Here is a 53,414-nt window from a genome sequence, read left to right on the forward strand (position 1 = left end):
TGCACGCGACGTATGCGCTTGCTCGCGCCGCCGAAGCCCACAAAGCCCTCGACTCCGGCGAGGTCACGGGCAAGCTCGTCCTCGAGGTCTAAGCCAGCGACGCCACGACGCGGGTGAGGTGCTCTACGTCGTGGTACGTGCTGAACGGGCTCAGCGAGACCGTGACGGCACCGCCGACCTCCTCCACGCCCATCTCCGTGAGCAGTGGGGTGTGCGGGGCGATCGTAATGACCAAGCCATTGTCGAAGAGCCGGCGGTGAATCACATCCGCCGGAACATCGCGCACGGCGAAGGTGAGACGCGGGAGGCGGTCATCGGAGGCGTCGGCAGCTGCCTCACCGGTCACACCCAGGATGTGAACGGCCGGCAGCGTGCCCAACAAGCTGTAAAGATCCCCGGTGAGATCCTCCATATAGCCGGAGAGAGCTTGCATCGAACGCGTCAGGCGCACGCGGCGCGAACCCCGCTCCCCGCCGGCGAGTTCCGCCAAATGGTCCACCAGGGGGCCAACGCCACCCGCCAAGCCCGCGGAAACCGGGCCAACGACAAGCTCATCGAGGCGGCGGAACATCGCGGTATCGCGGAAGACCAGCGCTGCCATCTGCGGGCCACCGAGAGCACCCACATCCACGCCGAGGATATCCGCCCCAATCGCATCAAAGTCGAGGAGACGGTAGGGGGCGATCGAGGAGACGTCGACAAGCACCCAGGCGCGCGAGCGCTCATGGACCGTATCAATAATCTCCGACGCCGGCGTGACCGTGCCCAGCAGCTCATGGGCAGCCGAAAAAGCAACAAACCGCGTAGAGCCATCCACCAGATCAGCGTATTGGAACGCCGGCAGCTCGCCCGTGCCCAGGTCTGGCTGTGACCACCGAGTATCGGCGCCCACGTGCGCAAACGGGCGCGTGAGCTCTGGAGAATCAAAACGGGAGAGCACCACCGAGGACTGGCGGCGCAACAGCGGGCGCAGTGCGACTCCCAGAGATTGATACAGCACCGGCAGCGACGGGCCCAGGATGACGCGCTGCGCTGTCGCCCCCGTGAGATCCGCCACTGCCCGGCGCGCGGAGTCATACATGTCCGCCGCGTGGAGCTCCCCTGGGTCGTGGTGCGCCGAGTGCGCGCCCACGGCATCCTCCAGAGGCTTCACCGTGGCGGACATTCGGAAAGAACGGGCAACACCAGAGGCCACGCGTTCCGCAATCTGCGGCGCGGCGTGCGCGTTCAGGTAGGTCCAACCATCGGACAGCCCAGTGTAAAGACCTCGCACGCTGGCGACGTCATACTGTTCCGTCATGCTTCAACCCTTCCTCGAATCGTCCGATCGACTCCCTACTCTATACGCCCTACGTAAATCTTTCCTAACCCGAGATTTTCCCAGCTCGCTCGTGTTTTCCCAGGTTAAGGGCGTGTGTGTAGGTTTTTGGCGGATGTGCGCGCTAGGGTGAAGGGCGTGCAAGACAAGAAAAACCTGCGTGACGACGTCGCCCGCATGACCTCCGCGCCTGCACCCGGTGAGGAGCCGGCCTCGCGTTCCATGACGATGTCGGCGGCCTTCGCCGATCTCCTGCAAGGCGCTCGCCAGCGCGAGCTGTGGTTCAAGCTGGGCATCCAAGACATCAAGCAGCGCTACCGCCGCTCAGTGCTGGGTCCGTTCTGGATCACCATCGCGACCGGTGTCATGGCCGCGGCGCTTGGTCTGCTGTACTCCATGCTCTTCCAGATCCCGGTTGCAGAATTCCTGCCCCACGTGACCGTGGGCCTGATTATGTGGAACTTCATTTCGGGCGCCATCAAGGAAGGCTCAACGGTCTTCATCGACAACGAGGGCTTGATCAAACAGCTGCCCGCACCACTATCGGTGCACGTCTACCGCTTAGTGTGGCGGCAAACCCTCTTCTTGGGCCACAACCTCATCATCTGGCTGCTGCTCATCATTATTTTCCCGCGCCACCTGGGCTGGGAGTTCTTCCTGTTCATCCCGGCGCTGGCGCTCTTCTTGGTCAACGGCGTGTGGGTCGCCATGTTCTTCGGCATCATCGCCACCCGCTTTCGTGACGTTGCCCCGCTGCTGGAGGCTCTAACCCAGCTGCTCTTCTACGTCACGCCTATCGTGTGGATGACCAACACCCTGAAGGAACAGGGAGGTGCCGTGGCCAGCCGCGCGCGCATCGCTGAGATCAATCCGCTCTATCACTACATGGAGATCATCCGCGCCCCCATGATTGGTGAACCCGTTGCCGGTTATCACTGGCTTATCGTCATCGGCTGCACCGTCGCCGGCCTGCTCATCGCCGGACTGGCCATGCGCCAGTGGCGCTTCCGTGTCTCCTACTGGGTCTAGAAAGGATCGTCCATGGTTTCCATTGATACGTATAACGCTTGCGTGGACTTTCCCATCTTTGATGCCAAATCCCGTTCACTCAAGAAGGCGATGCTCTCCACGGCCGGTGGCTCCATTGGCAAAAATGACCAGAACGTGGTCATGGTGGAAGCGCTCAAAGACATCAACCTCCACCTGCGTGAGGGCGACCGCGTCGGCCTCGTCGGCCACAACGGCGCGGGCAAAACCACTCTGCTGCGCCTGCTCTCCGGCATCTACGAACCTACGCGCGGTGCTGCCGACGTCCGCGGGCGCGTTGCCCCAGTCTTCGACCTCGGCGTGGGTATGGACCCGGAGGTTTCCGGCTATGACAACATCATCATCCGCGGCCTCTTCTTGGGCCAGACCATCAAGCAGATGAAGGCCAAGATGGATGAAATCGCCGAGTTCTCTGAGCTGGGTGATTACCTCTCCATGCCGCTGCGTACCTACTCCACCGGTATGCGTGTGCGCCTAGCACTGGGTGTGGTGACCTCCATTGAGCCGGAGATCCTGCTTCTCGACGAAGGAATCGGCGCCGTCGACGCCGCCTTCATGGCCAAGGCTCGCGTCCGCCTCCAGGACCTGGTGAAACGCTCCGGCATCCTAGTCTTTGCTTCCCACTCCAATGACTTCCTGGCGCAGCTGTGCGATACCGCCTTGTGGATCGACCACGGTCAGATTCGCTCGGTGGGCGAGGTCTCCGAGGTCGTCGGCGAGTACGAAGGCCCCGAGGTGGGCGAGTACGTGCGGGATTTGCGCAAGCGCTTCGACAACGAGGAAAACGCCTAAGTTTCCGTGAAAACAGGCGACAATTCACTTGTTTTCACGGAAACCTTGCTGTTCCTACTGCCCTAGTTGCCAAACTTTTCGGGCCCCAGCGAATGGTCGGTCATACTTTCGTCACTTAGGGCACCTCACCCCAAGCAGCTCGCCCAGCTCCTCGCTCATGCCACTGACAGTTACTTCCGGCCCCGGCTGGTAGTCCTCTTTGCGCAGCACGGCCTTGTTGCCTTCGATGATGTAGCCCAGCTTGCGTGATACAGCCTGGGAAGCTTCATTGCCGGGGTCCCACTCGGAGCGCAACTGGCACGCGCCCAAGTAATCAAAACAGAAGACCGCAGCGGCATGGCGAACCTGCGTCCCTATCCCGCGGCCCTGAAGGCGGTGGTAGATCCACGATCCGGTTACGACCTCATGGTTATCGGGAAAACTCTTCGCCCGCAGATCCACCGAGCCGATGATCTCACCATCAAGATGCACTCCGAAGTCGAGCGACCATTCTTCCGGGGACATCTGCGCGCGGTGCGCCCACCGGAAGCTCGGGTCCGGCTTCTCTTTCAGCCAGGGGAACGTGTACTCCGGAAGCGGCTCACCGAAAATCTCAGCCGCACTAACACCGTGGATGGCAGCAATGTCGCTATCGCGCAGCACCCGCAGGGTCAGGTCACCCACCTGGATGGAAATCCGAAAAGGAGCCCACATCTCTTCGATACTTTTTACAGCCATGGCTAGCATCGTATAACTCATCACGGGTGGCACAATGGAACGCATGACTGCCACCCTGTCCCAGGCCGGTACGACGGCCGCTGTGATCGTCACCCACCAGCGCGTGGAGCTGCTGCGCGCCTCCCTTGAGCAGGTGGTGAACCAGACGCACCCGGTGCAGTGGGTCATCGTGGTCGACAACGGTGCGGAAGCCGCAGTAGAGGAACTCCTCCACGAACTGGCCGGTGGGCGCGCCGTCTACGTGCCTTCCGAAACCAACCTCGGCGGCGCCGGCGGCTTCGCGCTGGGCTTCCTCACCGCACTCGCCCTCGGCGCGGACGCGGTGTGGTGCGCCGATGACGACGGCCGCCCCGCCGACCACCACGTGCTGGAAGAGCTCTACCGCGTTGCGGAAAACAACAGCCTTCACGAAGTTTCCCCCGCCGTGTGCAACATCAACGAGCCCGCCAAGCTGGCCTTCCCGCTGCGCCAGGGCTTGGTGTGGCGGCGCTACATGAGCGAATTAGAGGGCGACTTCCTCCCTGGTATCGCCTCGCTTTTTAACGGCGCGCTCATCTCCGCCGAGGCCATGGAGATCATCGGCGTGCCAGATTACCGCCTGTTCATCCGTGGCGATGAGGTGGAATACCACCGCCGCCTGGTCAACTCGGGCTTAAACTTCGGCACTGCGCTGACCACCAGCTACCTGCACCCGGATGGCTCCGACGAGTTCAAGCCCATCCTCGGCGGCAAAATGCATACTCAGTATCCGGACGGCGAGTTCAAGCGCTTCTTTACCTACCGCAACCGCGGCTACCTTCTATGGCAGCGCGGCATGCGCAAGCTGCTGCCGCAGGAATTCGCACGTTTCGGCTGGTTCTTCATCGTGCAGCAGCATGACGTGAAGGGATTCATGGAATGGCTGCGCCTGCACAACCGTGGCCGCAAGGAAGACTTCCGCAGGCCCTAAACCTCAAAGGACTTGCGCGTGCTGCGGAAAATGACCCACCGCTGCACGAAGAAGTTGATGAGTGTTGCCGTGCCTTGCGCAATCACAAACGCCACCGCCAGTGCCCAGGACGAGGGCCACTCCAGGTTGTGGTCGAAAAAGGGGAAGGCCCAGCGGTATAACAAAATATTGATCGCATAGGTCATGGCATAGGTGGCAAACACCGCGGCAAAGCGGCGCTTCGATGCCCGAGCGTTGAAGGTCCACCGCCGATTCAATAAATAAGCCACGAAGGTGCCCACAGCAAAGCCGACAGTTCGGGAGCCCACGTCCCCGAACACCCCTAAACCAATTTGAAAAAGCCAGGTCAGGGAGACGTCGATAAGCGCGGCAATGGCTCCCGTAATGGCGAACTTCGCGCCCTGCGCGTGCAGGGAATTCGATCGTGAGAGGCGTTCGGCGCGACCAACCATAGTTACTTGCCTTTAAAAATGAATACGCGCTGAATGACGAAGTTAGTCACCGTGGCCACGCCCTGCGCGATGACGAAAGCGATAGTGTCCTTCAGCGCGCCCTCGAAGCCCAGACTGATCAGTGGAGCGTTGAGCACCCAATACAGGAAGTTCTGCACGGCGAAGGTAGACAGGTACAGCATGCCCACGGCACCGGCGGTACGACCAGATACTTGTGCACCGAAAGTCCAACGAGCATTGGCTACATACGCGGCGATGGTACCGAAAACCCAGCCTATCGCCTTGGCCAGGGAGCGGTGCAGGCCCAGGTACGTCAGGAAGAGGGTGAGGCCATAGTCGATGGCCGCGGTGAAAACACCGACGGAGACAAAGCGCACGAGCTGCGTCTTCAGGGTGGAAGTAGGTTCAGTCACGGCGGAATACTCTACCCGCGGATGAGGGCGCGGTAAATGTCCAGGCGATCCACGGGTGCGACGGCGTCTTCACCATAGGCACCGAGGGATGACAAAACCTTAAGCGACGCCGTGCACAGCTCCCGAATCTCAGCACCGCGAAGCTCCTCGCCGTCATCGTCGACCCAGCCCAACGCCGCCATGGCGGTCTCCACCACGGAATCCGTCAGCTCGCGCCCGCCCATGCAGGACAGCGCCAGCGCCATCGACCAAAAGGCGTCCTTGCCTTCGTTTGTTACTTCTCGCGGCAGGGTACGCAGCTGGCGGTACGCCTGGGCATCAATGTTGACTTCGCGATTCAAATCCAAAGCTTGGAGGAGCGGAACGAAGTCATAGAGCCGGGTTCGTTCAATGAGCGCGCGGACGGGACTAACCACCAGATCCAGAACTTCATCAATGGTTTCCTGGCCTGTGAGCTCAGCATTCACTGCGGTGAGATCAAACGGTGTCTGAAAAGATCCGGAGCCGCCCACGCACAGAGCCTCCGGCGTGCCGTTATCGCGCGGATAGGTCTCCACCACGACTATCTCGAAATCCCACAGCCCCCAGGCATAATCAATCTGCTCGCCTTCGCGGCTTAAGAATTCGCGCACGGTATGGCTCGGATCGATTCGTTGGCCGCGGGCATCGGTATGTTCAAAAAAGTGCCACGGCGAATCCTCTTGAGGCAGGCCGAAGCAGACCTCGAGAATATGATGAAGCTCTTCCAGCGTGAGTGCGTCCGAGAAACCAATCTGGCGGTGCACCTCGGCTTCCGCGCGGACGTTGGACACCTGGCACAGCAGGGTTCGAGCAGAATCACCACGTTTGGCGCGGACCTGCGCCAAATCTGTGACCTGTGAGCTCATGTGCCCCACCATACGCACTTTTAGTTGCGGGCGGCGTTCTCGCGCGCTTCGAGCTCGCTGAGGATGAACACGATGGCGGCCCCGATTCCGCCCCACACCGTCCACGGTTTTGCCACGCCGCGGCGGCGGATAAAGCCAACGATTCCCCGCTGTGCCTTAATCCCCAACCAGCCGCCAACTACAAGCGCACCAAGGCCAACCGGAAGCGCCCACAGCGGCACCTCCGGCTTCTCCGGTTCCGGTTGCCCCTCGTGGCTCTCGGCATTAGTAATGGCCACGAGTGCACCAAAGCCTAAGAAAGACAGGACATAGGCGGACACGAGCGCAGTCTTGTTCTTGATCCAATCTGGATAAGAAGTCATGATCGCCACGGCCGCGGCTTGGGTGATACGTCCGGCGAGGGTGTCATCCAACGCATAATTATCTTGCTTGGGAGAAGTCATACCGCACCACTTTAGGCGGGCGGTAGGCTACCGTGCATGTACTCCTCCAAAAAAGAGCACCTCACTCCGGCACAGCGCGCGGCGCAAGATGAGCGCGCCGAGGTCGACAAGCGCCACGGGCACTTCCTCGCCACCGAGCACACCTCACTGCCACTCAATGGTTTTATGACGCGGCTCATCGCCGAGGAACTGCCCATCCTCGACTCCACCTCGCGCGGCCGTGTCTATGAAATCCTGCGTTCTTATGAAGGCCCCGAGATCACCTCGCAGGATGAACTTCCCGAGGAAATCCGGCAGATCATGGATCTGTACTAGCCATAGAAAACCATACAACCGGACGGCACAAATGTTCCGTTTGCTTGGCTTTTGTACCTAATCTCACGTTTTCACTCCCGCCACAGCCACTGCCGCCTAGGTAGTGTAGAAAACCGACCCATCACATCGATTTAAAGAGTAAGAGATGGAACTGCATACTACTGAGAAGTCCCTCTACGGTTGGGGCCGCACGGCGGCGACAACCGCCCATGTTTTATCCACCCCGGACGTCGACGTCATCAAGACCGCCGTCGCCCAGGTGGCCGAGGACAACGCTGATAAGCCTTCCCACCTGCGCCGCGGCGTCATCGCCCGCGGTATGGGCCGCTCCTACGGTGACCCCGCGCAGAACGCCGGCGGCCTCGTCATCGACATGCAACCGCTCAACAACATCCACTCCATCGACCCAGAGTCGGGCATCGTCGACGTCGACGGTGGAGTCACCCTCGACCAGCTCATGAAGGCCGCCCTGCCTTATGGCCTGTGGGTTCCGGTTCTGCCGGGCACCCGCCAGGTCACCATCGGTGGTGCTATCGGCCCGGATATCCACGGCAAGAACCACCACTCCGCCGGTTCCTTTGGTAACCACGTCACCTCCATGGAGTTGCTCGTCGCCGATGGCCGCGTACTACATCTGAGCCCAGAGGGCTCAGATGAGGATCCAGAAGGAGATCTTTTCTGGGCCACCGTCGGCGGCATGGGCCTGACCGGCATCATCCTGCGCGCCAAAATCAAGATGACGAAGACGGAAACCGCCTACTTCATCGCGGATACCGACCGCACGGATAACCTCGAGGAAACCATCGCCTTCCACTCCGATGGATCGGAGCACAATTACACCTATTCTTCCGCGTGGTTCGACGTCATCTCCCCGGAGCCGAAGCTGGGCCGCTCCACCATTTCCCGCGGCTCGCTGGCCACGCTGGAGCAGCTGGAGGAGCTGAACCCGAAGCTGGCGAAGGATCCGCTGAAGTTCAACGCCCCGCAGCTGATGACCGTTCCGGATATCTTCCCGAACTTCACCATGAACAAGCTCTCGCTCATGGCTATCGGCGAGGCCTACTACCTCATGGGCGCCCCGGCTCGTAACCAGGTCAAGAACCTCACGCAGTTCTACCAGCCGCTGGATCTCATCGGCGAGTGGAACCGCGGCTACGGCTCCAACGGCTTCCTGCAGTACCAGTTCGTGGTGCCGACCGACGCCGTCGAGCCTTTCAAGGACATCATCCGGGACATGCAGCGCTCCGGCCACTACTCCGCGCTCAACGTGTTCAAGCTCTTCGGCCCGGGTAACAAGGCCCCGCTGTCCTACCCGATGCCGGGTTGGAATGTCTGCGTGGACTTCCCCATCAAGCCGGGCCTGGGCACCTTCCTCGACGATCTGGACAAGCGCGTCATGGAATTCGGTGGCCGCCTCTACCTGGCCAAGGAGTCCCGCACTTCGGCGGAGAACTTCCACAAGATGTACCCGGGCCTCGAGGGCTGGCTCAAGACCCGCAACGACATCGACCCGACTGGCGTCTTCGCCTCCGATATGTCCCGCCGCCTCGAGCTGCACTAGAAAGGATTAACCTCATGCTGAATGCAGTAGGCCAAGCACAACACATCCTCCTTCTCGGCGGCACCTCCGAGATCGGCCTCGGCATCGTCGAGGAATTCCTCGAGCGCGGCCCGGCCAAGGTCACTTTGGCTGCTCGTGCCGACTCCCCGCGTATCGCGGAGGCCCGCGCCACCATCGAGTCCCGCGGTGGCGACGTCGAGGTCCTGGACTTTGACGCGACTGACTTCGAGGGCCACCCGGACGTCGTCCAGCGCGCGTTTGAACGTGGCGATGTCGACGTCGCCATCATCGCCTTCGGCACCCTCGGTGACCAGGAGGAACTCTGGCAGGACCAGGCTAAGGCAGTTGCCTCGGCCCAGACCAACTTCACCGCACCGGTCTCCCTCGGAGTCTTACTCGGCCAGAAGTTCCAGCAGCAGGGCCACGGCACCATCGTGGCGCTCTCGTCTGTCGCCGGCATGCGCGTGCGCCGCTCCAACTTCGTCTACGGCGCCTCCAAGGCCGGCGTGGACGGCTTCTTCATCAACCTCGGCGAAGCCCTGCGCGGCTCCGGCGCCAAGGTGCTGGTGGTTCGCCCGGGTCAGGTGCGCACCAAGATGTCGGCGGAGGCCGGCGAGGCACCGCTGACCGTTAACGTCTCCGACGTGGCCAAGGCCACCGTCAAGGCAGTGCTCGACGGCAAGCAGTCCATCTTCGTGCACCCGCTCTTTGAGTACGTGTCCTTGGGATTCAAGTTCATCCCGCAGGCCATCTTCCGGAAGCTGCCTTTCTAAAGTTCCGCTATGTCCACGGCGTGTGGGAGACTAAGTGCATGACTGAGTCTCCCGCCACGTCGTCTATGTCCCCCACCGTGGAATATAACGTCGACCGCTTGACGCGTCGCGCCACTCTCGTGGGAATGGCCGCCGCCGCTGTAGGTGGCGGCCTTATCACGCTCATTGGTTTCTTCGCCTTCAAGACGGTCTCCCTTCCGGCGTTCAGCACGTCGATGGTGACCCGCGCATTGAGCACTGCGGGAACTGCGCTCACCGTTCTCCTAGTGGGCGCGTTATGCGTGTGGTGGGTGATTGGCGCCTCCCCGCGCCCCCGCTGGCGGTCGTGGCTCACCACCGCTGTGTGTTATATCTCCCCAGCGCTGCTCACGCTGACCAGTATCGGCCTCCCCCTTTCGGCCTCCCGCCTGTGGCTCGACGGCGTCCAGGTAGACCAGGTTTTCCGCACCCAATTCCTGACCCGCGCCACGGAAGCCGGTTCCTATGCGGACATGAACTACGAGGGCCTGCCCACCTTCTACCCACTGGGCTGGTTCTGGATGGGCGGGCGCCTCGCAAACCTCCTCAACATGCCCGGCTGGGAGGTATACCAACCGTGGAGCCTCATCTCCCTGGCCGTATCCGGGTGCATCCTGGTTCCCCTGTGGCAACGGCTGTCCGGTTCCCTGCCGGTTGCCACCGCCATTGCCCTCACCACCACAGCGGTGACGTTGGCCATCGGCGCTGAGGAGCCCTATTCCGCGGTCATCGCTATGGGCGTGCCGGCCGTGGCCGTGCTGTGCTCGCATGCTTTCCATAATTCTTCCTGGTTCTCCACCGCCGGAATTGCCATCTACCTGGGGGTTTCCGCCTGCTTCTACACGCTCTATACCGGTGCCGTGGCATTGACCATCGTCAGCCTCATTGCGCTCGTCACCTGCGTGGCCGAACGTACATGGACTCCCCTGATACACCTCGCTACTATCGCGGCCGGTTCTCTGGCCATCGCCGCGATCGCCTGGGCGCCATACCTGCACGCGGTTCTGCATGCCACCGCCCCGCTGGAATCCACCGCGCAGCATTACCTGCCGGAGGAGGGCACCCAGATCCCGGCCCCCTTCCTCTCCTTGTCCGTCATCGGCATTCTCAGCCTCATCGGCTTGATCTACCTCGTCCTACGCATCGACGAGCCCGACATCAGGTCAATGGGCACCGCGATCGTCGGCACCTACCTGTGGATCTTGGCTTCTATGGTCATGACCCTCGCCGGCAGCACGCTGCTGGGCTTCCGCCTCGAGCTGATCGTCGCGGTGCTCTTCGCCACTGCTGGCATTCTCGCGCTGGCCGACGTCCGCCTCATGGGCCTTCCCACGCTCTACCCGGCGCGCTTCACCGAGACCACGAGCAAGCGCATAACCTTGGTATTCGCCATCATCATGGGCCTTGGTGGTATTTACTATGCCCAGCAGATCCCGGCGACGAACGTGACCGCCCTGGACCACGCCTATACCGATACCGACGGCTACGGTGAGCGCGCGGACCGCTACACCAGCGATTCCTCCGCCAACTACGCCAAGATCCGTGAGTTCATCGACTCCCAGGGCTACGACGCCACCGACACAGTTGTCCTGACGGATGAAAAGCTCTTCATGGCGTATAACCCCTACTACGGGTTCAACGCCTTCACCAGCAACTACGCCAACCCGCTGGGAGAGTTCAGCACCCGCAACCTGCAAATCGAGGAGTGGGCCTCGAAGTCCTGGGAACAGACTCCGGAGGAGTTCGCGCAGTCCCTCGAGTCCGCGCCGTGGCGCGGGCCCGACGTTCTCATCTTCCGCGGCGACATGGAAGAACCCGGTGACGGTTACAAGACTCACTTGGCGGAGGACATCTACCCCAACCAGCCCAACGTGCGCTACCGCGCGGTGTTCTTCAACCCGGAAGTCTTTGAGAAGGGCTGGGAAGTCAAACAAATCGGCCCCTTCGTCGTCGCGGCCAGATCTTAAAAAGGCACGTCGGTGACGTACACTGATCGCCGTGTCAGATCGGAAAACCTCTTCATTACGTGCACCGCAGTCCCTGCGGCTCACCGCCATCATCGCTGGACTCATCGGGTTCCTCTGCTTTGTGGCCACGCCGCTGCTGCCGGTGAACCAAACCCAGTCCTCCTTCGATTGGCCCCAGCAGGGCTCCCTGCAGTCCATCAACGCCCCGCTCATCTCGGTGGCGCCGGAAGAAATTGATGCAGAGATCCCCCTGAGCGCCGTCGACAAGCTGCGCGATGGCCAGGACCTGCTCTACGGCACCGTGCCCCCGGAGTCCAAGAAGGCCTCCAACCGCGGCATGTTTGTCCGTGCTGGCGAGGGTGGTCTCTCGGTCACCAGCCTCGATGAGGTCATTTTCTCGCTCACTGCCGAGCAAGTGGCGAAGCTGCCTGACGACGCCACCCTCCGCATCCAGTCCACCGGCGACGGCACCACGGTGACCCTGGGCAAGCACAAGAAAACTTCCGATGAGGATCTGCGCCCGCAGGTTACCGGCGTCTACACCGAAATCGACGACACCCCGGAAGCCCTTAAAGAGCTGGGCGATGACCTCCGTATCCACGTCGAGATCAACTCGCGCTTCACCTCCTCCCCGACACCGCTCAAGCTCATCGCCATGTGGCTGGGCTTGGCCATGGTGGTCATCAGCCTGGTGTGTTTGTGGCGAATTGACCGCCTCGATGGCAAACGCTTCGGCTTCATGCCCGAGACCTGGAAGCAGATCCGCCCGCTGGATGGCGTCGTGGCTGCCGTACTCGGCTGGTGGTATATTTTCGGCGCCAACACCTCCGATGATGGCTTCATCCTCACCATGGGCCGCGTTTCCGATCACGCGACCTACATGGCGAACTACTACCGCTGGTACGGCGTCCCCGAGGCCCCGTTCGGTGCTCCCTACTACGACCTCGTAGCATGGCTGGCGCAATTCTCCAGCGCCTCCATCATCGTGCGCCTGCCCTCCCTCATTTCGGCGCTCATCATCTGGTTCGTGTTGTCGCGCGAGATGCTCCCGCGCTTCGGTGCCCGCGTCAACGAGCGCCGCTTGGCGCACTGGACCGCGGCCTTCATGTTCTTGGCTTTCTGGCTGCCGTATAACAACGGCATCCGCCCGGAACCCATCGTGGCCCTCGGCGTCATGCTGACGTGGGCCTCCTTTGAGCGCGCCATCTCCAACCAGCGCCTCCTACCAGCGGCCGTAGGCACCATCATCGCCGCCATTACCCTGGCCGCAGGCCCCACTGGTCTTACCGCGGTGGGCATCTTCCTGGTCTGCCTGCCCTCGCTGTTCCGCATCATGGGTACGCGCGCTTCCCAGGTCGGCTGGACAGCCCTCATCGCCCCGTTCCTGGCCTGCGGCACTGCGGTCATGGTTGCCGCCTTCGGGGATCAAACGTTAGCGTCCGTGCTCGAGTCCACTCGCGTTCGTTCCGCGGTCGGCCCGTCCCTGCCGTGGTACTCGGAGTTCGTGCGCTACTCCACGCTGTTTGAGCCCTCCGTGGATGGCTCCCTGACGCGCCGCTTCGCCATGTTCACCATGCTCTTCTGCCTGGCGCTCATTATCTACGCTTTCATTAAGGACCACCGCGTCGTGGGCGCGGAGGCAGATCCCACCAAGCGCCTGCTAGCCATCATGGCGCTGTCGGCCTTCTTCCTCATGTTCACGCCGACGAAGTGGACGCACCACTTCGGCATCTACGCCGGTGTCGCCGGCGTTATCGCCGCGCTCGGCTCGGTGGTCCTTTCCCAGATCGCCATGCGCTCCCCGCGCGCCCGGACCTTCTCCATCGCCGCGGTGATTTTCCTCATGGCCATCTCCCTGGGCGGCTGGAACGCCTGGTGGTACGTGTCTTCCTTCGGCATCCCGTGGTGGGACCGCACGGTGCAATTCAAGGCTATTGAGGCCAATACCGTGGTGCTCGCCATCGGCATGGTGGTGCTGGCGATTGGCCTCTACCAATCACTTACTCACAACAGCCGGAAGGCTGAGGTGTCCCGCTGGGCAGGCGCCATGTCCGCACCAATCGCAGTGGCCTGCATCCTCATCGTCGCCTTCTCCTGCGCCTCCTTTGCCAAGGGCTACGTGGCCCAGGCGGATTCTTACTCCGTGGGCAAGGGCAACCTGGCCTCCCTACGCGGCGATGTCTGCTCGCTCGCGGATGCCACGCTGGTGGAAACCAACACCAACGACGCTTTCCTCACTCCGGTTACAGGCGAACTCAAAGACTCCCTGGTGGATCCGGAGGAAGACAATTTCGGCTTCGGCCCGAACATGATCAAGGAGGATATTGAACCGGAGAACCTCAACTCGGCGTCGGTAGGCGCCATTGCCAACACCACCGGTGATTCCTCTGCGTCCTCCAATGAGCAAAAGGAGCTCACCGAAACCGAGGAGAAGGCCACCGAGGTCACCGACTCTTCCGCCGGCGGCGTGCGCGGAACCTTGGGCGTCAACGGCTCCGAGATGCACCTGCCCTTCAACCTGGATTACACGAAGGTCCCGGTCATGGGCTCCTACGATGAGTCGCAGCGCTCCACCGCCACCATCACCACGCAGTGGTACAACCTGCCGGAATCCTCAGAAAACTCCCCCATCCTCTCGGTTTCTGCCGCCGGCAAGATTTACCACCACGACGTCAACGGCGTGGAGCAGGAGGGCACCGAGCTCACCCTGGAGTACGGCACCCTCAAGGACGGCAAGGTCACCAACAAGGGTGAGGCCGAGCTTTCCGACGTCGGTGCTACCCCCAAGTGGCGCAACCTCCGCATTGCTCTGGACGAGCTCCCGGAGGAGGCCAACGTCGTGCGCCTCGTTGCGGTAGACGACTCCACCGATGAGGATGATTGGATGGCGTTTACCCCGCCGCGCGTGCCGGAGCTTGCCACCATCAACTCGCAATTCGATTCCTCCACCCCGGCACTCCTTGACTGGTCCGTCGCCCTGCAGTTCCCCTGCCAGCGCACCTTTGACCACTACGCCGGGGTAACCGAAATTCCGCAGTTCCGCATTCTTCCCGACGCCGCCGCGCAAACTTCCCTCACGGACTTCCAGTCCTTCTCCGGTGGTGGCGCGCTGGCAACCGCGGAAGCAGTGAACTACTCCTATGAGATCCCGAGCTACCTCAACAACGATTGGGCGCGCGACTGGGGCTCCATTGAAAAGTATGAGCTGCGCACCAACTCCCAAGGCGAGGCCCCGCTGGAGGCGAAGATCGACCAAGAAATCATTCAGCGCTCCGGCTGGTGGAAGAACTCTGAGATGAAGATTCGCCCAGAGGGCGAGCAATAGCCCTACAGGAACTTGGCAGCGTCACGCACCCGCTGGCGCGCCACGGCCGGGGTAGAGATACGGTGCATCGACACGTACTCCGCGGTCTGTGCACCGGGAATCTCCACGGGCTCAGCAATCTCGTCCTGTACTGCGGTCTGGACCAAGATGTCGGAATACAGCCCCGGCAGCTTCTCAACATCGAGAACATAGTCGCCGCGGATCTCCTCCGGCAGCTTGGCCAACGCACCGAAGTCGGGGAAGGTGAGGAGGAGGGCGTCGGCAGGCACCAGCGCTGCGAGCGCCCCACCGGAGGAATATCCCCACACCGTCACGCGGTTGGCCCCATGCTCGCGCGCATAATCGACGGCCGCCTGAACCGACTGAACCATCTCCGCCACGGTGTGCTCGGGCGCCAACGGATAATCCACATCAATGATCGTGGTCCCCGACAGCTGCGCCGCAGCAGCCACTTCGGGCCGCCACTGCATCTCTAGCGCCTTGCCGTCACCGCGCCACCAACCACCGGAGTGCAGCGAGACTGCCCAGCGGCCATTCTGTTCCGAGGGAACAAAGATAGCTCCGACCTCAGAATCCTCAACACGCACCCCCGCCGTGAAGGCAGTACCGGGCAGCGAGTGATCCACCGCGGAACCCAGCACCATCATCGAGGCCTGCACGATGCGATCCGGCAGCAGCGCACAGTAGCGGTCCGCCTCCGGCGAACCTCCACCTGCCCACGGCGGGCGGAAGTCCGGCAGCGGGTAGTGCACCTCCATGTAGGAGGAGAGTTGCTCGAGCTGTTTTTCCGGACTTAGTTGGTAGTCACTCATGGACCCAAGGGTACTACCAGATGGTGACGCGCTCCTCTGGGACCAATCCATCCTCGACATCAAAAGCCTCGTAGAACTCGTCAATGTTCTCGGCGATGATGTTGCAGCGGAACTCCGCCGGCGAGTGCGGGTCAATAGCCAAGTACTGCGTAGCCATCTCCGGACGAATAGCAGTACGCCACACGCGCGCCCACGCCAGGAAGAAGCGCTGCAGACCGGTGTACTCGTGCTCTGCCAATTCAGGCTCAGCACCTTCTGCCTCAAAGGGCGCGACCTGACCGTTGATGTCCAGGCCCTTGTCGGCGCAGTAGTTCTTGTAGGCCACCACGGCAATGCCCAATCCGCCCAGGTCACCGATGTTCTCACCCAGAGTGAAGCTGCCGTTGACGCCTGCGGAATCAGTGCCCTCCAGTACCTTGGGCACCTGGCCTTGGAACTGATCCACCAGCTTCGCGGTCAACTTCTCGAAGGCCGCGCGGTCCTCATCCGTCCACCAAGAGTTGAGGTTGCCCTGGCCATCATACTGCGAGCCCTGATCATCAAAGCCATGCCCAATCTCGTGGCCAATCACCGCGCCGATAGCACCGAAGTTCTCCGCGGCATCAGCTTCTGGGTTATAGAACGGCGGGCGCAAAATAGCCGCCGGGAAGGTGATGTCATTGACCACCGGATTATAAAAAGCATTCACCGTCTGCGGGGTGGAGAACCATTCATCGCGGTCCGCCGGCTTGCCAATCTTGGCCAACTCATAATCGTGGTTCCACGCGTTGCCTGCGCGCACATTGGCCACCAAGTCCGCACCCTTCGGCGAAAACTCCAGGTCAGAGTAGTCGCGCCACGTATCCGGGTACCCAATCTTGGCCTTGAACTGGGAGAGCTTTTCCAGCGCGCGCTCGCGGGTACCCGGGTTCATCCACTCCAGCTGCGAAATCCTCTCGCGGTAGGCGGCGGTAAGGTATTCCACCAGCTCATCCATCTCGGACTTCGAGGACGGCGGGAAGTGCTTGTCCACGAAGACCTTGCCGATTTCCTGGCCCACCATGTTTTCCGCCAGCCCGACGGCGCGCTTCCAACGTGCACGCTGTTCAGTAGCACCCGAGAGCTTAGTTCCATAGAACTCGAAGTTCTTCTTACCGATCTCCTCGGTGAGGTAGGGGGCACGCGACAACAGAATGTGCCACGTAGCCCACAGTTGCCAATCCGCCATACGGCCGGCGGTGAACAGGCCCTCGAGGTGCTCAAAGTAGGACGGCATCATGGCCACCACGCGGTGCTCCGGCAGTCCCCCACCCTGCAGGATGGCGCGGGTGATGCTGGGCAGATTGGCGACGTCCACCGGGTTATACGTCTTCACCGCATCACGGGAGGCCACCACATCCCAATGCCCAGCCGCAATTTCCTTCTCCAGGTTCACGATGCGGGTAGCTGCAACCTCCGCGCCCAGCCCGAAGAGGCGAGCGGGATCTAAGAATCCCAGCATCGCCGCAACGTGCTTCTCGTAGTCAGCGAGCGTCTGCGCGTGAGCTTCTTCGCGGTAATAAGCCTCATCCGGCAGACCTAAACCAGACTGAATAATGTAGGCCACCGCGTCCTCGGAGCCGGAGTCTTTTTCTACCCAGAAGGTCACTGGGGCACCAACGCCCTCGCGCTCCAGAATACCCAGGTTGTGCGCCAGCTCCTCCGGATCAGCCGCAACCAGCTTGTCCAGATCTTCGGAAAGTGGCGCCGTCCCCGCAGCATTGACTCCCTCAACGTCCATGTGAGAGGAATACACGATCCCAGGACGGCCAGCGTCTTCCTTAACGATCTCGTGGACGAGTTCCTCGGCTTCGTCGCGCAGCGCGTGGAAGGTGCCGTCGACACCGCGATCATCGGGGATAACGTGGGACTCAATCCATGGGCCATTAACAAATTGATACAGATCCTTCATGCACTTCACTCTATGTCAGAAGCACGCGTTAGTGTGGTGTGCATGACTTCTTATCGTTTCCCTCCGGCGAAGATGACGGGACCTTTCTTCGCCGTGCTCGGGGCAACCTTGCTCGTCCTTGGGCTGCCCGCTGTGCTGAGCTTGGCCTTGCCGGAACGTGAACCTGAAATGGAAGAAGTGGTGCTCGATGACCCTGAGTGGCGCCAACCCATCGAGGGCCTTACGTGCAGCGTAAATCATGATTCCATGGCCAACCAGGCCTGGGACTGCGGCGATACCTTGGTCGAGGCCTATGTCACCGAAGGCGTCGAGGACGATGCACTCGCTTTGCGCCGCGCCGTGCGCGCAACCAGCTTCGAGGGCATGCCGAAGAAAGAAGACGTTAAAGATGCCGGAGGCATTCTCACCCTTGAAACGGATGGCTTTATTCCGGTCTTCGCCTTCAGCGTGGCTAAAGGCGATCTCAACTATCAGATCGTCTTCTCCAATGGTGACCCGACCGACCTTGCCCAACAATTTATGGAGGCCTTCTGATGAGCAAAATCTTCCGCGTTACCTTGTGGATCATCATTGGTCTCTGCCTACCGATTTCCCTGATTAATCTGCTCGGCATTTTCTTCGTGGCTCCTCTGCCGGGCCTCGTTAGCTTGATCCTCGGCGTCGGCTTCTTAGCGCTGGGCCTGTTCCTGTGGAGTCGCAGTCCGATGTGGGCAAGGCCGGGGAAAGGGTGGGCGTCGGCAAGCGTGCTCTGGGGAGCCGGCGCTGCTGTGACCTTGGCGCTGCTGTCAGCCTCCCCACTGACCGACCTCTCCGTGGGCCTGGGCTGGGAGGAATCCATGATGTCCTGGGCCGGTGCTTATCCGGAAGAATTTGCCAAGGCCCTCGGCGTGGTCTTCATCCTCCTCAGCTTCCGACAGCTCAACCGGCCTTGGCACGGCTTCATCGTCGGTGCGCTCGTGGGCTGGGGCTTCGAAGTCCTGGAAAACAGCCTGTACTCCGCGATGGGTGCACTGATGCACCCGACCTCAGACTGGATCGGCATGCTCCAGATGTGGGGTCTGCGCCTTGTTGCAGGCCCGTGCCTGCACATGTGCTTCTCTGCCATCGCAGGTTTTGGCATCGGCTGGGCTATCTACGCCGCGCATAAACCATGGTGGTGGCGCCTCGGCATTGGCGTGGGCGCGCTGTTTTTCTCCTTCTGTCTCCATTTCGCGTGGAACTACATGTGGGAGGAAACCTGGCAGCTCGTCACGCAGTATGTCCTCGTGGCGCTCATCATGTACCCGACGGTCATCTACCTGGGAATCCGCGCTCACCGCCTGGCCAAGACCGACGACACCTATTCGCATTCGCCGGGCGCGGCCAGCCTGCGGTGACTTAGTCGAACTGTCCTTGCAGGACAGCCACCGCATCGAGCGGAGTCACATGATAAGAAATGGGATTCTGGTTCGCACCGGCCATGAGCGCGTGGGCGCAGGAGTGACCCGCGCCCATCATGTGGCCGAGCTCGTGGGCGATAGTGCCTTGGAGCGCCTCTGGGTACTGAGCGTTAGCGGTCTTGATGAAGAGCATCCCATGGTCCGGGTAGGCCGTACCTTGGACGTAACCGTTCGGTTCCGGCTTGTAGATGATGGCGATGGTGTCTTCATCAGCCTCGGACGGCGCTACTTCCTTAAGCGAGGCCTTCCCGTCGAGCGCGTCGTTCCACTCAGCTACCGCGGCATCGAGCTGCTCGCGGTAGGGGAAATCATCCGCCACCTTGTACTTAAGGACCCCGCTCTGGAAGTAAGAAGGAACGGAATCGGCATCGCGCAGAATAGACGGATCCGGAACGGGCTTTCCTTCATTTGCCAACTTGGTAATGGTGGCACACGCGCCTGGGGAAATAAGCGAACGGGTTTGGTCGCTCTTCGCAGTCGCTGCTGGGGCAGCGCTCAAAGCTGCAACAGCAATGGTCAAAATGGACAACGTCTTGCGCATCAGAAATACCTTTCGGGCTAGCAACTGCTTCGTTGACAGCCGAGAATATATTGATTTCTTAGCAAGCGCAAAGGTACTTCTTAGCTTATTTCCTGGTTGGTCAGCACACCTGCGACGAGCTCGGCACAGCGCGCTTCAGTTCCGCACACGCCCTATCGCGCGCATCTTGGAGGGGCGTCGGCAAGCTCGGCGCCTGCGGAGAAACCTCCACCGCACCGAGAACATCCGTCGTGAGATCCGCCGGGGAACCATAGGTATTAGCCGCCACACTATAACCCGGACCAAAAGAGGCACTCGCGTGAACTTGGCGATCATCCGACCACCCAAATTTCGTGCCGATGATGCCCGGGATTCGTGCGGTGCCAAAGTCCTGGCGGTAACCGTCGGCCGCCGTGGGCGCTGCCGTCGCCATGCCCTTCGTGATCGGCGCGGCAACCGGATCGCCAGAAATCACCCCGATGAAGCGCGTGAGATCCTCCGTCGACGTCGTGACATTTCCCCAGTAGCCGTTGTGGTGGGTCTCCCCCAGCTGATACTCACCGATGATGGAGGGAATCGCCTGCGGATATTTCCACTCTAAGTCGCTGGCAGTTCCGTCCTCAGAGAAACGAATCATGTTCTCCACGCGGGCTTTATCCTCCGGCGCGCCGTACTTCAGCACCCACATGCCGAGGTATAGCTTGGCCAGGGATAGCGCGGCGCGGGACTCATGGCCATTTCCGGTGGAGACTGAGTTTCCGTCGGCATAACGCACGGTCATCTGGGTGCGTGGTGGAACCTTTTCAGGATTGAACGTCAGGGCATGGGCGGGTGGCGCCGTGAGAGCCGCAAGAGCAAGGCCAACGATGAGCGGGGTAGGTTTCAGCACGTGCATAGATTAACTCAAGTCACAATTTTAACAATCTCTAGTGAGGGAGCATTAACCAAACATACGTCCCACTCCAGGGGACTTCCGCACGCCCCGCTTCAAGTCGGAGACCGACTGAAACCACACCTCGCCAGCATCTGTCACCTCAGTTGCCTCCCCTTTAACAACTTTTCTTCCGGGGTAGACATCGTCGAGGGTGTGGCATAAACTCGTTTTTCGAAAGGGGTTTCGAACAGTGGGGGTTCGGATCCTCTCAGTAATTCACTTAAGAAAGAGGGGGTTGCGCGTTTCGTGTCTTCCACTACAGACGTTGTTAATGCGTCCTATTTTTCTCATTCCAATCCGAATGATCCGGTCTGCGTGGCAGGTCAAGGTGTACGCCAGGCAGACTATGAATTCTGGTCCAGCGTTCTTCCCGCACTTGACGAGGACGCCGATACTGCTTGCATGCGCCTTGGGATAAAGACCGGTAAATCTGCTGGCGCGGTAGCCCGCATTATCATGGGCCTTCACCGCCTTACCGAGCTTCCTCAAGTAAAGGCTCTGCAAGATGCCAACCATTTGCTGGATTTAGCGGCTTTGATTGCTATCGATCAGGTGATGGCTAAACTAGGCCAGCCTTCAAAGGAGGTGGTCGCCGCAATTGATGCCTCATTAGCTCGGTGGTTTACCCCGACTAAGCCAAATCAGGTATTTCCCACCGCCGCGCAGATTCGCCGCCGGATACGCGACCTTGTCAAAGTGCATGATGACTCCATCGCCGTGGAGGATAAGCGCCCAAAGAATCGGTACTCCATGATGACCCGCGCCCAGCGCGCCACCCTAGAACTCGAGGTGGACAGCAGCGTCGGAATCATCATCCATGAAGCAATTAAGGCAGCAGCCGAAAAGCATGAGGTGTCCATGGCGGAAGCGCTGATCCTCCTCACTACCGGAAAGGTGGAGCCAGAAGCTGCCCGAGTAGTGCTCCACACATATAAAGCCGACGATGTAGAGGACGCCCCAGTGTACGTGGAAGGACATGGCTGGCAAGTGGAGACATCCCGGCTCAGTCCACAACGGTAAGAGATTTGAGCACCAAGCCGGAGGCCTCTAAGAGCTACGGACCAGCCACGATGGTTCGCAAATACGTTGAAGGCCGCGATGGCACCTGCCGTGCCGCTGGCTGCGGAATGCCGGCGTGGTTGTGTCAGTTAGACCACCGGATTAACTACGCCGATGGTGGGCCAACGCATCCGGACAACATGGTGGCGTTGTGCCAGCACCACCACAATATGAAAACCGATGGACGGGCCTTTTATATCTTGGACCCTGATACCGGGGATGTGGTCTGGCTTTTTGAGGACGGAACTTGGGCAATCACAGAGCCTTCCGGGCCGCTGGCTCCTAAGCGCAAGCGCTGGGCACGGAGCATCGCACAAGATATTGAAGGATATCGCACCAGGAAGCATCGCGAGGCTCAGGAGCTTAAAGCCGAGCTAGACAAAGAACAACGAGAAGCCGCACGCCAAACAGAAAAGGCGAAGAACAAAAAATCTGAAGGCGGTGAAGAAATCCCCTTCTAGGAAGGATCCGTCGTTTACAACGACGAATGGGATAGCCGGCTCTACCCCATATCCACTAGGAGCACTCCGCCAATGATCAGCGCGACCCCTAAACCCTTAAGCCAAGTGAAAGGCTCGCGGAAAAGCATGAAGGATAAAAGAGCAGTAAGCGCCACGCCACAGGCAGTCCAGATTCCATAGGCCACACCTAGCGGTATGCCCTGACGGAGAGCCAACGACAAGAAAACATAGGAGGACACATAGGCCACGACGACCCACGCTACCCACGCCTTCTGCCCATGAACGGCCAGCATACGCAGGCCCAATGTACCGGCGACTTCGATGAGGATGGCAAGGGATAACCAGATCAAGGATCCACCTCCACGAGCGTGGTCTTCGGTTCCCTGCCGCCCATTTCAACGCAGACCACGCCGACGATGATGCACCCCATGCCCACCAACATGAGCGGCGTGAGCTGTTCGCCAAAGAGGTACGCGGACAACCCTGCGGTAAGCACCACGCCGGTTGCGCCCCAGATGCCATAGGCCGCACCCACGTGCATGCCGCAGCGCAACACTTGGTGCAGGGCGGAAAAAGCGACGACGTAGCCCGCCACCACCACGACATAGACCGCGGGGTGCTCTAGCGCCGCCTTGAGGCATAAAGTCGCCACCACCTCACTGATGATGGCAATGGTCAAAAAGAGCCAAGCGCGCACTTTCACCCTCCCAGATCCGCCGCATCCAGACCGCACTTCGAAAGGATCACGCGGTCCCCACGGTGTGGGATACCTTCTTCATCCCAATGGACTTGGGCGGCGGAAGTGTGGGCGCGGCCGGTACTGTTAACCACCCGCCACCAGGGCAGATCTGTGCTTTTCGACATCACCCAGCCCACATACCGCGGGCCGACGCCCGCCACTTTTGCGATCTCTCCGTATGTGGAGACATTGCCGGGCGGTATGCGGCGCACGACCTCCGTAACCCTAGAGTTCGATGGGTTCTTCGGGGGCATCCTCGACCTCACACAAGGTCAGAGTCGCGCCCGTGGAATCCTCGATCAGGCACAGGCGGCCGAATGGTGAATCGTGGGGCTCGCGAATGATTTTTCCGCCGTTATCCACCACAGCCTTCGCCGCTTGGTCGATATCCCGCACGCCCAGGTAGGTTTGCCAGAAACTCGGCAAGCCCTCCGCGTGCCAGAACCCGGCAAAGGCAGCGCCTTCCTCCTCTGCAACCGCGTAGTGCTCATCACCACGGATTTCCCAGTCGAAGAGCTCGCCATAAAAGTCCAACGTCGAGTGGAAATTCTCCGAGACCGTCAGCTCGTGCCATACCGGGGTCCCCGGCTCGCCGCCAGCAACGAAGCGGTCGAGCTCCGGCTGCGTCAAACCAAACATGGCACCACTGTTGTCCAGAACAAGCGCCAACGGCGCGCCTAATGCGAGGATCTTGCCGCCGAGTTGTTCTACCCGGGCGCAGTCGGCTTCCAAGTCGCGGGAAAGGAAGTACGTTGCCCAAGTGTCTTGGCCAGGGACGATCTCCGCGATCGGCAGGCCCTCCAGACGGGCAATGCCCTCTTCGAATTCCCAGCCCAACACGGCGGAATAAAACTCCTCGGAAGCCTTCACGTCGGAGCTAGCCAGAGTAATCCAGTAGGGCATTCCTACTTCTGCTTCAAAGGCGGGCATTAAAGGTTCCTCCACTTCTCCGGGTCGAAGTCATCATCGGCGGTGGCCTCATCAAAATAATCGTCGTCGTCTTCGACGACGCGGGCGCAGGTGTCGGAGACGCAGATGACGTCGCCAAGCGCCAGCGTTGCACCGCGCTGCTTAGTCACTTCCCCATTGACGGTGACCTGGCCTTGCTCGATAAGTTCTTTGGCCTCACCCCCGGTGGCGACCAAGGATGCCAGTTTGAGGAACTGGCCGAGCTTGATGGATTCTCCCTTAATTGAGACTTCTAGCATGCTGACCAGCATACCCAGCGGCTGCACTGAGCAGTCCCTCCACCAGAATGATGACGCCAAGCAGGGCAAACACTACGCCACTAAAGATATCGACACTGGCGGAGTTCTTCGCCATCCACTTCGACACCGCACGAGTACACAGCGCGACACCAACAAAAATAATGAGGCTTTCTATAACCAACACAGAACCAACCGTGGCATTGGCGCTCAAGCCCATGTCCGGATCGATAAAATTGGCAAAGATAGCGCCGAAGAAAATCAGAACCTTGGGGTTGGAAAGGTCGCTGACCAGGCCCATGCGGTACGCCGTGCCGAGTCTGATGATGCCATCCGGGGTGAACCCGCGCGGTTGAGGGTTCATAGTTGCCGGTGCACGGCGCTCTTTGATGCCACCGCTGATGGCAGAAAAAGCCATCCACAGCAGATAGCTGCCGCCGGCAACCTGCAGCGCCACCAGGATTTCCGGGTGCGCCGAAATCAATGCGGTAAGCCCCGCTAGCGAAGCAACGGTCCACATCATCAAGCCGGTGGTGCTACCGATTGCGGCCCACACCGCCGCGCGCGTAGAGCGTGCACCCAAACGAATAATCTGCACCACGTCTGGTCCTGGCGAGGCCATCGCCGCGAACCACACACCCATTAAGGCCACTATGGCGCTGAATGCCATCTAACACCCCCATACTCACATGTGTTTTCACTAACGCATGCCACTATAAGAGGCGTCTCACCTGCAGCGAAACAGGTAATTTAGCTTTGCGTGCGCGGCTTAATGGTCATGGTGTCAATGTTGACGTGCTCCGGCAGCGAGGCCACCCAACGCACGGCCTCAGCGATGTCTTCTGCGGTGAGGTTGAGTTCGCCGTCATACACCTGTACAGCACGTTCGGTGTCGCCCCGAAAACGATTGAGGGAAAACTCCGCCGTGGCTACACGGCCCGGGTCGAGTTCGGTGACACGAACGCCGTGCTCCTCGATACGAAGTGCACGGGAAATCACGCGCACACCGTGCTTAGCGGCGTTGTAGCCGGAGCCGCCCTCGTAGACGTTCCAACCGGCAACGGAGCCCATGTTGATGATGAGCCCACCCCGCAGCTTCGGCATGAGGGCTTGGATCATACGGACAGTGCCTAGGACGTTGACGTCGTACATCCACTGCCAGTCCTCTACGGTGGTCTCCACGAGAGGTTCCAAGCCCTTCGCGCCACCGGCGTTGTTGACCAAGAGGTCCACGCGGTCGAGGTGGGAGACGAACTCAGCCACGGACTCGTCCGAGGTTACGTCGAGGGCGTGCGCCTCGCCGCCGATGTCCTTCGCGAGGGCCTCAAGGCGCTCTACGCGACGCGCACCGACGACAACATGCCAACCGTCGGCCGCCAACGCTCTTGCCGACGCCTCCCCGATCCCCGACGATGCTCCTGTGACGACTGCTACCTTTTCCATGCGCCCTAGGATAGGACTTCTTCCAGCTCGGCGCAGATGTTTTCGACGATCCCGGCCTTGAAATCAGCCGGGGTGAAGGTGCCATCCTTCATGTCGGTATTCAGCGAGATATCCAGCTGGGTGCGCAGCTGCTTCATAGAGAAGTTCGCCATGATGAGGCGCCACGCCTCTACCGCGCGGATGCCGCCGCTGAAGCTGTAGCCCACATACGCAATCGGCTTGCCTACCCACTCGGCGCCGAGGGAATCGACGGCGTTCTTGAAAGCGCCCGGCACGGAGTGGTTGTACTCCGGGGTGACAAAGATATAGCCGTCGCAGGAATCGACAGCATCGGACCAAGCCTGCACCTGCTGGGGTTGCCCGCAAATCGTGGACACGTAGTGGAGCTACCTAGGGGTTAGGCAGCTATTTCTTTTCTGCTGTTGATTGCGCCGGCGTGGTTCTCGAAGTCGACGGGGCTGACCATTCCGAGTGCGGAGTGCCGGCGCCGACGGTTGTAGACGACTTCAATCCAGTAGGCAACAGCCTTGCGTGCAGCATCACGGGTAGGCCATCGCTTACGGTCGTAGAATTCAGTCTTTAGCGTCGACCAGAACGACTCGGCCATCGCGTTATCGAAGCACACACCAGTACGCCCCACAGACTGGGCAATGCCTAGTCTGCGGCAGACCTCCCAGAGCTTCTCGCTGGTGAATTGCGTTCCACGGTCAGCGTGAAACACCAGCCCATCAGGAACGTCACCGCGCAGCGTATGCGCCATCCGCAGGGCCCGTTCAACCAGGTGTGTGTCTTGAACACTATCCATAGCCCAGCCCAGTACCCTGCGGGAATGACCATCGCGGACCGCGCACAAATACAACCAGCCCTCACCGGTGCGCAAGTAGGTAATATCCGACATCCACACCCGATTCAGCTCACCAGTATCAAACATGCGCTTGACCAGGTCAGGAAGAGTTGACTTACGCTTGGCTTGAATCGTTGTCACTGGGACAAAGGCACGCGGTGAAATCCCTTCAATGCCCATCATGCGCATCCGCTTAGCCACAGTCTTGCGATTCAATGTGATCTGGTAGCGCTCGGTAAGTTCTGCGGTGATCCGCGGAGCACCATAAACCTCATCAGAGTCTTTCCAAATCTGATGAATCTTTCGGTCAACATCATCGTAAAATGCAACACGATCATCCTTTCCGGATAGTCGTTTCTGCTGCACATGGGCCCATTTGTAGTATCCAGACCGAGATACTTTTAATAGCCGTGCCATGCGTTTGATGCTGTAGTTTGCCTTCTCCTGCTGCATTAGTTCGAACTTTTCTGCTCGCGTTGCTTCGCGGCGAAGAAGGCTGTCGCTTTTGACAAAAACTCGTTATCCATCTTGGCCTCTGCCAACTCACGGCGCAGGCGAGCATTCTCAGCACGAAGATCAGCCTCACTCATCCCATCTGAAGCTCCTCGACGCTCACGCTCGAGTTTGACCCAGCGGCCTAAAAGCCCGGCGGAAACACCAATCTCTTTAGCCACATGGGCAATCGGGCGCTCTGACTCGATTACCAGGTTTGCGGCTTCACGCCGGTACTCAGGCGTGTACTTCTTGCGCTGTTGACTCACAATGAACATCCTCTCTTACGGACACAAGATCCGTACAAATAGGGTGTCCACTAAACGAGGGTAACCTCACTGCAGATCCTCGTAATTCTTGTTTGCCGCCATAGGAATGACGGAGGTGGTGAGGATCGGAACGTCGAAGGCCTTGAGGTCAATGAGCTCGTAGTCCACGTCGCGCCCCTGAGCGAGGTCGGTGACCCACTGGGCGATGGCCAGTCCGGCGCGGTCGTCGCGGGTAGAGCCGAGGATGATGCCGATTTTCGCCATAAGGATGCCTTTCTTAATTTGTTAACACGTCAACGTCTGAGGGTACGCCGATATGTCGACGCAATCGACAAGTCATCCAGATATGTCGAAAATTCTGAAAAAAATCGACATATCTGCTCAACATGTCTATTCTTTTACCATGCCAACCTATAGCCCGGACACCCCCTACAATGAGCTTCCACCCCTCCCCCCTGCAGAAGTGGTGGAAACCGTTCCCGTGCTTAAGGCCATCATCGATGCTAAGGAAAAACTGGCTGAACTGCGTACGGCCTGCCAGCTCATCCCTAACCCGGAGATCATCACCTCAACGATTCCACTGCGTGAGGCTCGTGCTTCCTCCGAGATTGAGAACATCGTCACCACTAATGACGAGCTCTTCCGTGCGGCGTGGCACGTCGATGCCGAGCCGACTCCTGCCACCAAGGAGGCTCTTCGCTATAACGCCGCGCTCCACGCTGGACTTTCCTCACTATCGCAGCGACCTCTATCAGAAAAGACAGCAAAAATCGTATGCAGCACCCTTCTAGATACTCAGGCCGAGGTGCGTTCACTTCCGGGCACGTTTATCGGTAACCCTGTAACGAAGGAGAGGCTCTACACCCCACCTGAAGGAAGGGAGATTATCGAGGACCATCTCGCAGCGTGGGAGGACTATATATATTGCAGCCACGACGTTGATTCCCTTGTAAAGATGGCACTGCTTCACTATCAATTTGAAGCAATCCATCCTTTCTACGATGGCAATGGGCGCACTGGACGAATCCTTAACGTCCTCTACCTCATCCAAGAAGATCTTCTTGAGCTGCCGGTTTTGTACCTGTCCGGGTATATCGTCGGAAACAAAGCAGACTACTATCGCCATCTCAACGCTGTGACAGCTAAGGGAGCATGGGAAAACTGGCTTCTTTTTATGATCCGCGGCGTTCACGCAGCGGCTGCCGACGCCTCCTCGATGATTACCCAGCTTCGGGCTATCCAGGAAAACACTGCGCAACGAATACGTTCTGCGGGCGTGATTAACCATCCCCTCGAGATGGCCGAGCTCATTCTTATCAAGCCCTATGTACGCATTACTGACGTGGTAGAGACGGGCTTCGTCAAACGCCAAACCGCCAGCGCGTGGCTGGCGCATCTCGTAGATTTAGGAATCCTAGAAGAAATCCAACAAGGCCGCTCCAAGGTTTTCCTTCACCGTGCCGCTCTCGATGTTCTGACTCGAGACTAAGAGGAGGGAATAGGATGGCTGACATGCATCACCCAGACGAAGGATCCTTTGAACGCATGACCAGCGGGCAGTGGTTCATGCCCGGTGTCAACGAGGAGGTCAGCGCCGAACATCGACGCGGCTTCCTGCTGGTCAAGGAGCTCAATGAGCTGCACAACACCAACCCAGAGCGCGCGAAGGAGATCTTGCGAGAGCTGCTTTCGCCCGAGTCCGAGGTTCCCGGGCTGCACGTCCCACTCAACTTGGAGTATGGCTGCAATGTGACCATCGGAAAGGGCGTCTTCATCAACTTTGGCGCGACGATCCTGGCGCAGGCGCCTGTAACCCTCGGAGATCACGTCATGATCGGTCCGAACTGCTCGCTTATTACCGTGGGGCATCCTGTCAACGACCATGAGATGCGAGCAGAAGGTTGGGAGATTGCGAAGCCTATCAGCGTCGGCGATAACACGTGGTTTGGTGCCAATGTCACTGTGCTGCCGGGCGTGACAATCGGCAAGAACTGCGTCGTGGGAGCGGGCACGCTGGTGACTAAGGCTATCCCGGATAACTCGCTGGTCTTGGGCTCACCGGGACGTGTGGTGCGCACGCTGGAGGACAACGAGAATAGGTGGGAGCGCCAGGATCTCGATGTTTGATCTCAAGGCGATCGGCAAGGGGCTTCCCGTCCTAGAGACCATTGATTCGCTTCCTTCGGACGGCCACGTCGTAGTCCAAGCTCCGCCCGGCACGGGTAAGACCACGCTTGTTCCACCGGCGTTGGCTAACCAGGTGGAGGGAAAGGTCCTCGTTACCGCACCACGCCGCGTGGCGGTGCGCGCTGCGGCCAACCGCTTGCAGGAGTTGTCCGGGCAGCGCATCGGCTATGCGGTGCGCGGTGATTCCCGGAAGGGTCAGGACGTTGAATTCGTTACCCCCGGCGTTCTGTTGCGCCGCCTGTTGCGGGATCCGGAACTCACTGGTGTTGATTCCGTAGCCATCGACGAGGTCCACGAGCGCCAGCTCGATACTGACCTCGTACTCGCCATGTGCTTGGAGTTGGCGCAGCTCCGAGATGACTTTCGGGTTATTGCCATGTCCGCGACTGTCGACGCCACCCGCTTCTCCCAGCTCATGGGGAATGCGCCCATCCATTCGACCGAGGCCATAACGTACCCACTCGACATTTCCTATGAACCGATTCCGGGACGCGCTGCAGGAGATCGAGACTTTTGGAAAGGCGTGGCCCAGGTTGCCGCGCGACAGCGCGAGTCCACGCTGGTCTTTGTGCCGGGAGTACGCGAGGTCAACCTGGTGTGTGAGGCACTCGCCGGCCATAACGTTTTTCCGCTCCACGGCCGCCAAACCACGCAGGAGCAGGACGCTGCGCTGTATACGCGAGAGCAGCGCATCGTGGTGGCCACCTCCATCGCCGAATCTTCGCTGACCGTGCCGGGCGTGCGCACCGTCGTCGATGCCGGTTTATCCCGCGTGCCCAAGCGAGATGCGCAGCGCGGGATGAGTGGGTTGGTGACGGTGTCGACGTCGAAAAGCAGCGCCGATCAACGCGCCGGACGTGCCGGACGTGAGGCGCCCGGCACCGTCGTCCGCTGCTATTCACAGGAGGACTACCAGCACTTTTCTCCGCACGTGATTCCAGAGATCCTTTCCGCGGACCTCACGCAGGCGGCGCTGTTCATGGATTGTTGGGGCGCGGGACCGGACTTCCCGTTGCTTGATCAACCGCCGAAGGCTGCGCTTGTCGACGCCCACCGCACCCTAGATCTGCTTCATGCCACTGAAGAGTTGGCGCTGCTGCCGACGCACCCACGGTGGGGCGCGGCACTGTTGAAGTACGGTGCGGGGGCGGCGCAGACGATTGCCCGCCTGGATGATTCGGATCCGAAGCGGCTTGCCCGCCTGGTGCCCAACAAAGGTCCGGTGGACCCAGGCGTGGTGGTCGCAACTGCCTTCCCGGAGTTCGTGGCAAAGCGCGTAGGTGACAAGGAGTATTTGTTGGCGAGTGGCACCCGCGCGCGGTTTCTCGAGGATGGTCACGAGTGGTTGGCGGTGGCGGAGGTGTCGTTGGCACAATCTCGAAACGCCATCATTCGTGAAGCAGTGCCGATTGCGGAAAAGGACGCGCTCGAGATCATCGGCGTGACGGAGGAAACCCGAGCTTTTCTCGACGGCCCCAAAGTGCGCGGCGTACGGGTGCGTGCGGCAGGCGCCATCGTGCTGTCGGAAACCCCAGTGAAGGTCTCCGGTGATGAGGCGGTGGAGGCACTACGCAACTCCGGACAGGGTTTAAACCTGTTTCACTTCAGCGACAAGGCCCAGAACCTGCGGGAGCGTATGCGGCACTTACACGCTGCATACGGTGAGCCATGGCCGGACGTGGACGGTGATGATCTGAGCTGGCTGGAGCCGGAGCTGCACGAACTCGCTGAGGGGAAGCGCCCAGACATGTACCCGGCGCTGCAGCGTCTGCTGCCGTGGCCCGAAGCTAGCCGCTTGGATGAGCTCGCGCCGGAACGGTTATCGGTTCCGTCCGGACGTGCTGCGAAGATCGATTGGTCCGGCGAGCGCCCCGTGGTCTCCATCAAGTTGCAGGAATGTTTTGGGTTGGCGGAGTCTCCCGAATACTGCGACCATCGCGTGCAATTTCATCTGTTATCCCCCGCCGGCCGGCCACTTGCCGTCACCGATGATCTAGCGAGCTTCTGGTCCGGGCCCTATGCCGGTGTGCGCGCGGACATGCGCGGGCGCTACCCCAAGCACCCGTGGCCGGAGGATCCGTGGAATGCGGTGGCAACCGCAAAGACGAAGAACAGGATTTAACCCCACTGCTGCCAGGCCAGGTACACGCTCATCACCACGACGAGAGTGAGGAGTGCATAGCGGATGAGCTTCGCACCGCCGCCGAGCACTGTTCGCGCGCCCAGCTGCGCACCAATGATATTGGCCGCTGCGAGAACAAGTGCTAGGCCCCATACCACGTGCCCGCCCACGATGAAGACCACGAGCGCGCCGACGTTGGTACATGTGTTGACCACCTTGGACATCGCGGCGGAGGTAAGGAAGTTCTGGGAAAAGATGGCGGTGAAGGCCATGATGAGGAACATGCCGGTGCCGGGCCCAAAAATACCGTCGTAAAAGGCAATGGCCGCCACGGCGGCTAACCCGGTCCACGTGCGCCAGCCGCCGCGGATACCGTCTCCTTCGCCGCTCCCGAAGTCTGGGCGAAAGGCCACGAAAATGCCGACTGCCACCATGAGCACGATGATGACCGGCCGCATGACGTCCTTGTCCATGAGTGCGGCTGCTGCAGCGCCGAGCCCGGAGCATAGGAGGGCGATAAGGCCCATACGGATGAGCTCGCTCTTCGGCGGGCGGACCTTCTTGACGAGCGTTACGGCAGCAGATGCTGTGCCCGAGACCGCTGCCACTTTGTTCGTGGCCAGGGCTGTAGCCGGTGCAAGCTGGGGCGCGACCGCCAGAATGAGCGGAATGAGCACGAGCCCGCCGCCACCAATGACGGCATCGATCCATCCGGCCACGGCAGCGCCAATGGTGAGAATCGCCCAACCACTTAATCCGAAATCCATGTCCATCATTAAACTCGATTCCATGTCTGTTCGTACGAGATGGGTCATCGTGGCCCCGGGGTCAGCAGCACTCGGGGCATTGTTTAGCTACCTTCACGTACCCGCAGCCTGGATCCTCGGCGCCATCGTGGTCTCGGGAGCCATGGCCTTGACGACGGGCAAAGAACTCGCCGTTAATGAGCACTTTTATTCTGTCGCCCGCGGATTCATCGGAATGATGGCGGGCATACCTCTGACCTTAGTTCCTGCCTCCACCCTCATCGGCTTTGTGCCAGCCGCGGTGACGATGTCACTCATTACTGTTTTAATCGGCGTCGCTGGCGGTGTTCTGCTGCATCGTTCGCAGCCGAAGGATATTTCCTGGGAGACGGGTATTTTGTCGATGCTGCCGGGCGGGGCCTCCCTCATGCCGGCACTAGCTAGCGAGCTCGGCGCGGACTACCGCTACGTGGCGCTGACGCAATACCTGCGCCTTCTGGCGGTGTCGGTGTCGCTGCCGTTGGTGGTGTCGTTGTTGGATGCCCCCGCTGGTCACGGTGTCGACATGAGCGTCGACGGCGAGGCCACGTGGTGGGTAGTTCTGCTGACCCTCGCCATCGCTGTGGTTGGTGAACAGCTGGGCAAGCTGGTGCGTTTGCCCGCTGCTGCTGTATTGGGGCCGCTCATCGTGACGGTGCTGGTCGCGCAGGTTATTCCAGCCGGCCACACTCTGGAGCCGCTCTACGTGTTCAAGATCATGGCGTTTATGTCCATTGGCTGGGTCTGCGGTGGCGGGCTTTCAGTACCGGCACTGCGGGCCTTCGCCAAGCAGCTACCGGCGACGATCCTCTTCATCATTGTCGTGATCGGCGTGTGCGCGCTCACTGCTGTGCCTTTGACCACATGGCTGGACATAACCTACTTCGAGGCTTACCTCGCCACCTCACCCGGCGCGCTGGAGACGGTGCTCGCGCTATCGGCAGAAGGCGGCGCAGGACCAGCCGTGGTGGCCGTGCAGATTATTCGACTCATCATCGTGCTGGTCATCGCCGGCTACCTGCCGCAGATTTTGCGGCTATTCCGCAAGCGCCGCTAGTGGAACCACCCACACTCCATCTGACCGTTGGAAAGCTGGTCCGCTGGGAATAACCACGATGAGAGCGGCCGGTGGCAAGGAGACCTTCTCTGCCACTCTTAACAAATGTGCCGCCGCGGCATCGACCTCGTTGTGCGAAAGTTTCGCTTCAAATCCCACCCACGAGCCATCCCTGAGTTCCACTATCGCGTCAATTTCTTCGCGGCCCTTCATATCCCGCAGATGGAAGACGCCTCGTGCCCTTAATGCTTGAGCATAAACGCGCAGATCGTGCACCAGTTGCGCCTCAAAGAGAATGCCCAAAGTCTCTAGATCACCAAGCAGTTTGTCTGGCCCAACCGCCAACAATGCAGCTGCCAAGCCAGGATCCGCGAGCTGACGCTTCGGCATCTGAACCATGGTTGTCTTAGATCTCGTCTTTGGTGACCACGCGGGCTGGTCTTCAACTAGGAACAAACGTGTAGCAAAATCATGAATAACGTTGACGGTTTCTGCTGCCGGCATAGGAGTAGCACTGCTGAGCTCGCCAATGCGTTTACGAATCGCTGCAGCGGTGGCCGGTTGAGCAACTAGCCCCGCGTAGGCGCGAAGAAAAGACTGGAAACGGCGCGGATCGCGGCGCGGACCCCCAAGTTCCGGGTAGTCGTGCTCGCTCATCTCCGTGAGGTAAGACTCCATCCCCTCTTGGGCATCTAGAGGATCAAGGTCGAAAAACTCTGGGAAGCCACCGGCAACGATCCAGCGGGCATAATCCGCCACGGTGGCGTCCGTCCCAGCCGTGGGATCCTGATTGCCGGAAATAATCGCGCCTAGTGATACGCGCTCAGCCAAATCTCCACGCTCTGCCAGGCTCAACGTACGCAACTGAATCGAGCGAATACGCCCAGCCCCCGAATGGCGGGTGGCATCGTCATCGGGTGTCGAGGAACCCGTGAGGAGGAACTGTCCCTTTTCTCGCGAGTCATCGACCGCATGACGCACTTCGTTCCAGATAGCAGGAACAACCTGCCATTCATCGATAAGCCGGGGCCGCGCCCCTTGAAGCCCTAGTGCCGGTTGCATGCGAGCAACGTTTGCTTCAGGAGTGTCACGGTCAAGCTGAATGACAGACTTAGCAAACTGGCGCGCCGTCGACGTTTTGCCGCTCGCGCGGGGGCCTTTCAGGAAGAGGGCTCCGGCAACGCGAAGGCCTCTTTCTACTTCTGCATCAACAATTCGCGGCAGGTACATACCAGGTACCCTAGTCCGAAACATGGATAAATTACAGAGTCACTAGTGGATAAATCCAAGAGTCAGGTGTGGATAAATCCAAGAGTCAGGTGTGGATAAATCCAAGAGTCTGACAGCTAGTCCAGAATCGTCTCGCGCAGGATCGACATCGGCACTGAGCCCAGAGCCAATGCCTGGGAGTGGAAATCACGTACGTCCATCCCCTGTTCGACTGCGGCGTCGCGGGTCTGCTGCCACAGGCGCTGGCCCAAGGCATAAGACGGCGCCTGGCCCGGCCAGCCCAGGTAACGGGTGACCTCGAAGGAGAGGTTGGCATCGTCCATCGCGGTGTTCTCACGCATGAAGGTCTTGACGTGGGACTTGTCCCAGACACCGGACGCGGTGCAATCCGGCAGCGCCTTGCCCAAGTGGAGTCCGATGTCCACCACGACGCGGGCGGCGCGGAAGCGTTGGGCGTCGAGAAGCCCCATGCGGAAGCCCGGATCATCCATGTACCCCAGCTCCGCCATGAGTGCCTCAGCGTACAGAGCCCAGCCCTCACCGTGGCCGGAGTTCCACGTCACCGCACGGCGCCATAGGTTGAGATCCGGCTGGGTCAGCGCGGCACCAATCTGCAGATGGTGGCCCGGCGCGCCCTCGTGGTGGACGGTGGTTAGTTCCTGCCAGGTGTGGAAAAGCTCCTGGCCAGCCGGTACGGACCACCACATGCGGCCGGGGCGGGAGAAGTCATCAGACGGCGAGGTGTAGAAGATACCGCCGGTGCCGGCCGGGTCAATGCAGCACTCGATTTCTTTAACCGCCTCCGGGATGTCGAAGGCGGTGCCGTCGAGGTCCTTGATGACGCGGTCCGCGGTGGACTGCATCCACTCCACTAACGCGTCGGTGCCGTGCAGCTGGTAACGCTCCTCCTCGTTGAGTTTGCGCATAGCTGCGCGCACGGTGACGTCGGAGCCATAGAGCTCGTGGGCGATCTTTTCTTGTTCCGCCTTGATGGAGCGCACCTGGTCCATGCCCCACTCATAGGCCTCATCGAGGTCCACGACATCGCCGACGAAGAGCCTGGAGAAGCGCTCGTAGCGCTCGCGACCCACCGCGTCTTGCGATGGTGCTTGTGGTTGCAGCTCGTTTGAGAGCCAATCGGCGAACTCGCCGAAGGCTTCCTTGGCCGCGTCCACCTCTGGGCCCTCAACGCCAAGGTCCTCGAGCATGGAGCCGGCGTCGGCAAGCCGCTCGCATTGCACGAAGACATCGGAGATCTGGCGCTGCGGCGCCACCATGCCACGCGACGCCGCCTCCGTGAGGGACTCCCTGTAGCCGTTGAGGGAGGCCGCCACCTTCGACAGGCGCGAGCGCAACGCATCAAGCTGCTCCGGGGTGTCCTTCGGCATGAGCATGAGGGTGTCGCGGATGGTCTGCACCGGGGAGGCAATGTTGTTAAGGCAGCGGATGTCCTCACCGGCATGGTGTAGGTCAAGATCCAGGCAGAGACGGTCGCGCAAGACGGCGGCGGTGACGTAGTCCACCTCATCGAAGTCATCGTCATCATCAGACTCGTCGGTGGTGTCATCGAGGGCGTCGAGATCCGCCATCATCTCACGAGTGCGATCCGCCACGGAGGAGTAGTACTCCGGGGAGAAATCCTCCAGCTCCCCATCGAAGCCGGGAATTCCCCACGCGGTGGCATCGGTGGGCGTGAGCTGCGCGAGGTCGTGGACGAAGTTATCGCACGACGCGTCCAGCAGCGAAGGCTGGCGCTCTGCGTTCTGGTCAAAACTCATAAGGGCGAAGTCTAACGAAGATCCAGGGGGTTGGGCCAACCCAGCGCCGCCTTATTTACCAGGTTGTTAGCTAATTGTTGCTCCACTTACTTCCCGGGCTCGTCCATGATGCAAATTGATCCAGGACTTCAGCTGGAAACGGGCTGACCACGAGCGCGTCGAGGAAGCGTTTTTGAACGAACCCCTCCTGCACCATTGCGGAGTACATGTTTATAAACGGCTGCCAGAAACCGTTGACGTCTACTAGGCCCACCGGGCCATCAAGGTTGCCTAATTGTTGCAGGGTAAGCACCTCGGTGAGCTCCTCTAGAGTTCCCACGCCGCCCGGCAGGCACACGAAGGCATCCGCGAGTTCCTCCATACGCGTCTTGCGCTGCGCCATGGTGTCCACGACCTCGAGCTTGGTTACCCGCTGGTGTGACATCTCGTAATCGACGAGCTGCCGCGGGATTACTCCGATGACGGTGCCGCCGGCTGCCAAGCAGGAATCCGCGACGATGCCCATCAGGCCCACGTCACCGCCGCCATAGACCAGGGTGAGGTTGCGCCGCGCGAGCTCCTCCCCCAAAAGGTGTGCGGCTTGGCCATAGGCTTCAGAGTTTCCGACGGCGGAGCCGCAGTACACAGCAACAGAATCCATGAACACCACTCTAACGCAGGCACACTTCTAGACTATGATGTCTACTGAATCCCAATTTCTATTAGACAATGCGGTCTGGTGAATTTATACTTGCGCCATGATTAAATCTGGTCCCGTGTTCACTCGCCCCCGCACCCCGGCGGCGAAGTGCCTCCACATCATTCGACTCAATCCCGTTGTGACCCGCAGTGAACTTGTCGAAGCCACGGGGCTATCCCAGCCCACGATTACCCGCGCCACTGCCGCGCTGCTGGGCGCTGGGCTGATTCGCGAGCGCACGGATTTGACTCAGTCCCGCGGGCGCGGACGCCCCACCGTGCCCCTAGAGGTAGCGGATAATAACTGGATGCTCGCCGGCATTGCGGTTGGTACCGCCTTTACCCACATCGCCTTCTTCGATACCAAGGGGCGCACCCTCCGCGAGGAAGACGTGGCTACCCCGGTTTCGCGTTTGAGTGCAAGCGATGTCATCGAGCACATCATCGCTGGTGTCAATCGCCTCATGACCGGCCTGGATCTCCGTTTGGTTTCAGTCGGCGTGACCACCTCCGGAAGCGTCAACGAGGCCGGACGCATCACTGCCCACAACCTGGGCTGGGACGAGATGGACATCGCTAGTCGTCTGGAGTACCAGTTCGGCGTTCCGGTTGTCGTGTCTTCCGTCATCCCCGCCATCCTGGGATCCGAGACGCAGTCCGCGGAGCTGGGCGCGGAAAAGCCCGTCACGGTGCTCTACGCGGATGACTCCGTCGGTGCTGCGCTCACAGTCGGCGATGAAATTGTGCAGCTCGAACTCGACGGTGCTGACGCCCTGGCCACGCAGGCGATACTGAATGAGACCGGCGGAGACTCATTCCCAGACGTGGTGGCGAATGCTGATGAAGAAACGCGAGCGCTTCTCGACGACCGCGCGCGCTCCCTCGGCACCACCGCCGCTGAGCTGTTGACGGAGCACACGCCCGATACTCTCGTTGTGGCCGGCGGTGCCTTTTCGGATGATCCGGCGGCCCCGAAGCTCTTTGCTTCCGCCGTGCGCCAGGCCACCGATCACCCAGTGGAGCTGCGCATGATCCCCTCGCACACCGAAATTGTGCGCGCCTGCACCCGCGCTGTGGCGCTCGATCCACTGCTGCGCGTACCGCTGGAGCTCGGCCGCGAGGCGAAAGCTGCCTAAAAAGGGATCGAATTGATGCCCGTAAAAAGGTGCGCCTTGAGCCCGAGGCGCTGCGCGCCAGTGACGAAGTCGGGCCGATCATCGAAGAAGTGCGTGTCCTTGGCCTGCGCGCCCAGGGCATCGACGGCCACGAGGTAGGCCTCCGGATCTGGTTTAGCTACCCCGATATCGCAGCTCAGCGTCACGGCGGCGCATTCCTGAAGCCAGGTCTGCGTCTGGCGGATCCGGGTTCCCAGTACCGCCGGCACATTCGCTAGGATGCCGACGCTGTGGCCTTGACCGATGAGGTTTAGCACCGCACGAACTACCTGTGAGTCGGCAACCAGCAGGCGCTCAGTGTCCAGTTCGGTCGCGTGGCTGACGTCAAAGGAGTCCAGTTCAGTCAGCGCGCGGATGCGCCCCCAATATTGCGAATCACTCAGGTGCCCAGAATTATAAGCTGGGCGAAACTCCTCATAGAGCGACCAAAAGTGCTCCGGGTTTTCGGGACGGAGATAATCCTCCAGCTCAGCGTTCCCAGCGGGCCGCATGAGCACGCCGTAGAGGTCGAAGAGCAAAGTGGCCATGCGCCCAGTGTAGCCAGACCGCAATAGCGCCGGTCAGGGTGCCCGCCACGAAAAGCGGAAGCGACAGCGTGCCGTGGGCCCACAACGTCGAGATCGCTCCCACGAGGAACAAGCCGCCCACGCTAAACAAGGAGCGGCTCAGCGCCGTCGATGCCGCAGCCGCGCCCAACAAGAGGGCAAGTCCTGCAAACGGACCAAGCATGACGGCAAGAGCAAAGAAGAAGGTTCCCAGCGCCATGTTCGTTGCCGCCAGCCACGTGCCGCCGACCAATGCGATCACAAGGCCGGCCAGGGCACCGCAAATGAGCATCAGGCGCGTTGTAGTCATAAAAGAAATTCTCCCACCAACCGCAGGGGGCTGTGGGAGAATTCGTGCAAACTATATGGCTTCGTTACCGTTGCGCCAGCGAACCATCGATGCGCAGCAGGCCCGAGCCGTCATTGCCCACCAGCTTGAGCTGGTCAATGATCTCGGACACGGTGGACTCCTCCTCAACCTGCTCCTCGAGGAACCAGTTGATGAGGGCGCGGGAATCGAGATCCCCGGCGGCATCCGCGGTGCGGGCGATCTCCCGGATCTGCTCCGAGACCTTCTGCTCATGCGCGAGGGAGGCCTCAAAGGCATCGAGCGGGGTGGCGGCCTTGACGGAGCCGACCTGGATATCCCCCAGCTCGACGCGGTAGCCGCGGTCCAACAGGTGCTCGGCGAACTTCTGTGCGTGCTCGCGCTCTTCCTCTGCCTGCTTGAAGAACCAATCGCGCATACCCGGGAAGGACAGGTTGTCCATCTCGTAGGCCAGCTGGGTGTAAATCAGGGCTGCACCGTGTTCGTTATTGACCTGGGCGTTGAGGAGCGTTTGCAGTTTCTCATCCATAAGAGTTAATCCTTTCGTGTGTTGTTCCCACAATTTCGTGTGTTGTTCCCACAATACAGAAATTCTCTGGACGCGCTAGCAAGGCGATCTTAAGCAAACTCGCACGTCATAACACTTTTTCTGGTAGGTTTACCTAACCCAAACCAGAAATCCTCTGGTAACGCGCGAGGCTAACGCCATCGAGGCCGCGGAATTCCACCGCTACTCCACGACTTGCGTACTTGTTTTCCACGGATTCAAGCACCGCCACGGTTGAGGCATCCCAGATATCGGCCTCTGAGAAATCCACAATGATCTTGTCCACCGGCAGGGTGTAATCGAAGGCGTAGACCAGATCGTTGGACGACGCGAAGAAAAGCTGGCCGCGCACGGTGTAGACGTTGCCCTCCAGCTCCACCGACACCAGGTGCGCCACGCGGCGCGCAAAGGCCACCGAGGCGGTGAGGACGCCGAGGATCACACCGACCGCCAGGTTATTTGTCACCAGGGTGCCAATCACCGTCACGAGCATGACGAGGGTTTCGCTCAACGGCATGCGGTGAATCGTGCGCACCGAGTGCCAATCCACGGTGTGGAAAGACACCATGAACATGACCGCCACGAGCGCGGCCATGGGGATTTTTCCTACGGTATCGCCCAACACGAGGATGAGGATGAGGAGGAAGACGCCGGCGAGGAACGTCGACAAGCGCGTGCGCGCCTGGGATTCCTTGACGTTAATCATGGTCTGGCCGATCATTGCGCACACGCCCATGCCGCCGATGGCCGCGGCGAGCATGTTGCCGATGCCCTGGCCCACGGATTCGCGCGTCTTATCGGAGTGGGTATCCGTGAGGTCGTCGACAAGCTTGGCGGTCAGCAGGGATTCCATAAGGCCGACGAGTGCAACGCCCAATGCATAGGGAAGGCAGAGGAGAATAGTCTCCTTCGTCCAAGGTAAGTCCGGAATAACAAAACCGGGCAGGGAGGTCGGCAGCTCGCCTTGGTCCGCGACGTTGGGAACCTGCCAGCCGAAAATCACAGTGAGTGCGCTAACCACGATAATCGCGACGAGCGGGGCGGGGATCACCGTGGTAATCCGCGGCCACACCACCATGATGACGAGGCCTAGCGCGACAAGGGGGTAGACCAGCCACGGCACCTGCCACAGGTGGCTCAGCTGCGCCGTGAACATGAGGATGCCCAGGGCGTTGACAAACCCCAGCATGACGCTGCGGGGGATGAAACGCATGAGCTTGGCGACGCCCAGCACTGCCATCACTACTTGGAGAATTCCCGCCATCCAGATGGTCAGCAGCACGTACTGCAGGCCATGCTCGTGGGCAAGTGGTGCGATCACCACGGCGACAGAGCCAGCTGCAGCAGAGATCATGGCCGGGCGCCCGCCGGTGATGGCGATGGACATCGCCATGATGACGGAGGCGAAGAGCCCCACCTTGGGGTCGAGTCCGGCGAGGATGGAGAAACTTAAAACTTCCGGGATGAGGGCGAGCGCAACAGCAAGCCCGCCAAACACCTCCTTGCGGAAGCGGGCGGGCGAGCTAAAGGCCGCGCGGAAAGACCCGGCTGCGTGCTCCGACACTAGTGGCCGTCTTTGAAAGAGCCGTCGCGGGTGATGACTGGCAGGACGGACCATGCGAAGTTGATCCACTGATCGGTCTTCTTCCACGAGAAGTCCGGCTCAAAGATGGTGGTCGGCTTCGTGTAGATCACCGCGGACTTGACCTCGGACGCGGTCTGCTCGAGCAGGTTGACCACGAGGTCGAGGGTCTTGCCGGAATCCGCCACGTCATCAACGACGAGGACCTTCTTGCCCTTGAGCGAATCAGTGTCCAGCTGCGGGTTAAGGAGAATCGGCTCCGGGAGGGTCTCACCGATATCGGTGTAGAACTCCACGTTGATAGCACCCATCTCCTTGACCCCGATGGCGTAGCCAATAGCGCCGGCTGGGATCAATCCACCGCGGGCCACGCCCACGATAAGGTCGGGGAACCAACCCGAATCCACGATTTCTTGGGACAGGGAGCGACTGGCCTCACCGAAGACCTCCCACGTCAGGTTCTCGCGTTCCGGGTTCCACCACTCCGGGGTGCTCATCGTCTAGGTCTCCTTCGCCAGATTGTGCATTTCCCTCAGTCTAATCATCAACCTCAGCGAAACGGTACCTCTCCTACCGTTCGGCGCAATTTGCGGGTGCGCAGCCGCTCCGGATTTTCCGCCAAAGCCTCCACCGCGCGCACCGCGCACATCACGTGTGCCTCCTTCGAATTGGAATAAAAGGCCTGCGCTTGGGCGGGAAGCTTGGGCACGGCATGCAGAGGGAGATCGGAGACCGACAGCAGCGTGCCATAAGGGATGCGGTAGCGGTAGCCGTTGGCGGCGAGGGTGCAGGATTCCATATCTACTGCCACCGCGGTGGAGTGGCGCAGCCACTCCCACAGATCACGGGAGGTGCGCCATTCCCAGTTGCGATCATCGGTGGAGAGCACCGTGCCGGTGCGCATGAGCGAATTGTCTTTTCCATAGACCTCGTCGACGGCGGCCTCCAGCATGCGCTGGATCTCCGGGATGGCGGGAATCGGGTTGCTGGTGGTGACGGTGCCGTCGAGGATGTGGTCTTCGCGCTGATAAGCATTGCCCAGGATGAGGTCACCGATGCGCATGCGGCCATCAAGCCCTGCGCAGTGGCCGATCATGATCCAGGCCTCCGGGCGCAGGACTGCCAAGCAGTCCGTGATGGTTTTGGCATTGGAGGGGCCGACACCGATGTTGATCATCGTGATGCCATCGCCGCCGGCGGTGATGAGATCAAAACGTGGCATCTGGTAGCGGGAGGTGAGGGTGAGCTCGTCGACGTCGAGAAGCACCGCGTCATTGGGGTGGATGGTCTCCCCCGTGGGCAGCACGAGCGCGGTGTAGCGGGAGTCTTCCCGCGCCAATTCGCGCAGCCCGAACTTGACGAACTCGGTGGTGTGCATGGCGTAGTTGGTGAACAGGATGTACTTCTGCACGGTGTCCACCTCGATGCCGGTGTAGTGCTCGATGCGGGCGCAGGCAATGTCGAAGCGCTGCGCACCAAAATGGAACAGTGGTTTTTCCTTGCCGTGGAAAGCCTTCCAAGCGCCGTCCACGATTCCGTCATGCACCGCATCGAGGGTGGGCCGGGGGATGTCGCCACGGTCCTGGGGAATCTGTGTAATCCCCCGAATATATTCCGGCGGGATGCGCTCATCCGATTGACCGACGTAGAGATCGCACAGGTAGTTGTTGGTGAGCCGCGTGAGCTGCTCTGTCAGGTAATCACGAATCAGCCATGGTTTGGATATCACCGCCGAGTAGCGGCCCTCTTGGTCCACGTAACCGAAGGGCTCGGAGCGGTCGATGGGCGTCCACTGGCGTACATGCACGGTGATCTTTGGGTACACCACGTGGCGGTAGGCATCGTGGTCCCCTGAGGCCAATGCTTCACGTGCCAGCGCACAGGAACTGTCATAGAGCTCGCAGAGACGAGCAACCGCTTCGTTGACGGAGTGGACATGCTGCAGGTCGGTCATGCCCGCGAGTGTATCCATGAAAGAAGCCCGCCGCGGTGAAGCGGCGGGCCCTATCCCCATGACTAATCCGGTAACGCGTACGGTGTGGAGCTCACCGCCGTTCCGTATTAGGCAAGCCTTAGCTTAGTACGAAAGTTGGATAGGGGTCAAGAGTAAACTGAAATTTCATGACCCCACTCCCCCTCGGTGCCCGCAGACGCCCACGCGGCGTCTACGAAGACGACTGGTCCGCGCGCCCTACCGCCGAACGCCCCTGGCCGGTTGTCTTGATCCACGGAACCTGCGACAGCAAGGGAATATGGCAGGTTCTCGCAGACATGCTCCGCGCCGCTGGCTGGGCCACCTTCGCCCCTGACTACGGGACCCGCGCCACTGGCCCCCTGCAGGAATCCGCTCGGCAGCTCGACGCCTACATCAACGCCGTCCGCACCGTCACCGGCGCGGAGCAGGTGATTCTCGTGGGCCACTCCCAGGGTGGATTATTGGCTCGGTACTGGATGCGCATGCACGATAGCGCGGAGTTTGTACGGCACGTGGTGTGTATCAGCTCTCCCAATCACGGCACGACCCAGGGTGGAATCGCCAGCCCCCTCTTTCGCAGCGAGAGGCAGGAGGAGGTGGCGCGCTCGCTTATCGACGGCTGGTTTGGCCCCGCCGGCATGCAGCAGGTCACCGGCAGCGAGATTGTTGAGGCCACGAACCGCGGCAGCGAGGTCGAACCCGGGGTGAGCTATACGTGCATCGCCACGCGCGCCGACGCCATCGTGGTTCCACCAAACACCTGTTTCCTCAATGGCCCGAATGTCCACAACGTCTATATCCAGGACATCGAGCGCCTTGCGATTATTCGCCACGAGGATATGCCCATGGATAAACGGGTATGCCAGTTTGTCCTCGAGGAACTGGAGCGGCTCTAGAGCTCCAGCTCGTCGAGAACCGCATCGAAAGCCGGCCCCACCTGGGTCCGCCACAGTGTGTCCACGCGGTCATCCGCGCGCCCTGGCCCTCCATTGATGGTGGCCACGCGCTTGCCCTGTTTCTTTGCCTCCAGAACGAAGCGGAAGCCGCTCATCACCGCCAGCGACGAGCCGGCTACCAGCAGGGAGTCAGACGCGTTGACCATCGCGTAGGCGGCGTCCTTTTTAAAAGTCGGAACGGGCTCGCCGAAATAGACCACGTCTGGTTTGAGGCGCTGTGAGCCGCACCGCACGCAGCCGGGCATGACAAATTCTTCGACCGCTTCTTGGCTGAGGGCAACGTCGCCGTCAGGGTTAACGTCCTCTTTGTTGACTGCCCAGCGTTGCAGGTAAGTCGGGTTGGCTGTGGCGGCGCGGGCGTCGTAGTCCGCGCGTGGTTCTTCGTACCCGCAACTCAAGCACACCACGTGCTGCATGTCCCCGTGCAGGGCAATGAGGTTGCGCTGCCCGGCTTCCTCGTGCAGGCCGTCCACGTTCTGTGTGACGACACCCGTGAGGAGCCCGGCGCGCTCGAGTTCGACCAACGCGTAGTGCGTGCGGTTGGGGTGTGCAGCTTGCATGACCCGCCAGCCGACGAAAGCACGCGCCCAATAGCGGTGCGAGGCCTGCGGATCGTGCAGGAACTCCTGGTAGGTCATGGGGCGGTGCCGGCTGAGGGAACCGCGCGGGCCGCGGTAGTCGGGCACGCCCGATTCCGTGGATACGCCCGCGCCGGTGAGGACCATGACGTTGCCGCGGCGCAGTTGATCGGTGACGGCGTCCAGTGCTTGTTGTGGGGGAGTCGGCTCAGCGATCTCGGCGACGACCCGGGAGATGGAGCGCAACGCGGACTGGTGAGCGTGGGCAACGGCGGGATCCATGGTGCCCCAGCTTACGGGAGAGCCTCCTCGTAGAGATGATCTGAGTCGAGCTCGCCATGGCGCGAACAGCGCGCGTTCCAGCCATCCGGGCGCACCTGCACCACCATGCGGCGCCCACACAGCTGGCAATAGCGCGGGACGTCCAGGCCCGCTGCGGCCGCTGGGTGCAAAGTGAATTCCTCGCTTAGTGGTTTCCCCGTGTTGGGGTGGAACAGCGGCTCATCGCCAGCAAGGACGGCGGCGGCCAGCTCCGTCGAGCTGTTCATCAGAGCGCCTTGATGGGCAGGTCGATGCGGCCGAGCATGTCGACGTCCTTCTCAATCTGCTTGCCCAGAGTGGTCAGGTAGTTGCCGGCGATGATGGCGTTGATGCCGCCGAGCAGCCCCTTTTCGGTTCCGTCATCACCCAGGGAGAGCTCGCGGCCGCCCGCAAAACGGAGGGTTACAGACGGCATGGCCAGGCGGAATGCGGCCACTGCGCGCAGTGCCTCACCGAGCGGGACCAACGGGTAGTTCGCGAATGGTGTGCCCGGGCGCGGGTCGAGGAAGTTCATCGGCACCTCGCAGGGCTCGATCTGGGCCAGCTGGTAGGCGAACTCGGCGCGGTCTTCTAGTGATTCGCCCATTCCGATGATGCCGCCGGAGCAGATCTCCATGCCGACTGCACGGACGTTCTCGAGGGTCTCTTTGCGCTCCTCCCAGGTGTGGGTCGTGACCACGTTGGGGAAGAAGGACTTGGAGGTCTCCAGGTTGTGGTTGTAGCGCTGGGCGCCCATGTCCTTGAGGCGCTGGGCCTGCTCGCGGGTGAGGGTGCCCAGGGACAGGGAGATTTCGATATCAACTTCATCGAGGATGGCCGGGATGGCCTCGGCAACCTGGGACAGGAGGTTCTCGTCTGGGGCCTTAACGGCCGCCACGATGCAGAACTCCGTGGCGCCCGTCTTAGCGGTCTTCTTGGCGGCCTCCACCAGCTCCGGGATGTTGAGGCGCGCGGCACGCACGGGGGACTCGAAAAGGCCCGACTGCGAGCAGAAGTGGCAGTCCTCCGGGCAGCCGCCGGTCTTAATGGAGATGATGCCTTCCACGGAGACGTCCGGACCGCACCACTTGAGGCGGGTTTGATGCGCGATGTCCGCAATCTCTTCCAGCTGCTCATCCGGGATCTGAAGGACCTGCAGCAGTTCTTCTTCGTTCAGGCCGATGCCCTGCTCCAGGGCCTTCTCGCGTGCGATATCTACGATGCTCATGCGGGAAACCTTACTTGAACACCGTTCAAGTTGTGGTAAATCCGCGTGTTTTGTTCGGTCCGGACTAACCTCTAGGCCATGGATTCCACGCTCTATGACGACACCCTCGCGCTACTCCAGGAGCTTATTCGCAATGCCTGCGTGAATGACCTCACGCCTGACTCCGGCAACGAGGTCCGCAACGCGGATACTCTGGAGAAGTTCTTCAACGGTACCCCGGTGGAGATTCAACGCTATGAATCGCACCCAGGCCGCGTGACCATCGTGGTGACCGTTCCGGGTGACCCGGACAAGGAGCCGCTGACGCTCATGGGCCACACGGATGTCGTGCCCGTCGACGAGCCCAAGTGGACCAAGCCGCCCTTCGACGCCGTCATCGAAGATGGCAAGCTCTACGGCCGCGGCGCGGTGGACATGCTCTTTATTACGGCGACGATGGCGGCGGTGGTCAGGGACGTCGCCAAGCGCGGCAATCCCGGCGGCACCCTGGCGTTCGTAGGTATGGCGGACGAGGAGGCCCGCGGCGGTTTGGGCTCCATCTGGATGGACAAGCACCACCCGGAGGCCTACTCGGTGCGCAACTGCCTCTCGGAGACCGGCGGCAGCCACCTGCCCGGCGCGCTCGGCTTCAACGTCGGCGAAAAGGGCGCAGGCCAGCGCCGCCTGCACGTGCACGGCGATGCCGGCCATGGCTCGACGCCCTTCGGCAAGGACTTTGCCATCGTCAAGATTGGTGAGGTCGCTCGCCGCATCGCGGCCGCGGAGCCGCCCGTGGCGACGGATGAGGTGTGGCAGGGATTCGTCAAGACCTTCCGCTTCGATCCCGCAACGGAGGCAGCGCTTCTCGACGGCTCCGCTACCGCCGCAGATTATGAGAAATTCGGTAATTTGTCTGCCTACGCCCACGCCTTTTCGCACACGACGATTGCCCAAACCGTCCTGCGCGCGGGTGGTGCCATCAACGTGCTGCCCTCCCACGCCTACCTGGAGATGGACATCCGTCCCTTCCCTGGCCAGACCCAGGAGGAGCTTGATGATTTCCTACGTGAAGCGCTCGGCGATATGGCCGACGAAGTAGAGATCGAGCACCTTATTACTGAGGACGCTACACAGTCCTCCACCGATACCGAGCTGTGGCGCTGCATCGAAGAGACCGCCCACGAGTTCTTCCCAGAAAAGAAGGTGTTGCCGGTACTGGCCACGGGTGGCTCCGACCTGCGCGTAGCACGCCGACGTGGCGGCAATGCCTACGGCTTCGCGCTGCACGCCGAGGATCGAGACATGGCCAGCGCGAACTCGCAGCTGCACAGCCACGACGAACACCTGTACTTGGAGGACTTGGATTTGACCGTGAAGGCGTATTCTTCGCTGGTGGATCGTTTCTTGAGCCGCTAACACAAAAGTGTAAAAGCTGTGGCACAATGTGGCGCATGAGAAATAAGCTTGTCCTGTGCTCCGTTGCTGCCGCCATCGGCCTGTCCGCCCCTACCGCCTCCGCCGACATGGTGGATGACTACCTGGCTAAGGTCCCGGCCGGCCAGATCTCCTGCGAGCAGGCCACCAAGTACTACACCAACCCGTCCGACTACAACAGCAAGAAGTCCCAGGCGCTCGCTGCCGCTAACTTCCACCCGCGCGGCGGCGAGATCCGCGACGCCGTCGCCCGCGCCGACGAGGCCATCGCGCGCTGCGGCCTGAATGGCGGCGGTGGCAACGCTGCTAACAATGGTGGTGCCCCAGCCAACAACACTGCCCCAGCTAACAACACCGCGCCTACCAACAACGGTGGTACCCCAGCCAATAACGGCAATAAGGCCCCGACAAACAACGCTTTTCCGACGATTCCGGTGACCTTCGGTAACTTCACCATTCACGTCCCGGATATCGTGGCGTACCTCAAGACCCTCGTCGAGGGCACCCCGCTGGCCCAGCTTTTGCCGTAGAAAACTAGCGGAAATACGTCCCCGCGTGCAGCGCGCAGCCGGTATTGAAGGCATGCCCGCACGCGGGGCATTTGTATGACGAATACTCAGCGTATGTCATCGTTCGGCCGCAGGCCCCGCACATGACGCAGAGCTCGTCCTTCGGCATGGGTCCAAAATCATGATCCGTTAACTCCGCGTGGCAGAGCGAACACGCGAACCAGCCGCCGCAGGTGTGGCACTTGTTCGCAACGACGTCGACTAGCGTGTGCCAGTGGCGGCACCGGCCCTCCGCGTCAATCGCTCCGTGGATCATGGCCACGACTCTAACAGCCGCGCCATCGCCCGGTGGGCCGGCGTGATGTCCATGCGCAGGCGGCTCTCCAGCAATTCCGCAGGGAAATCAGCGGGGAGAAGCTGTGCGGGGAAGGGCGGGGTGCGGCGCAGCGCCGCGAAGGCGGCGGCGTGGCGGCGCGTAGTTTCGACGACGATGCCAACGTCATCGGTGGGCAAAGGGGGAACGTCGCCCAGCGCGCTAATACGGGCAGCACTGTCCTCGAGGTCCCACGCGGTGGCGATAACGTCGCGGGCAGTGTCCTCATCCACGGACCAGGTGCCGATAAAGGTTTTCTGCGCCCACTCCCCCGGCGCGTGGGCGCCCACCAGGACTCCGGGCCGCAGCTGCCGGAAACCGCTGGCATGGGCGGCGCGCAGGAAGGCATCTTTCTCCGCACGGCGATCCTCGCCGATATCGAAGATCACCGTGTGAAACGCCCCCTCCCACTGGAAGTCGCGCGGCGAACCTAGGTGACGAAACTCCGCAAGGTAGTCCCCCACCATGGAATACACGGAACAACGCCCCGCTCGGCGCGAGGATAGGTCGCCCGCGCGCACCATACGGGATAGATACGTGCGCGCACCGGCCGGCGACAGACCCAGCCCAGTGAGGATCGGTGTCAGCACAGGCCCGGGGAGCTCCTCGCGGCGGGCCAACCCACAGAGGTATCCAAAAGTTCCTGGTCCAACGTCAGCCATGCCCCAACCCTAGGGTTTTTATGTGTCAGAAACAAACCGATTCGTATGTTTTGTGGCACACTATGTGGCATGAGTCTCAATCCACGCCTGCTCAACTTCCTCATCCTCGGCGTCTTCGACGTCGGCCTGGCCATCCTGCTATTCCAGATCGTCGATTCCACAACCAACAACCACGTCTATGCCTACCTGGCCGCCAGCATCGGCCCCCTCGTCGGCGGCATCATCCAGCATGTGCGCCAGAAGTCTTTTTCTGGGATTTCTGCGTTGATCCTTGCCTTCAACGTTGCTGCGGCGTTGGCCACGCTGGTCGGTGGCACCGATGAGCGCCTCCTGCTAGTTAAAGGCAGCGTTGTTACCGGCATTATTGGCTTGCTCTTCCTCGGCAGCCTGGCCCTTGGAAAGCCCCTTGCCTTCTACTTTGGCCAGCGCTTTGGCACCGACGGCACAAAGGAAGGCGTCGCCTACTGGAACGGGTTGTGGAAATACCCGACCTTCCGCGCCTCCCAGCGCTACATCACCATCGTGTGGGGCGTCGTGTTCCTGCTCGAAGCCATCATCCGCGTCGTCGCCGCCTATTCCCTCCCCTTCACCACCGCCTACTGGCTGTCGAATGCGTTGCCCTTCGTGGCCCTCGCTATCTGCCTAACGGCCACCTTCGCCATTGCTGCACGCGCCCGCAAGTCCGCGCCGACCCCGGCCTAGCGCGTGAGCCCCCACAGAATCTGCTCGTGCACGCGCGGGTCATGGGGCAGCTGCCCATGTTCGACCGGGGCCGATTCCACGTTGACCACATCCGCCCCCGGAACAGCGCTCAGCTCAGAGGTCTGATTCGGCGTCACAGTGCTATCCGCCGGCGAGTAGATGGAGGTATAGGTGAGGCCGGACGCGGTGTCCGGCAACTGGTTGAGATTCTCCATGAACTCCGAACCCTCCAACTGTTGAATGCCGGCGCTGGTACCCACGAATTTGACCACGCTGGGGGCAATTTTGGCTGCCGTGCTTAGCGACGTTGCTCTGCCACCCCACGTCGTCCCGTGAAAATTCGCGCCGATGGTGACCACGCGGTTCACTTCATCGGGCGAACCGTAGAGCTGGGTGAAGGTCTTGGTGTGCAGGCCGCCCTGGGAGAAGCCCACGAGGTTTACTTTGTGTGCTCCGGTGACCTCCCGGATGTGCTCTATCTGCCTGGCTATTTCGCGCCCAGAGGATTCTAGATCCGAAATCCCCTTCAGGTAGTCATAGGCGTTCTGGTAGGCCACGTCCTCGGCGCCATAATCGAAGGCCCAGACGCACATGCCCTGGTCCTTGAGTGTCGGGATGAGGTCGTTCCACTCAGCCGAGTTAGCCGAGGTTCCGTGCAGCAAAACGACCGGCTCGGTAACAGGACCCGTGGGCTGGCAGTCGGGATCGTTGATGCCGAGACCCTGCGCGGCGGAGGTCTCCATGGTTTGAGCATGGGCCGGAACGGGGGCCGCAGTGGCGAGGAGAATAGCGAGGAAGGCACGCTGCAGGAAGCCGTTTTTCATAAGGAGACAGCTTATCGCCGATCCCTGAGCATCTGCTGTACGGTTCCTGTATGCCTGCCGAACTACCAGGAGGAAAGGCTGCTCAAGCTGCTGGAGCGCTTGGATTCTTTCTTTTGGGTCTGGGCGTGTTTCTTTGCTTCCTCGAATGCTGCGGGCGAATCGAAGTCATCGTAGCTATCCATCAGCGTTCGCAGAGACTGCAGATTCGGATAGATTTCGCTGTGCCACATGTGACGGCGCGTGCCATCGGTGCACTCCTCGTTTTCTTCACCGCCGGTGTGCACCGCGAAGATCATGGTGTCCTGGTAGAGCGGCGCGCCGGAATCTCCGTTGCACGTGCGCGAAGCAAACATGGAGCGCGATTGGATGAGATTATCGAAATCGTAGCCTTGAATCTCCCCAGCGACCCCAGTCTCTTCGACGCGGACCACGGCCTCAGAGGCAAAATTGTGCATCCCTCCGTAGCCCACGAGGAAGAGCGAGTCATTGACGCGCAGCGGCCGCGAGGGCAACTCGAAGGCTTCCGCGTCCATGGGTTCCGCTTTCAGCAGGGCGACGTCCGACTTCTCTGCTACCGGGGTGGAGGCGAGCACCTTGGCGTTGTCACCATCCGCCTGCGTGAGACGCAGGTCGCGGCCCAAGCAGTGTGAAGCAGTAAGCCACCAATCATTGCCGATGTACCCCGCGGAGCACTCGCGTTTGCCGTTTCGCCACAGCGCCGCGACGCGGTCATCGCTGGCTGCAACCGTGCTCGTTGCCTGTAGAACCCCGGGGACGTTCGCAGAAGTGGGGGCGCCAAACAGGGAGGACGTCACTGTCACGATGATGGAGAGCAAGGAAGCGAGAATACCAGGGAACACAAGGCGTAACTCTATCAGTGTAATCGCATGCGTGCTCACCGCACACCACGGCATATCATTAGGACCTGTGATGAAGCGATTTCTCTCTCTTGCCGCTGCACTCTTCTTTCTCAGCGGCTGTTCCTCTCTCGACGTTGAATCCACCCCTGCGAGTGAGACGTCGCCAAGCACAAGCACCAGCGTTACTGAAGACGCCCCACAGCCCACCCTCCCCGCTACGGAGGAAAACGTCGAAGGCGTCAACATAGATCAACCACAAGAGGAAGTCATCGGCTTCACCGAGGCCCCCGGCGCGGCGCAGCCTACTCCGATGGAGAAAACCATCGAGTCCTGCGGTGATGTCTCGCTGCACGAAACCGGTACGACATTCTTCAGCGATGGAACCTCTGGCTGGACGCAACAGTGCTCGGACGAGATGCTGGCTGCGAATCCTCCAGTTCAAGAAGCCGCCGCGGTGTATGAAGCACCCGCCGTGCAGGAGAACTATGTTCATCCCGGCGCGTATTGCAGCGGCGGAAGCGGCGTATCAAAGAGAGGTGTCCCGATGACGTGCGCACCTGCTTCTGATGGCAGGATGCGCTGGCAAAGCGCGTAACCTCATTCCGGCAGTTGAGGGCCTTTACCCTTCTTCCACAACGCAAAGGCGATGCCTCTGCGAATCAGTGCTGAAAGCCCCACGGGTAGGCAGCACAGGAAGGGCAAAGCGATGAGCATCTGCTCGATCCAGCCGAAGAGACCAACCGCCCCGATAACGACGAAAACGGCATCCAGGCGGAAATCTGTAATGACCTTCCGCTGCATGGGCAGGGAAACAAGGTAAGCAATTCCCAGAAACACGAGTGCGGGAAGAAGCACAAAGACTGCAAGGAAGCCACTCTCAGCATCAGTTCCTTGCGTATCGACGAAAAAGAGGGCCACCAGCAGCCCAACAAGCACGAACTCCACAAACGGTAACCGCAGCACAGGGAAATCTATAAGCCGCGGTGGCAGGGCGGAAGCGGGGCCGAACATACCGACAGTCTAGGTAAAATCATTTCCGCGTGGGCTTCGCCAAAGCTTTTAAGCCTTGCGGAGCGTGAACTCAACGACGTCGACTTCGTCGTCCTCAGCTAATCCGGGATAGTGAGTATCAAGCGCTTCATGAAGCTCAGCAAGAGAGCCAAAGCCATCTCTTCGGGCTTGTTCCTCCGTCAAGGACCTCCGCTGGGTAGAAACAACTGACGTGACCGCTGCGGGAATGGTGACGACCTCTCCGGATTCTTTCTCAAAGACAATCTGGGCGCTTCCTTCATGGAAGGGATCATCCACCCGAATGGTTTGTTGCTTTTCTCCGCTTCGAATTGATTCCTCGTAACCTTCCCACATATAGATGCGTTGCTCTTTGTCCATGTCACGCCAGTTATATGCGAACGGTAAGAGCTCTTCCACAGTGAGTGCTTCAAGTCCATTGCTTCCGCGCACGATGCACCGGATAGACGGATCAGTATCAAATAGCACTTGGCGGCACTTTCCACAGGGCGAAAGCACCTGGCCAGTCGGACCGTGGACGGCGACTACCGCTCGGATCGGATCCTCTGGATGACTAGCAGCGTGGTTAGCTAAGGCCGAGATTTCACCACAGGGGCCACCGAGAAAATGATATGCGTTTAAACCGAGCACGTGTTTGCCGGATTCGGTCAGGAGGGCTGCGGCTACGGTGTGATCTACCCCGTCGTGGAAACGGGCCCTTCCGGTTTCGGGGTGCGTAGCGGGGTGAAGTAGAACGCGACGGGTTCAGCGGGTCGCCACAACATGTAGGGGTCCCTGGTGTGAAGATGAAAGTTCCTACACAACCATCTAAACCCACCAGGAACCCGTACTGTGAAGCCTACTGGAAACCTCGTTGCTGACACCATT

The 53,414-nt window shown here is 60.6% G+C and carries 61 protein-coding genes and 1 pseudogene (1 of these 62 cut by a window edge); 23 read left to right on the top strand and 39 right to left on the bottom strand.

The genetic code is table 11. The annotated features are described in order from the left end of the window. A protein-coding gene (locus tag QKE52_RS08170) for an NAD(P)H-quinone oxidoreductase (protein ID WP_347948547.1) crosses the window boundary here: on the top strand, positions 1–92 show its end. 865 nt of this gene lie to the left of the window's left edge; the window shows 92 of its 957 coding nt (coding positions 866–957); the start codon falls outside the window, past its left edge; it ends in the stop codon at positions 90–92. On the opposite strand, the gene QKE52_RS08175 is transcribed toward QKE52_RS08170, so the two are convergent. Beyond that, positions 89–1,300 (bottom strand): aminotransferase class V-fold PLP-dependent enzyme, encoded by a 1,212-nt coding sequence (locus QKE52_RS08175; RefSeq protein ID WP_071409581.1) that lies wholly within the window; start codon positions 1,298–1,300, stop codon positions 89–91. The genes QKE52_RS08170 and QKE52_RS08175 overlap by 4 nt on opposite strands. Before the next feature lie 195 nt (positions 1,301–1,495). Between QKE52_RS08175 and QKE52_RS08180 the strand changes: the two genes are divergently transcribed. Together QKE52_RS08180 and QKE52_RS08185 are read left to right on the top strand one after the other, a co-directional pair. After that, entirely contained in the window at positions 1,496–2,347 is an 852-nt protein-coding gene (locus tag QKE52_RS08180) for an ABC transporter permease (protein WP_049156811.1), read from the top strand. A 12-nt stretch (positions 2,348–2,359) separates the two neighbouring features. Continuing rightward, positions 2,360–3,157: an ABC transporter ATP-binding protein gene (locus tag QKE52_RS08185; protein WP_070681585.1), complete on the top strand. Its 798-nt coding sequence runs from the start codon at positions 2,360–2,362 to the stop codon at positions 3,155–3,157. Between the two features lie 111 nt (positions 3,158–3,268). Here the strand turns inward: QKE52_RS08185 and QKE52_RS08190 are convergent, their stop codons facing one another. Continuing rightward, positions 3,269–3,874 carry a GNAT family protein gene (locus QKE52_RS08190; protein WP_175974178.1) on the bottom strand — a complete coding sequence of 202 codons (606 nt, stop codon included), beginning with the start codon at positions 3,872–3,874 and terminating at the stop codon, positions 3,269–3,271. Between the two features lie 34 nt (positions 3,875–3,908). On the opposite strand from QKE52_RS08190, the gene QKE52_RS08195 reads away from it, so the two are divergent. Next, positions 3,909–4,823, top strand: a complete 915-nt coding sequence (locus tag QKE52_RS08195) for a glycosyltransferase family 2 protein (RefSeq protein WP_347948548.1) — start codon at positions 3,909–3,911, stop codon at positions 4,821–4,823. Here the strand turns inward: QKE52_RS08195 and QKE52_RS08200 are convergent. From QKE52_RS08200 to QKE52_RS08215, 4 genes are read right to left on the bottom strand one after another with little or no spacing between them, the layout of a single operon-like run. Next, positions 4,820–5,275, bottom strand: coding sequence for a GtrA family protein (locus tag QKE52_RS08200; RefSeq protein ID WP_144012868.1), 456 nt, complete (start codon positions 5,273–5,275; stop codon positions 4,820–4,822). The genes QKE52_RS08195 and QKE52_RS08200 overlap by 4 nt on opposite strands. 2 nt (positions 5,276–5,277) lie before the next feature. After that, a complete protein-coding gene (locus tag QKE52_RS08205; RefSeq protein ID WP_175974242.1) occupies positions 5,278–5,667 on the bottom strand; it encodes a GtrA family protein in 390 nt (129 codons plus the stop codon). A gap of 32 nt (positions 5,668–5,699) precedes the next feature. Further along, the gene (locus QKE52_RS08210; protein ID WP_347948549.1) at positions 5,700–6,575 is read right to left on the bottom strand and encodes a hypothetical protein; all 876 of its coding nucleotides are present in this window, start codon (positions 6,573–6,575) and stop codon (positions 5,700–5,702) included. A 20-nt stretch (positions 6,576–6,595) separates the two neighbouring features. After that, positions 6,596–7,018 (bottom strand): hypothetical protein, encoded by a 423-nt coding sequence (locus QKE52_RS08215; protein WP_046647040.1) that lies wholly within the window; start codon positions 7,016–7,018, stop codon positions 6,596–6,598. 36 nt (positions 7,019–7,054) lie between these two features. Between QKE52_RS08215 and QKE52_RS08220 the strand changes: the two genes are divergently transcribed. The 5 genes from QKE52_RS08220 to QKE52_RS08240 all read left to right on the top strand — a co-directional run bounded on the left by QKE52_RS08220 (position 7,055) and on the right by QKE52_RS08240 (position 14,977). Next, on the top strand, positions 7,055–7,333 hold the full coding sequence (locus tag QKE52_RS08220; protein WP_102234566.1) for a hypothetical protein: 279 nt from the start codon (positions 7,055–7,057) through the stop codon (positions 7,331–7,333). A gap of 145 nt (positions 7,334–7,478) precedes the next feature. Continuing rightward, positions 7,479–8,894 carry an FAD-binding oxidoreductase gene (locus QKE52_RS08225; RefSeq protein WP_046647038.1) on the top strand — a complete coding sequence of 472 codons (1,416 nt, stop codon included), beginning with the start codon at positions 7,479–7,481 and terminating at the stop codon, positions 8,892–8,894. A 14-nt stretch (positions 8,895–8,908) separates the two neighbouring features. Further along, a complete protein-coding gene (locus QKE52_RS08230; RefSeq protein ID WP_046647037.1) occupies positions 8,909–9,667 on the top strand; it encodes a decaprenylphospho-beta-D-erythro-pentofuranosid-2-ulose 2-reductase in 759 nt (252 codons plus the stop codon). A 38-nt stretch (positions 9,668–9,705) separates the two neighbouring features. Continuing rightward, positions 9,706–11,652 carry a galactan 5-O-arabinofuranosyltransferase gene (locus QKE52_RS08235; RefSeq protein ID WP_070681592.1) on the top strand — a complete coding sequence of 649 codons (1,947 nt, stop codon included), beginning with the start codon at positions 9,706–9,708 and terminating at the stop codon, positions 11,650–11,652. A gap of 31 nt (positions 11,653–11,683) precedes the next feature. Continuing rightward, the gene (locus QKE52_RS08240) at positions 11,684–14,977 is read left to right on the top strand and encodes an arabinosyltransferase domain-containing protein (RefSeq protein ID WP_347948550.1); all 3,294 of its coding nucleotides are present in this window, start codon (positions 11,684–11,686) and stop codon (positions 14,975–14,977) included. 2 nt (positions 14,978–14,979) lie between these two features. Here the strand turns inward: QKE52_RS08240 and QKE52_RS08245 are convergent, their stop codons facing one another. Together QKE52_RS08245 and QKE52_RS08250 are read right to left on the bottom strand one after the other, a co-directional pair. After that, the gene (locus QKE52_RS08245) at positions 14,980–15,789 is read right to left on the bottom strand and encodes an alpha/beta hydrolase (protein WP_158397295.1); all 810 of its coding nucleotides are present in this window, start codon (positions 15,787–15,789) and stop codon (positions 14,980–14,982) included. Between the two features lie 13 nt (positions 15,790–15,802). Then, a complete protein-coding gene (locus QKE52_RS08250) occupies positions 15,803–17,719 on the bottom strand; it encodes a M13-type metalloendopeptidase (RefSeq protein WP_347948551.1) in 1,917 nt (638 codons plus the stop codon). A 42-nt stretch (positions 17,720–17,761) separates the two neighbouring features. On the opposite strand from QKE52_RS08250, the gene QKE52_RS08255 reads away from it, so the two are divergent. Next, the gene (locus QKE52_RS08255) at positions 17,762–18,253 is read left to right on the top strand and encodes a hypothetical protein (RefSeq protein WP_049156735.1); all 492 of its coding nucleotides are present in this window, start codon (positions 17,762–17,764) and stop codon (positions 18,251–18,253) included. Then, complete coding sequence (locus QKE52_RS08260) at positions 18,253–19,095, top strand: PrsW family intramembrane metalloprotease (protein ID WP_049156732.1); 843 nt, start codon at positions 18,253–18,255, stop codon at positions 19,093–19,095. Before QKE52_RS08255 ends, QKE52_RS08260 begins: the two co-directional genes overlap by 1 nt. Before the next feature lies 1 nt (position 19,096). Here QKE52_RS08260 and QKE52_RS08265 read toward each other — a convergent pair whose 3' ends face one another. Then, positions 19,097–19,699 carry a hypothetical protein gene (locus QKE52_RS08265; RefSeq protein ID WP_347948552.1) on the bottom strand — a complete coding sequence of 201 codons (603 nt, stop codon included), beginning with the start codon at positions 19,697–19,699 and terminating at the stop codon, positions 19,097–19,099. Positions 19,700–19,799: 100 nt separating this feature from the next. Then, positions 19,800–20,573 (bottom strand): hypothetical protein, encoded by a 774-nt coding sequence (locus tag QKE52_RS08270; RefSeq protein ID WP_070517095.1) that lies wholly within the window; start codon positions 20,571–20,573, stop codon positions 19,800–19,802. A gap of 285 nt (positions 20,574–20,858) precedes the next feature. Here QKE52_RS08270 and QKE52_RS08275 point away from each other — a divergent pair, with 285 nt between their 5' ends. Together QKE52_RS08275 and QKE52_RS08280 are read left to right on the top strand one after the other, a co-directional pair. Next, positions 20,859–21,632, top strand: coding sequence for a hypothetical protein (locus QKE52_RS08275; RefSeq protein WP_293777839.1), 774 nt, complete (start codon positions 20,859–20,861; stop codon positions 21,630–21,632). Positions 21,633–21,637: 5 nt separating this feature from the next. Beyond that, a complete protein-coding gene (locus tag QKE52_RS08280; RefSeq protein ID WP_293777836.1) occupies positions 21,638–22,132 on the top strand; it encodes an HNH endonuclease signature motif containing protein in 495 nt (164 codons plus the stop codon). 41 nt (positions 22,133–22,173) lie between these two features. Here QKE52_RS08280 and QKE52_RS08285 read toward each other — a convergent pair whose 3' ends face one another. The 10 genes and pseudogenes from QKE52_RS08285 to QKE52_RS08330 all read right to left on the bottom strand — a co-directional run. Continuing rightward, positions 22,174–22,482 carry an SMR family transporter gene (locus QKE52_RS08285; protein ID WP_046648595.1) on the bottom strand — a complete coding sequence of 103 codons (309 nt, stop codon included), beginning with the start codon at positions 22,480–22,482 and terminating at the stop codon, positions 22,174–22,176. Further along, positions 22,479–22,829 carry an SMR family transporter gene (locus QKE52_RS08290; protein ID WP_046648597.1) on the bottom strand — a complete coding sequence of 117 codons (351 nt, stop codon included), beginning with the start codon at positions 22,827–22,829 and terminating at the stop codon, positions 22,479–22,481. The genes QKE52_RS08285 and QKE52_RS08290 overlap by 4 nt, the downstream gene beginning before the upstream one ends. 2 nt (positions 22,830–22,831) lie before the next feature. Beyond that, positions 22,832–23,125, bottom strand: coding sequence for an MGMT family protein (locus QKE52_RS08295; protein WP_080975120.1), 294 nt, complete (start codon positions 23,123–23,125; stop codon positions 22,832–22,834). Next, positions 23,097–23,801 (bottom strand): VOC family protein, encoded by a 705-nt coding sequence (locus QKE52_RS08300; RefSeq protein ID WP_070517092.1) that lies wholly within the window; start codon positions 23,799–23,801, stop codon positions 23,097–23,099. Before QKE52_RS08300 ends, QKE52_RS08295 begins: the two co-directional genes overlap by 29 nt. Beyond that, the gene (locus QKE52_RS08305) at positions 23,801–24,079 is read right to left on the bottom strand and encodes an RNA-binding S4 domain-containing protein (protein WP_046648682.1); all 279 of its coding nucleotides are present in this window, start codon (positions 24,077–24,079) and stop codon (positions 23,801–23,803) included. Before QKE52_RS08305 ends, QKE52_RS08300 begins: the two co-directional genes overlap by 1 nt. Continuing rightward, positions 24,060–24,746 carry a LysE family translocator gene (locus QKE52_RS08310; protein WP_046648600.1) on the bottom strand — a complete coding sequence of 229 codons (687 nt, stop codon included), beginning with the start codon at positions 24,744–24,746 and terminating at the stop codon, positions 24,060–24,062. The genes QKE52_RS08305 and QKE52_RS08310 overlap by 20 nt, the downstream gene beginning before the upstream one ends. Before the next feature lie 80 nt (positions 24,747–24,826). Next, positions 24,827–25,519: an SDR family oxidoreductase gene (locus QKE52_RS08315; protein WP_175974152.1), complete on the bottom strand. Its 693-nt coding sequence runs from the start codon at positions 25,517–25,519 to the stop codon at positions 24,827–24,829. 5 nt (positions 25,520–25,524) lie between these two features. Further along, entirely contained in the window at positions 25,525–25,896 is a 372-nt protein-coding gene (locus QKE52_RS08320) for an NAD(P)H-dependent oxidoreductase (RefSeq protein WP_257995583.1), read from the bottom strand. Between the two features lie 20 nt (positions 25,897–25,916). Next, positions 25,917–27,133, bottom strand: a protein-coding gene (locus QKE52_RS08325; protein WP_347948553.1) for an IS3 family transposase whose coding sequence is annotated in 2 segments (ribosomal slippage) — positions 25,917–26,872 and positions 26,872–27,133 — 1,218 coding nt in all. Because the reading frame shifts where the segments join, the coding sequence is not laid out codon by codon here. 66 nt (positions 27,134–27,199) lie between these two features. Then, positions 27,200–27,388 (bottom strand): annotated as a pseudogene (locus tag QKE52_RS08330) (NAD(P)H-dependent oxidoreductase); the annotation flags it as partial. A 52-nt stretch (positions 27,389–27,440) separates the two neighbouring features. Here QKE52_RS08330 and QKE52_RS08335 point away from each other — a divergent pair. Genes QKE52_RS08335 through QKE52_RS08345 form a run of 3 tightly spaced genes read left to right on the top strand, consistent with a single transcriptional unit; the run spans position 27,441 to position 31,433 of the window. Continuing rightward, positions 27,441–28,613 (top strand): Fic/DOC family N-terminal domain-containing protein, encoded by a 1,173-nt coding sequence (locus QKE52_RS08335; protein ID WP_230308949.1) that lies wholly within the window; start codon positions 27,441–27,443, stop codon positions 28,611–28,613. 14 nt (positions 28,614–28,627) lie between these two features. Then, positions 28,628–29,251: a sugar O-acetyltransferase gene (locus QKE52_RS08340; RefSeq protein ID WP_293775692.1), complete on the top strand. Its 624-nt coding sequence runs from the start codon at positions 28,628–28,630 to the stop codon at positions 29,249–29,251. Next, positions 29,244–31,433 carry an ATP-dependent RNA helicase gene (locus tag QKE52_RS08345; RefSeq protein ID WP_293775694.1) on the top strand — a complete coding sequence of 730 codons (2,190 nt, stop codon included), beginning with the start codon at positions 29,244–29,246 and terminating at the stop codon, positions 31,431–31,433. The genes QKE52_RS08340 and QKE52_RS08345 overlap by 8 nt, the downstream gene beginning before the upstream one ends. Here the strand turns inward: QKE52_RS08345 and QKE52_RS08350 are convergent. Continuing rightward, complete coding sequence (locus QKE52_RS08350; protein ID WP_102234675.1) at positions 31,430–32,200, bottom strand: TSUP family transporter; 771 nt, start codon at positions 32,198–32,200, stop codon at positions 31,430–31,432. The genes QKE52_RS08345 and QKE52_RS08350 overlap by 4 nt on opposite strands. A gap of 22 nt (positions 32,201–32,222) precedes the next feature. Here QKE52_RS08350 and QKE52_RS08355 point away from each other — a divergent pair, with 22 nt between their 5' ends. Continuing rightward, a complete protein-coding gene (locus QKE52_RS08355; RefSeq protein WP_246819854.1) occupies positions 32,223–33,275 on the top strand; it encodes an AbrB family transcriptional regulator in 1,053 nt (350 codons plus the stop codon). Here the strand turns inward: QKE52_RS08355 and QKE52_RS08360 are convergent. The 3 genes from QKE52_RS08360 to QKE52_RS08370 all read right to left on the bottom strand — a co-directional run bounded on the left by QKE52_RS08360 (position 33,255) and on the right by QKE52_RS08370 (position 36,923). Beyond that, on the bottom strand, positions 33,255–34,505 hold the full coding sequence (locus QKE52_RS08360; RefSeq protein WP_070517082.1) for a DUF4143 domain-containing protein: 1,251 nt from the start codon (positions 34,503–34,505) through the stop codon (positions 33,255–33,257). The genes QKE52_RS08355 and QKE52_RS08360 overlap by 21 nt on opposite strands. A gap of 116 nt (positions 34,506–34,621) precedes the next feature. Then, positions 34,622–36,283: a DUF885 domain-containing protein gene (locus tag QKE52_RS08365; RefSeq protein ID WP_175974147.1), complete on the bottom strand. Its 1,662-nt coding sequence runs from the start codon at positions 36,281–36,283 to the stop codon at positions 34,622–34,624. Between the two features lie 70 nt (positions 36,284–36,353). Then, positions 36,354–36,923 (bottom strand): TIGR00730 family Rossman fold protein, encoded by a 570-nt coding sequence (locus QKE52_RS08370; RefSeq protein ID WP_049156802.1) that lies wholly within the window; start codon positions 36,921–36,923, stop codon positions 36,354–36,356. A gap of 97 nt (positions 36,924–37,020) precedes the next feature. Between QKE52_RS08370 and QKE52_RS08375 the strand changes: the two genes are divergently transcribed. Further along, entirely contained in the window at positions 37,021–38,097 is a 1,077-nt protein-coding gene (locus QKE52_RS08375) for an ROK family protein (protein ID WP_347948555.1), read from the top strand. Here QKE52_RS08375 and QKE52_RS08380 read toward each other — a convergent pair. From QKE52_RS08380 to amn, 6 genes are all read right to left on the bottom strand, one after another. After that, positions 38,094–38,663 carry an HAD-IA family hydrolase gene (locus tag QKE52_RS08380; RefSeq protein WP_049156695.1) on the bottom strand — a complete coding sequence of 190 codons (570 nt, stop codon included), beginning with the start codon at positions 38,661–38,663 and terminating at the stop codon, positions 38,094–38,096. The genes QKE52_RS08375 and QKE52_RS08380 overlap by 4 nt on opposite strands. After that, positions 38,605–38,991 carry a hypothetical protein gene (locus tag QKE52_RS08385; RefSeq protein WP_046648617.1) on the bottom strand — a complete coding sequence of 129 codons (387 nt, stop codon included), beginning with the start codon at positions 38,989–38,991 and terminating at the stop codon, positions 38,605–38,607. The genes QKE52_RS08380 and QKE52_RS08385 overlap by 59 nt, the downstream gene beginning before the upstream one ends. Positions 38,992–39,055: 64 nt before the next feature. After that, positions 39,056–39,538, bottom strand: coding sequence for a ferritin (locus QKE52_RS08390; RefSeq protein WP_158381705.1), 483 nt, complete (start codon positions 39,536–39,538; stop codon positions 39,056–39,058). Positions 39,539–39,671: 133 nt separating this feature from the next. Continuing rightward, the gene (locus tag QKE52_RS08395; RefSeq protein WP_347948556.1) at positions 39,672–41,120 is read right to left on the bottom strand and encodes a SulP family inorganic anion transporter; all 1,449 of its coding nucleotides are present in this window, start codon (positions 41,118–41,120) and stop codon (positions 39,672–39,674) included. Then, positions 41,120–41,635 (bottom strand): phosphoribosyltransferase, encoded by a 516-nt coding sequence (locus QKE52_RS08400; RefSeq protein WP_049156689.1) that lies wholly within the window; start codon positions 41,633–41,635, stop codon positions 41,120–41,122. Before QKE52_RS08400 ends, QKE52_RS08395 begins: the two co-directional genes overlap by 1 nt. Before the next feature lie 53 nt (positions 41,636–41,688). Continuing rightward, positions 41,689–43,092, bottom strand: a complete 1,404-nt coding sequence (gene amn / locus QKE52_RS08405) for an AMP nucleosidase (protein ID WP_049156686.1) — start codon at positions 43,090–43,092, stop codon at positions 41,689–41,691. Positions 43,093–43,259: 167 nt separating this feature from the next. On the opposite strand from amn, the gene QKE52_RS08410 reads away from it, so the two are divergent. Continuing rightward, positions 43,260–44,009: a triacylglycerol lipase gene (locus QKE52_RS08410; RefSeq protein WP_049156683.1), complete on the top strand. Its 750-nt coding sequence runs from the start codon at positions 43,260–43,262 to the stop codon at positions 44,007–44,009. Here QKE52_RS08410 and QKE52_RS08415 read toward each other — a convergent pair. From QKE52_RS08415 to bioB, 3 genes are read right to left on the bottom strand one after another with little or no spacing between them, the layout of a single operon-like run. After that, positions 44,006–44,929: a Sir2 family NAD-dependent protein deacetylase gene (locus tag QKE52_RS08415; protein WP_049156682.1), complete on the bottom strand. Its 924-nt coding sequence runs from the start codon at positions 44,927–44,929 to the stop codon at positions 44,006–44,008. The two genes, QKE52_RS08410 and QKE52_RS08415, sit on opposite strands and share 4 nt — an antisense overlap. A gap of 11 nt (positions 44,930–44,940) precedes the next feature. After that, on the bottom strand, positions 44,941–45,195 hold the full coding sequence (locus QKE52_RS08420; RefSeq protein WP_046648628.1) for a hypothetical protein: 255 nt from the start codon (positions 45,193–45,195) through the stop codon (positions 44,941–44,943). Beyond that, positions 45,195–46,175, bottom strand: coding sequence for a biotin synthase BioB (bioB, locus tag QKE52_RS08425; protein WP_046648630.1), 981 nt, complete (start codon positions 46,173–46,175; stop codon positions 45,195–45,197). The genes QKE52_RS08420 and bioB overlap by 1 nt, the downstream gene beginning before the upstream one ends. 78 nt (positions 46,176–46,253) lie before the next feature. Here bioB and QKE52_RS08430 point away from each other — a divergent pair, with 78 nt between their 5' ends. Both QKE52_RS08430 and QKE52_RS08435 read left to right on the top strand, forming a co-directional pair. Continuing rightward, the gene (locus QKE52_RS08430) at positions 46,254–47,570 is read left to right on the top strand and encodes a M20/M25/M40 family metallo-hydrolase (protein ID WP_347948557.1); all 1,317 of its coding nucleotides are present in this window, start codon (positions 46,254–46,256) and stop codon (positions 47,568–47,570) included. 35 nt (positions 47,571–47,605) lie between these two features. Beyond that, complete coding sequence (locus QKE52_RS08435; RefSeq protein WP_347948558.1) at positions 47,606–48,118, top strand: hypothetical protein; 513 nt, start codon at positions 47,606–47,608, stop codon at positions 48,116–48,118. Positions 48,119–48,122: 4 nt separating this feature from the next. Here QKE52_RS08435 and QKE52_RS08440 read toward each other — a convergent pair whose 3' ends face one another. Next, a complete protein-coding gene (locus tag QKE52_RS08440) occupies positions 48,123–48,413 on the bottom strand; it encodes a CHY zinc finger protein (RefSeq protein ID WP_070681629.1) in 291 nt (96 codons plus the stop codon). Further along, on the bottom strand, positions 48,410–49,132 hold the full coding sequence (locus QKE52_RS08445) for a PaaX protein (RefSeq protein WP_118783644.1): 723 nt from the start codon (positions 49,130–49,132) through the stop codon (positions 48,410–48,412). Before QKE52_RS08445 ends, QKE52_RS08440 begins: the two co-directional genes overlap by 4 nt. 69 nt (positions 49,133–49,201) lie before the next feature. Between QKE52_RS08445 and QKE52_RS08450 the strand changes: the two genes are divergently transcribed. Continuing rightward, positions 49,202–49,834 carry a VC0807 family protein gene (locus QKE52_RS08450; RefSeq protein WP_070681632.1) on the top strand — a complete coding sequence of 211 codons (633 nt, stop codon included), beginning with the start codon at positions 49,202–49,204 and terminating at the stop codon, positions 49,832–49,834. Here the strand turns inward: QKE52_RS08450 and QKE52_RS08455 are convergent. Together QKE52_RS08455 and QKE52_RS08460 are read right to left on the bottom strand one after the other, a co-directional pair. Continuing rightward, positions 49,831–50,658, bottom strand: a complete 828-nt coding sequence (locus QKE52_RS08455; protein WP_070681636.1) for an alpha/beta fold hydrolase — start codon at positions 50,656–50,658, stop codon at positions 49,831–49,833. The genes QKE52_RS08450 and QKE52_RS08455 overlap by 4 nt on opposite strands. Before the next feature lie 62 nt (positions 50,659–50,720). Beyond that, positions 50,721–51,518, bottom strand: coding sequence for a trypsin-like serine protease (locus tag QKE52_RS08460; protein WP_070546046.1), 798 nt, complete (start codon positions 51,516–51,518; stop codon positions 50,721–50,723). A gap of 70 nt (positions 51,519–51,588) precedes the next feature. Between QKE52_RS08460 and QKE52_RS08465 the strand changes: the two genes are divergently transcribed. After that, positions 51,589–52,113: a hypothetical protein gene (locus QKE52_RS08465; RefSeq protein ID WP_102234714.1), complete on the top strand. Its 525-nt coding sequence runs from the start codon at positions 51,589–51,591 to the stop codon at positions 52,111–52,113. A 2-nt stretch (positions 52,114–52,115) separates the two neighbouring features. Here QKE52_RS08465 and QKE52_RS08470 read toward each other — a convergent pair whose 3' ends face one another. Together QKE52_RS08470 and QKE52_RS08475 are read right to left on the bottom strand one after the other, a co-directional pair. After that, complete coding sequence (locus tag QKE52_RS08470; RefSeq protein WP_070512818.1) at positions 52,116–52,529, bottom strand: hypothetical protein; 414 nt, start codon at positions 52,527–52,529, stop codon at positions 52,116–52,118. A gap of 48 nt (positions 52,530–52,577) precedes the next feature. After that, positions 52,578–52,979 carry an ASCH domain-containing protein gene (locus QKE52_RS08475; protein ID WP_071406955.1) on the bottom strand — a complete coding sequence of 134 codons (402 nt, stop codon included), beginning with the start codon at positions 52,977–52,979 and terminating at the stop codon, positions 52,578–52,580. Positions 52,980–53,414 lie beyond the last annotated feature (435 nt).

This window comes from Corynebacterium sp. c25Ua_47 (assembly GCF_039907205.1).
Lineage (GTDB): Bacteria > Actinomycetota > Actinomycetes > Mycobacteriales > Mycobacteriaceae > Corynebacterium > Corynebacterium hiratae.

Bases quoted from the DNA above. Each gene is read 5' to 3' on its own strand.
- QKE52_RS08420 (WP_046648628.1), bottom strand. From the start codon at position 45,195: ATGAACAGCTCGACGGAGCTGGCCGCCGCCGTCCTTGCTGGCGATGAG.
- QKE52_RS08175 (WP_071409581.1), bottom strand. From the start codon at position 1,300: ATGACGGAACAGTATGACGTCGCCAGCGTGCGAGGTCTTTACACTGGG.
- QKE52_RS08390 (WP_158381705.1), bottom strand. From the start codon at position 39,538: ATGGATGAGAAACTGCAAACGCTCCTCAACGCCCAGGTCAATAACGAA.
- bioB (WP_046648630.1), bottom strand. From the start codon at position 46,175: ATGAGCATCGTAGATATCGCACGCGAGAAGGCCCTGGAGCAGGGCATC.
- QKE52_RS08315 (WP_175974152.1), bottom strand. From the start codon at position 25,519: ATGGAAAAGGTAGCAGTCGTCACAGGAGCATCGTCGGGGATCGGGGAG.
- QKE52_RS08355 (WP_246819854.1), top strand. From the start codon at position 32,223: ATGTCTGTTCGTACGAGATGGGTCATCGTGGCCCCGGGGTCAGCAGCA.
- QKE52_RS08360 (WP_070517082.1), bottom strand. From the start codon at position 34,505: ATGTACCTGCCGCGAATTGTTGATGCAGAAGTAGAAAGAGGCCTTCGC.
- QKE52_RS08180 (WP_049156811.1), top strand. From the start codon at position 1,496: ATGACCTCCGCGCCTGCACCCGGTGAGGAGCCGGCCTCGCGTTCCATG.
- amn (WP_049156686.1), bottom strand. From the start codon at position 43,092: ATGACCGACCTGCAGCATGTCCACTCCGTCAACGAAGCGGTTGCTCGT.
- QKE52_RS08190 (WP_175974178.1), bottom strand. From the start codon at position 3,874: ATGGCTGTAAAAAGTATCGAAGAGATGTGGGCTCCTTTTCGGATTTCC.
- QKE52_RS08445 (WP_118783644.1), bottom strand. From the start codon at position 49,132: ATGGCTGACGTTGGACCAGGAACTTTTGGATACCTCTGTGGGTTGGCC.
- QKE52_RS08385 (WP_046648617.1), bottom strand. From the start codon at position 38,991: ATGACTACAACGCGCCTGATGCTCATTTGCGGTGCCCTGGCCGGCCTT.
- QKE52_RS08365 (WP_175974147.1), bottom strand. From the start codon at position 36,283: ATGAGTTTTGACCAGAACGCAGAGCGCCAGCCTTCGCTGCTGGACGCG.
- QKE52_RS08435 (WP_347948558.1), top strand. From the start codon at position 47,606: ATGAGAAATAAGCTTGTCCTGTGCTCCGTTGCTGCCGCCATCGGCCTG.
- QKE52_RS08270 (WP_070517095.1), bottom strand. From the start codon at position 20,573: ATGCACGTGCTGAAACCTACCCCGCTCATCGTTGGCCTTGCTCTTGCG.
- QKE52_RS08295 (WP_080975120.1), bottom strand. From the start codon at position 23,125: ATGCCCCCGAAGAACCCATCGAACTCTAGGGTTACGGAGGTCGTGCGC.
- QKE52_RS08350 (WP_102234675.1), bottom strand. From the start codon at position 32,200: ATGGATTTCGGATTAAGTGGTTGGGCGATTCTCACCATTGGCGCTGCC.
- QKE52_RS08305 (WP_046648682.1), bottom strand. From the start codon at position 24,079: ATGCTAGAAGTCTCAATTAAGGGAGAATCCATCAAGCTCGGCCAGTTC.
- QKE52_RS08185 (WP_070681585.1), top strand. From the start codon at position 2,360: ATGGTTTCCATTGATACGTATAACGCTTGCGTGGACTTTCCCATCTTT.
- QKE52_RS08245 (WP_158397295.1), bottom strand. From the start codon at position 15,789: ATGAGTGACTACCAACTAAGTCCGGAAAAACAGCTCGAGCAACTCTCC.
- QKE52_RS08225 (WP_046647038.1), top strand. From the start codon at position 7,479: ATGGAACTGCATACTACTGAGAAGTCCCTCTACGGTTGGGGCCGCACG.
- QKE52_RS08410 (WP_049156683.1), top strand. From the start codon at position 43,260: ATGACCCCACTCCCCCTCGGTGCCCGCAGACGCCCACGCGGCGTCTAC.
- QKE52_RS08235 (WP_070681592.1), top strand. From the start codon at position 9,706: ATGACTGAGTCTCCCGCCACGTCGTCTATGTCCCCCACCGTGGAATAT.
- QKE52_RS08195 (WP_347948548.1), top strand. From the start codon at position 3,909: ATGGAACGCATGACTGCCACCCTGTCCCAGGCCGGTACGACGGCCGCT.
- QKE52_RS08440 (WP_070681629.1), bottom strand. From the start codon at position 48,413: ATGATCCACGGAGCGATTGACGCGGAGGGCCGGTGCCGCCACTGGCAC.
- QKE52_RS08200 (WP_144012868.1), bottom strand. From the start codon at position 5,275: ATGGTTGGTCGCGCCGAACGCCTCTCACGATCGAATTCCCTGCACGCG.
- QKE52_RS08430 (WP_347948557.1), top strand. From the start codon at position 46,254: ATGGATTCCACGCTCTATGACGACACCCTCGCGCTACTCCAGGAGCTT.
- QKE52_RS08455 (WP_070681636.1), bottom strand. From the start codon at position 50,658: ATGAAAAACGGCTTCCTGCAGCGTGCCTTCCTCGCTATTCTCCTCGCC.
- QKE52_RS08300 (WP_070517092.1), bottom strand. From the start codon at position 23,801: ATGCCCGCCTTTGAAGCAGAAGTAGGAATGCCCTACTGGATTACTCTG.
- QKE52_RS08450 (WP_070681632.1), top strand. From the start codon at position 49,202: ATGAGTCTCAATCCACGCCTGCTCAACTTCCTCATCCTCGGCGTCTTC.
- QKE52_RS08470 (WP_070512818.1), bottom strand. From the start codon at position 52,529: ATGTTCGGCCCCGCTTCCGCCCTGCCACCGCGGCTTATAGATTTCCCT.
- QKE52_RS08210 (WP_347948549.1), bottom strand. From the start codon at position 6,575: ATGAGCTCACAGGTCACAGATTTGGCGCAGGTCCGCGCCAAACGTGGT.
- QKE52_RS08415 (WP_049156682.1), bottom strand. From the start codon at position 44,929: ATGGATCCCGCCGTTGCCCACGCTCACCAGTCCGCGTTGCGCTCCATC.
- QKE52_RS08465 (WP_102234714.1), top strand. From the start codon at position 51,589: ATGAAGCGATTTCTCTCTCTTGCCGCTGCACTCTTCTTTCTCAGCGGC.
- QKE52_RS08340 (WP_293775692.1), top strand. From the start codon at position 28,628: ATGGCTGACATGCATCACCCAGACGAAGGATCCTTTGAACGCATGACC.
- QKE52_RS08265 (WP_347948552.1), bottom strand. From the start codon at position 19,699: ATGCGCAAGACGTTGTCCATTTTGACCATTGCTGTTGCAGCTTTGAGC.
- QKE52_RS08345 (WP_293775694.1), top strand. From the start codon at position 29,244: ATGTTTGATCTCAAGGCGATCGGCAAGGGGCTTCCCGTCCTAGAGACC.
- QKE52_RS08250 (WP_347948551.1), bottom strand. From the start codon at position 17,719: ATGAAGGATCTGTATCAATTTGTTAATGGCCCATGGATTGAGTCCCAC.
- QKE52_RS08310 (WP_046648600.1), bottom strand. From the start codon at position 24,746: ATGGCATTCAGCGCCATAGTGGCCTTAATGGGTGTGTGGTTCGCGGCG.
- QKE52_RS08370 (WP_049156802.1), bottom strand. From the start codon at position 36,923: ATGGATTCTGTTGCTGTGTACTGCGGCTCCGCCGTCGGAAACTCTGAA.
- QKE52_RS08260 (WP_049156732.1), top strand. From the start codon at position 18,253: ATGAGCAAAATCTTCCGCGTTACCTTGTGGATCATCATTGGTCTCTGC.
- QKE52_RS08230 (WP_046647037.1), top strand. From the start codon at position 8,909: ATGCTGAATGCAGTAGGCCAAGCACAACACATCCTCCTTCTCGGCGGC.
- QKE52_RS08335 (WP_230308949.1), top strand. From the start codon at position 27,441: ATGTCGACGCAATCGACAAGTCATCCAGATATGTCGAAAATTCTGAAA.
- QKE52_RS08255 (WP_049156735.1), top strand. From the start codon at position 17,762: ATGACTTCTTATCGTTTCCCTCCGGCGAAGATGACGGGACCTTTCTTC.
- QKE52_RS08215 (WP_046647040.1), bottom strand. From the start codon at position 7,018: ATGACTTCTCCCAAGCAAGATAATTATGCGTTGGATGACACCCTCGCC.
- QKE52_RS08400 (WP_049156689.1), bottom strand. From the start codon at position 41,635: ATGAGCACCCCGGAGTGGTGGAACCCGGAACGCGAGAACCTGACGTGG.
- QKE52_RS08375 (WP_347948555.1), top strand. From the start codon at position 37,021: ATGATTAAATCTGGTCCCGTGTTCACTCGCCCCCGCACCCCGGCGGCG.
- QKE52_RS08380 (WP_049156695.1), bottom strand. From the start codon at position 38,663: ATGGCCACTTTGCTCTTCGACCTCTACGGCGTGCTCATGCGGCCCGCT.
- QKE52_RS08220 (WP_102234566.1), top strand. From the start codon at position 7,055: ATGTACTCCTCCAAAAAAGAGCACCTCACTCCGGCACAGCGCGCGGCG.